The 57,671-nt window shown below is 47.8% G+C and carries 45 protein-coding genes, 14 tRNA genes, 4 rRNA genes and 1 riboswitch (2 of these 64 cut by a window edge); of the genes, 59 read left to right on the plus strand and 4 right to left on the minus strand.

What is annotated here, in order from left to right:
* Positions 1-728, minus strand: partial view of a spore germination lipoprotein GerD gene (gene gerD / locus ACUN27_RS02445; protein WP_445558325.1) — the 5' portion only. Its footprint begins 22 nt before the window's first position; 728 of the gene's 750 nt are visible here — the first part of the coding sequence; it begins with the start codon at positions 726-728; the stop codon falls past the left edge of the window.
* 159 nt (positions 729-887) lie between these two features.
* Here gerD and ACUN27_RS02450 point away from each other — a divergent pair, with 159 nt between their 5' ends.
* Positions 888-1,484, plus strand: coding sequence for a KinB-signaling pathway activation protein (locus tag ACUN27_RS02450; protein ID WP_445558326.1), 597 nt, complete (start codon positions 888-890; stop codon positions 1,482-1,484).
* Positions 1,485-1,511: 27 nt separating this feature from the next.
* Here the strand turns inward: ACUN27_RS02450 and pdaB are convergent, their stop codons facing one another.
* Positions 1,512-2,294, minus strand: coding sequence for a polysaccharide deacetylase family sporulation protein PdaB (gene pdaB / locus ACUN27_RS02455; protein ID WP_315955978.1), 783 nt, complete (start codon positions 2,292-2,294; stop codon positions 1,512-1,514).
* 111 nt (positions 2,295-2,405) lie between these two features.
* Between pdaB and ACUN27_RS02460 the strand changes: the two genes are divergently transcribed.
* From ACUN27_RS02460 to ACUN27_RS02700, 49 genes are all read left to right on the plus strand, one after another.
* Positions 2,406-3,017 carry a stage II sporulation protein M gene (locus ACUN27_RS02460; protein WP_326060839.1) on the plus strand — a complete coding sequence of 204 codons (612 nt, stop codon included), beginning with the start codon at positions 2,406-2,408 and terminating at the stop codon, positions 3,015-3,017.
* Between the two features lie 156 nt (positions 3,018-3,173).
* Positions 3,174-3,404 carry a hypothetical protein gene (locus tag ACUN27_RS02465; RefSeq protein ID WP_090826664.1) on the plus strand — a complete coding sequence of 77 codons (231 nt, stop codon included), beginning with the start codon at positions 3,174-3,176 and terminating at the stop codon, positions 3,402-3,404.
* 296 nt (positions 3,405-3,700) lie between these two features.
* A 16S ribosomal RNA gene (locus ACUN27_RS02470) occupies positions 3,701-5,238 on the plus strand.
* Positions 5,239-5,365: 127 nt separating this feature from the next.
* Positions 5,366-5,482, plus strand: a 5S ribosomal RNA gene (gene rrf / locus ACUN27_RS02475).
* Positions 5,483-5,564: 82 nt separating this feature from the next.
* Positions 5,565-5,641 (plus strand) — tRNA-Ile (locus tag ACUN27_RS02480).
* A 15-nt stretch (positions 5,642-5,656) separates the two neighbouring features.
* Positions 5,657-5,732, plus strand: a tRNA-Ala gene (locus ACUN27_RS02485).
* A 216-nt stretch (positions 5,733-5,948) separates the two neighbouring features.
* Positions 5,949-8,867: ribosomal RNA gene (locus ACUN27_RS02490) — 23S ribosomal RNA — on the plus strand.
* A 102-nt stretch (positions 8,868-8,969) separates the two neighbouring features.
* Positions 8,970-9,086 (plus strand): 5S ribosomal RNA (rrf, locus tag ACUN27_RS02495).
* Together the 16S, 23S and 5S rRNA genes with 14 tRNA genes alongside form the textbook arrangement of a ribosomal RNA operon.
* A 5-nt stretch (positions 9,087-9,091) precedes the next feature.
* Positions 9,092-9,167 (plus strand) — tRNA-Asn (locus ACUN27_RS02500).
* Positions 9,168-9,169: 2 nt separating this feature from the next.
* A tRNA-Thr gene (locus tag ACUN27_RS02505) sits at positions 9,170-9,245 on the plus strand.
* 14 nt (positions 9,246-9,259) lie between these two features.
* Positions 9,260-9,334: transfer RNA gene (locus ACUN27_RS02510), tRNA-Glu, on the plus strand.
* Between the two features lie 15 nt (positions 9,335-9,349).
* Positions 9,350-9,425, plus strand: a tRNA-Val gene (locus ACUN27_RS02515).
* A gap of 12 nt (positions 9,426-9,437) precedes the next feature.
* Positions 9,438-9,510: transfer RNA gene (locus tag ACUN27_RS02520), tRNA-Thr, on the plus strand.
* 9 nt (positions 9,511-9,519) lie between these two features.
* A tRNA-Gln gene (locus ACUN27_RS02525) sits at positions 9,520-9,591 on the plus strand.
* A 10-nt stretch (positions 9,592-9,601) separates the two neighbouring features.
* Positions 9,602-9,677, plus strand: a tRNA-Lys gene (locus ACUN27_RS02530).
* A 19-nt stretch (positions 9,678-9,696) separates the two neighbouring features.
* Positions 9,697-9,776, plus strand: a tRNA-Leu gene (locus tag ACUN27_RS02535).
* A 38-nt stretch (positions 9,777-9,814) separates the two neighbouring features.
* Positions 9,815-9,889: transfer RNA gene (locus ACUN27_RS02540), tRNA-Gly, on the plus strand.
* Positions 9,890-9,897: 8 nt separating this feature from the next.
* Positions 9,898-9,974, plus strand: a tRNA-Arg gene (locus tag ACUN27_RS02545).
* A 22-nt stretch (positions 9,975-9,996) separates the two neighbouring features.
* Positions 9,997-10,070: transfer RNA gene (locus tag ACUN27_RS02550), tRNA-Pro, on the plus strand.
* A gap of 7 nt (positions 10,071-10,077) precedes the next feature.
* Positions 10,078-10,148: transfer RNA gene (locus ACUN27_RS02555), tRNA-Gly, on the plus strand.
* A 743-nt stretch (positions 10,149-10,891) separates the two neighbouring features.
* Positions 10,892-13,678 carry a phosphoenolpyruvate carboxylase gene (ppc, locus tag ACUN27_RS02560; RefSeq protein ID WP_315952787.1) on the plus strand — a complete coding sequence of 929 codons (2,787 nt, stop codon included), beginning with the start codon at positions 10,892-10,894 and terminating at the stop codon, positions 13,676-13,678.
* A gap of 30 nt (positions 13,679-13,708) precedes the next feature.
* Positions 13,709-13,882, plus strand: a complete 174-nt coding sequence (locus ACUN27_RS02565) for a hypothetical protein (protein WP_315952788.1) — start codon at positions 13,709-13,711, stop codon at positions 13,880-13,882.
* Between the two features lie 114 nt (positions 13,883-13,996).
* Complete coding sequence (sigW, locus tag ACUN27_RS02570) at positions 13,997-14,593, plus strand: RNA polymerase sigma factor SigW (protein WP_315952789.1); 597 nt, start codon at positions 13,997-13,999, stop codon at positions 14,591-14,593.
* Between the two features lie 69 nt (positions 14,594-14,662).
* Positions 14,663-15,268, plus strand: a complete 606-nt coding sequence (locus ACUN27_RS02575; RefSeq protein ID WP_445558327.1) for a zf-HC2 domain-containing protein — start codon at positions 14,663-14,665, stop codon at positions 15,266-15,268.
* A 178-nt stretch (positions 15,269-15,446) separates the two neighbouring features.
* Positions 15,447-16,262, plus strand: coding sequence for a diadenylate cyclase CdaA (cdaA, locus tag ACUN27_RS02580; protein ID WP_127456697.1), 816 nt, complete (start codon positions 15,447-15,449; stop codon positions 16,260-16,262).
* Positions 16,255-17,550, plus strand: a complete 1,296-nt coding sequence (locus ACUN27_RS02585; protein WP_445558328.1) for a CdaR family protein — start codon at positions 16,255-16,257, stop codon at positions 17,548-17,550. Before cdaA ends, ACUN27_RS02585 begins: the two co-directional genes overlap by 8 nt.
* Before the next feature lie 28 nt (positions 17,551-17,578).
* Positions 17,579-18,919: a phosphoglucosamine mutase gene (glmM, locus tag ACUN27_RS02590; RefSeq protein WP_315953112.1), complete on the plus strand. Its 1,341-nt coding sequence runs from the start codon at positions 17,579-17,581 to the stop codon at positions 18,917-18,919.
* 459 nt (positions 18,920-19,378) lie between these two features.
* A complete protein-coding gene (gene glmS / locus ACUN27_RS02595) occupies positions 19,379-21,208 on the plus strand; it encodes a glutamine--fructose-6-phosphate transaminase (isomerizing) (protein ID WP_315952795.1) in 1,830 nt (609 codons plus the stop codon).
* A gap of 212 nt (positions 21,209-21,420) precedes the next feature.
* Positions 21,421-22,917: an MDR family MFS transporter gene (locus ACUN27_RS02600; RefSeq protein WP_445560589.1), complete on the plus strand. Its 1,497-nt coding sequence runs from the start codon at positions 21,421-21,423 to the stop codon at positions 22,915-22,917.
* Positions 22,918-23,209: 292 nt separating this feature from the next.
* Entirely contained in the window at positions 23,210-24,382 is a 1,173-nt protein-coding gene (locus tag ACUN27_RS02605; protein ID WP_315952797.1) for an MFS transporter, read from the plus strand.
* A 98-nt stretch (positions 24,383-24,480) separates the two neighbouring features.
* Positions 24,481-25,008: a CBO0543 family protein gene (locus tag ACUN27_RS02610; RefSeq protein WP_315952798.1), complete on the plus strand. Its 528-nt coding sequence runs from the start codon at positions 24,481-24,483 to the stop codon at positions 25,006-25,008.
* A gap of 132 nt (positions 25,009-25,140) precedes the next feature.
* Positions 25,141-26,409: an MFS transporter gene (locus ACUN27_RS02615; protein WP_315952801.1), complete on the plus strand. Its 1,269-nt coding sequence runs from the start codon at positions 25,141-25,143 to the stop codon at positions 26,407-26,409.
* Positions 26,410-26,482: 73 nt separating this feature from the next.
* Complete coding sequence (locus ACUN27_RS02620; RefSeq protein ID WP_445558329.1) at positions 26,483-27,586, plus strand: NADH:flavin oxidoreductase; 1,104 nt, start codon at positions 26,483-26,485, stop codon at positions 27,584-27,586.
* A gap of 52 nt (positions 27,587-27,638) precedes the next feature.
* Positions 27,639-28,211, plus strand: coding sequence for a TetR/AcrR family transcriptional regulator (locus ACUN27_RS02625; RefSeq protein WP_315952803.1), 573 nt, complete (start codon positions 27,639-27,641; stop codon positions 28,209-28,211).
* Positions 28,212-28,310: 99 nt separating this feature from the next.
* Positions 28,311-28,898, plus strand: a complete 588-nt coding sequence (locus ACUN27_RS02630; RefSeq protein WP_315952805.1) for a TetR family transcriptional regulator — start codon at positions 28,311-28,313, stop codon at positions 28,896-28,898.
* Between the two features lie 172 nt (positions 28,899-29,070).
* A complete protein-coding gene (locus tag ACUN27_RS02635) occupies positions 29,071-29,811 on the plus strand; it encodes an SDR family oxidoreductase (RefSeq protein ID WP_326063861.1) in 741 nt (246 codons plus the stop codon).
* A gap of 109 nt (positions 29,812-29,920) precedes the next feature.
* Entirely contained in the window at positions 29,921-30,439 is a 519-nt protein-coding gene (locus ACUN27_RS02640; protein ID WP_315952807.1) for a TetR/AcrR family transcriptional regulator, read from the plus strand.
* A gap of 155 nt (positions 30,440-30,594) precedes the next feature.
* Entirely contained in the window at positions 30,595-31,809 is a 1,215-nt protein-coding gene (locus tag ACUN27_RS02645; RefSeq protein WP_445558330.1) for a mandelate racemase/muconate lactonizing enzyme family protein, read from the plus strand.
* Positions 31,810-31,850: 41 nt separating this feature from the next.
* The gene (locus ACUN27_RS02650) at positions 31,851-32,870 is read left to right on the plus strand and encodes a zinc-dependent alcohol dehydrogenase (protein WP_445558331.1); all 1,020 of its coding nucleotides are present in this window, start codon (positions 31,851-31,853) and stop codon (positions 32,868-32,870) included.
* Complete coding sequence (locus ACUN27_RS02655; protein WP_326063864.1) at positions 32,867-33,634, plus strand: SDR family NAD(P)-dependent oxidoreductase; 768 nt, start codon at positions 32,867-32,869, stop codon at positions 33,632-33,634. The genes ACUN27_RS02650 and ACUN27_RS02655 overlap by 4 nt, the downstream gene beginning before the upstream one ends.
* 19 nt (positions 33,635-33,653) lie before the next feature.
* A complete protein-coding gene (locus ACUN27_RS02660; RefSeq protein ID WP_326063865.1) occupies positions 33,654-34,643 on the plus strand; it encodes a sugar phosphate isomerase/epimerase family protein in 990 nt (329 codons plus the stop codon).
* Positions 34,644-34,663: 20 nt separating this feature from the next.
* Positions 34,664-35,473: an SDR family NAD(P)-dependent oxidoreductase gene (locus ACUN27_RS02665; RefSeq protein WP_315952814.1), complete on the plus strand. Its 810-nt coding sequence runs from the start codon at positions 34,664-34,666 to the stop codon at positions 35,471-35,473.
* A 36-nt stretch (positions 35,474-35,509) separates the two neighbouring features.
* On the plus strand, positions 35,510-36,283 hold the full coding sequence (locus ACUN27_RS02670) for an SDR family NAD(P)-dependent oxidoreductase (protein ID WP_445558332.1): 774 nt from the start codon (positions 35,510-35,512) through the stop codon (positions 36,281-36,283).
* A gap of 32 nt (positions 36,284-36,315) precedes the next feature.
* Positions 36,316-37,638, plus strand: a complete 1,323-nt coding sequence (melA, locus tag ACUN27_RS02675) for an alpha-galactosidase (RefSeq protein WP_326063867.1) — start codon at positions 36,316-36,318, stop codon at positions 37,636-37,638.
* A 167-nt stretch (positions 37,639-37,805) separates the two neighbouring features.
* The gene (locus tag ACUN27_RS02680; RefSeq protein WP_315952817.1) at positions 37,806-39,146 is read left to right on the plus strand and encodes an extracellular solute-binding protein; all 1,341 of its coding nucleotides are present in this window, start codon (positions 37,806-37,808) and stop codon (positions 39,144-39,146) included.
* Between the two features lie 69 nt (positions 39,147-39,215).
* Positions 39,216-40,154: a carbohydrate ABC transporter permease gene (locus ACUN27_RS02685; RefSeq protein ID WP_315952818.1), complete on the plus strand. Its 939-nt coding sequence runs from the start codon at positions 39,216-39,218 to the stop codon at positions 40,152-40,154.
* Entirely contained in the window at positions 40,151-40,969 is an 819-nt protein-coding gene (locus tag ACUN27_RS02690; protein ID WP_315952819.1) for a carbohydrate ABC transporter permease, read from the plus strand. The genes ACUN27_RS02685 and ACUN27_RS02690 overlap by 4 nt, the downstream gene beginning before the upstream one ends.
* Complete coding sequence (locus ACUN27_RS02695; protein ID WP_445558333.1) at positions 40,905-42,725, plus strand: cache domain-containing sensor histidine kinase; 1,821 nt, start codon at positions 40,905-40,907, stop codon at positions 42,723-42,725. The genes ACUN27_RS02690 and ACUN27_RS02695 overlap by 65 nt, the downstream gene beginning before the upstream one ends.
* The gene (locus ACUN27_RS02700) at positions 42,722-44,224 is read left to right on the plus strand and encodes a response regulator transcription factor (protein WP_445558334.1); all 1,503 of its coding nucleotides are present in this window, start codon (positions 42,722-42,724) and stop codon (positions 44,222-44,224) included. The genes ACUN27_RS02695 and ACUN27_RS02700 overlap by 4 nt, the downstream gene beginning before the upstream one ends.
* Here the strand turns inward: ACUN27_RS02700 and ACUN27_RS02705 are convergent, their stop codons facing one another.
* On the minus strand, positions 44,225-45,127 hold the full coding sequence (locus ACUN27_RS02705; protein WP_445558335.1) for an AraC family transcriptional regulator: 903 nt from the start codon (positions 45,125-45,127) through the stop codon (positions 44,225-44,227).
* A 151-nt stretch (positions 45,128-45,278) separates the two neighbouring features.
* Here ACUN27_RS02705 and ACUN27_RS02710 point away from each other — a divergent pair, with 151 nt between their 5' ends.
* Complete coding sequence (locus ACUN27_RS02710) at positions 45,279-47,105, plus strand: APC family permease (protein ID WP_315953114.1); 1,827 nt, start codon at positions 45,279-45,281, stop codon at positions 47,103-47,105.
* Positions 47,106-47,174: 69 nt separating this feature from the next.
* Here the strand turns inward: ACUN27_RS02710 and ACUN27_RS02715 are convergent, their stop codons facing one another.
* Positions 47,175-47,696, minus strand: coding sequence for a hypothetical protein (locus tag ACUN27_RS02715; RefSeq protein WP_445558336.1), 522 nt, complete (start codon positions 47,694-47,696; stop codon positions 47,175-47,177).
* A 285-nt stretch (positions 47,697-47,981) separates the two neighbouring features.
* Positions 47,982-48,150, plus strand: a riboswitch (cyclic di-AMP (ydaO/yuaA leader).
* Between the two features lie 123 nt (positions 48,151-48,273).
* On the opposite strand from ACUN27_RS02715, the gene ACUN27_RS02720 reads away from it, so the two are divergent.
* The 8 genes from ACUN27_RS02720 to ACUN27_RS02755 all read left to right on the plus strand — a co-directional run.
* Positions 48,274-48,690 (plus strand): hypothetical protein, encoded by a 417-nt coding sequence (locus tag ACUN27_RS02720; RefSeq protein WP_315952824.1) that lies wholly within the window; start codon positions 48,274-48,276, stop codon positions 48,688-48,690.
* A 27-nt stretch (positions 48,691-48,717) separates the two neighbouring features.
* Positions 48,718-49,221 (plus strand): hypothetical protein, encoded by a 504-nt coding sequence (locus tag ACUN27_RS02725; RefSeq protein WP_445558337.1) that lies wholly within the window; start codon positions 48,718-48,720, stop codon positions 49,219-49,221.
* Between the two features lie 156 nt (positions 49,222-49,377).
* The gene (locus ACUN27_RS02730) at positions 49,378-49,455 is read left to right on the plus strand and encodes a potassium-transporting ATPase subunit F (protein WP_379171775.1); all 78 of its coding nucleotides are present in this window, start codon (positions 49,378-49,380) and stop codon (positions 49,453-49,455) included.
* 48 nt (positions 49,456-49,503) lie between these two features.
* Positions 49,504-51,174 (plus strand): potassium-transporting ATPase subunit KdpA, encoded by a 1,671-nt coding sequence (gene kdpA / locus ACUN27_RS02735; protein WP_326063540.1) that lies wholly within the window; start codon positions 49,504-49,506, stop codon positions 51,172-51,174.
* Positions 51,175-51,204: 30 nt separating this feature from the next.
* On the plus strand, positions 51,205-53,247 hold the full coding sequence (gene kdpB, locus ACUN27_RS02740; RefSeq protein WP_315952826.1) for a potassium-transporting ATPase subunit KdpB: 2,043 nt from the start codon (positions 51,205-51,207) through the stop codon (positions 53,245-53,247).
* A 28-nt stretch (positions 53,248-53,275) separates the two neighbouring features.
* Positions 53,276-53,839 carry a potassium-transporting ATPase subunit KdpC gene (kdpC, locus tag ACUN27_RS02745; RefSeq protein ID WP_326063533.1) on the plus strand — a complete coding sequence of 188 codons (564 nt, stop codon included), beginning with the start codon at positions 53,276-53,278 and terminating at the stop codon, positions 53,837-53,839.
* Between the two features lie 74 nt (positions 53,840-53,913).
* A complete protein-coding gene (locus tag ACUN27_RS02750; RefSeq protein ID WP_445558338.1) occupies positions 53,914-56,214 on the plus strand; it encodes a histidine kinase in 2,301 nt (766 codons plus the stop codon).
* 4 nt (positions 56,215-56,218) lie between these two features.
* Positions 56,219-57,671: the 5' portion of an ATP-binding protein gene (locus tag ACUN27_RS02755; RefSeq protein WP_326063529.1), read on the plus strand. It continues 80 nt past the right edge of the window; only the first 1,453 of its 1,533 coding nucleotides appear in the window; it begins with the start codon at positions 56,219-56,221; its stop codon lies off the right edge, out of view.

A 57,671-nucleotide genomic window follows, 5' to 3' on the forward strand; every position in this document is an offset into this window, starting at 1 on the left:
GATTCCTTTTTCTTCTTTTCTGTATCTTGAGAGTCGCTTTTCTCATCTTTTTGCTGCTGGTCTCCACTACCTTTATCTTTACTATCCCCGCCACTTTCGTCTTTTTTCTGAGCGGCTTTTGCCGTAGGCATTTGATCTGGCTTGCTCTGCTGAGCAATAGCGGATTTAAGCAAATCCACCATATGTGCGCGGAAAAGAGGGCTTTGAATCGATTCTTCCATCACAGTCATCATTTGCTGGCGATAAGCCGCAGTTTTCATGACATCGAGCATCATTTTCTCGTAGTCAGGATTTTTCATCACATCAACAAGTGATTTCTGATATTCAGGATCTTTTAACAGTTCTTTAAACATTTGCTTCGTCTCTTTTTGAATGGCTTTTGCGAAATCTCCTGCAAATTTTGGATCCTTCATCATATCTGTGAGAAACATATTATTCTCTTTTGCCGTTAAAACATCTTTGACAGCCATTTGTAGCTGCAAGGATTCGTTGGCTGAGAGTAATTTGATCTGAGACTGACCAGCTACGCCTGTCGCACCAACATCACCATTCATGATGCTGCGATTGGCTGCGCTAATTGCTTTTTTACCGTCTTCTGACTTCAGAATATCAAGAATCATAGTCTTTTGTTCTTTATACGTACCCGCTTGTGATTGACCCTGAGATGATTTATCAGAACCGCACGAAGAAAGAAGTAAAGCAATAGTAATGAGCGGCAGGACCATCATTGGGCTTAACCTTCTTATTCTCATGAGAAAAAGCTCCCTTCCCTAGCTTAGTAATGTTAGTATGCGTGGTTAGGGATAGATTATAAGGGCAAATCATTGGCTTTTTATCTCAATCGTTGGTACAATTAACAATTAGAGTCTATGATGGAGGGAATGCACGTGACGCTTCGCAAATGGTTTCATTTATTTTGGACAACACTATTACTAGGAATGATTGTCTCTATAGGAGTCGGGTTAATTCTACAATTTTCCGATAAAGAATTTTCTGTGATGGGTTTGTCGGCTGTAGGCTTCAATGTAGTTAATATGCTGCTTGGGGGAGCGACGATTAGCGTCCTAAGTCAAATGGGTTTTTTCGCTTATCTGATCGTCAGATTTATTGCCGCGGGGATTATTAAGTCCAAGACGGTGTGGGATCTGTTACAACTAACGATTGTCATCGTCGTACTGATTGATCTTGTGTATCTCAGAATGACCAATTTTGAAGGAAATGACTCCGTATTAAGTTACTCCATATTGCCCTTGATCATACTGATTATTTCATTGGGAGTTGCTTACTGGAAAGTCAAAATGACGAATAAAAACGCTTTTATCCCGACTTTATTCTTTATGTGCGCCGTATCCGTGCTTGAAGCTGTTCCCGCACTTAAATTAGACAATGCTGCCTCAAGTTTGTTTATGTTAGCTCCACTATTGGTTTGTAATGCATGGCAAATTCTGATTTTACATAAAATATTAGATAAAAAAAAGAGCTAATTCAATTAGCTCTTTTTTTTGTGGAAATCAATTAAGTTGTTTCATCGTTCTGTCTTCGACAGGTGTTGTTTGTACTTCAGTTTGCTTGATGAGTTCACTGACAGTGACGAATTCATATCCTTTGGATCTCAATTGATCAATAATAACGGGTAAGGCCTCATGAGTTTGTTGGGAAGAATCACTGGCATGCAGTAAAACAATGTCTCCTGGATGAGCCTTCGTGATAACACGGTTTATAATCGTATCTACGCCTTTGTTGAGCCAGTCTTGCGAATCTGTATCCCATTGAATAACGGAATAACCAAGATCGTTAGCGATTCGGAGCACACGTTTGTCGAAATCCCCATTGGGTAATCGGATGAGATTGGGCTCTTTTCCGATTAATTCCGTCAATATACCATGTGCTGTCGTTATTTGTTTGCGTATTTCTTCATCGCTAAGTGTACTGTAATTATCGTGCTTATTGCCATGACTACCGATTTCAAAGCCGTCTTTCTTAATTTGTTCGACAATTTCGGGGTGCGTTTTACTCCAAGGCGAGGAGAGGAAAAAAGTTGCGTCCTTTACCCCTTTATCCTTAAGAATATTCAGAATTGGCTCAGCTCGTTTCTCCCCCCAGGAAATATCGAAGGTTAATGCAATAACCTTTTTCTCTGTCTGGACACTATAAATCGCCGAAGGCTCAGCATTAGAAAAGACAGACACATTGCTTTGCTCCGAATAGACAATAGCTGCTGCAAATACGATGGCAAGAGCAATAAATACATATTGTTTGAATTTCTTGGCATTTAGTACAAAAAAATAGTTCATTTACAGCCTGTACCTCCTTATGCCTTACAAACGGTAAGGCTTGTATACTCTTTGATAAATAATGTATGCTCGTACACAGTACTTATGCTTCCGAAATTGGAGGAAAGAGAAATGACATTTAAACCCTTATTGCAGCATTTTAAAGAAATGAAGCACTATTTCATCGTCGTTGTTTTAGTGTTTGCCGTCAGTTTTTACTTAGGCTGGGCAAACTCGGATCAATTTTCACACTTTTTAAAAGATCAGCTAGAAGGAATTAAGGCGATAAGTCAATCGCTCAGTAATAAAGACAACCCGCAAATGTGGTTTTTCTTTATTATCTTCTTGAATAATGCCATCAAATCTGTAGCCATTATTTTTCTTGGGCTTCCTTTGGGTGTGCTGCCGCTCTTCATGTTGGTGGCAAACGGCATGATATTAGGGTATGTACTTTCGCTACAAACGCATGAGAGTACCTTAGCTATTGTGCTCAAAGGGATTCTTCCGCATGGTATCATCGAAATACCAGTTATACTACTTGCTTGTGCTTATGGACTTAAAATAGGCATGTTGGTCTGGAAAAGCGCAGCGCAAATATTTATTCCTGCTGCCAATAGAACGGCAGTTCCAGAACTTAAGAAAGTACTAACCTTAACCAAACCTCTTAGCGTTGCAATTGTCGTTCTTTTGTTGCTCGCGGCAATCATTGAAAGTACACTCACCTACTGGTTGGTTCATCTGTAAAATATTTTCAGGAAGCTTGTCATAAAAATGGCAAAATCTGAGCATAACAGTAAAGCAGTAGGGTGGCGGGCAAATGAGGGTTTCAGTTGGCCGCTTATTTCGACTCTATTGTTAGTGCCATTAATCTCTACAGTCGAGAGGGGTTTGGATGGATGTATGCTCGGATTTTTGTTCAATGATCGGGAATGCAGAGAGTTAGATTACGTATTACGTAAAGAATTAGATGAAATGTTATTTGATTTGAACGACAAACGAATCGATCAAGAAATTAAAGGGGCCATAGAATCCAGATATAAAGTTATCTTCAGGATGTATGCTCGTTTAGCGACTCCCAAAGAAATTTCGAAATATGCAAGAAACCGCAACTATCAGGCTCAAAAAAAATAGGGGGTATGTTCTTGACTTACCCTCTCCTTATGTGTTACTTTATATCTCGCCCCTTGAAAAATAAGGACAAGCAAGCTGGCTTTAAATGACTCGAAAAGTTATTTCAAAAAAAGACTTGCAATGTTCTAGGCGAATGTGGTATATTTAAAAAGTCGCCGCTAAACAGTGGTGGTGATAAACGAAAGAAATTGATCTTTGAAAACTGAACAACGAGTGAGTAAGCACAGTCGAGCAATCGACTATAAATGAGATGAATAATCTCGCTAGCAAGTCAATGAGTACAATTAAGCTTTTCTATTATGGAGAGTTTGATCCTGGCTCAGGACGAACGCTGGCGGCGTGCCTAATACATGCAAGTCGAGCGGAGCACTTCGGTGCTTAGCGGCGGACGGGTGAGTAACACGTAGGCAACCTGCCTATAAGACTGGGATAACTATCGGAAACGATAGCTAAGACCGGATAACTGGTTCTCTCGCATGAGAGAATCATGAAACACGGAGCAATCTGTGGCTTATAGATGGGCCTGCGGCGCATTAGCTAGTTGGTGAGGTAACGGCTCACCAAGGCGACGATGCGTAGCCGACCTGAGAGGGTGAACGGCCACACTGGGACTGAGACACGGCCCAGACTCCTACGGGAGGCAGCAGTAGGGAATCTTCCGCAATGGACGCAAGTCTGACGGAGCAACGCCGCGTGAGTGATGAAGGTTTTCGGATCGTAAAGCTCTGTTGCCCTAGACGAACAGCAAGGTGAGTAACTGCACTTTGTGTGACGGTATAGGAGAAGAAAGCCCCGGCTAACTACGTGCCAGCAGCCGCGGTAATACGTAGGGGGCAAGCGTTGTCCGGAATTATTGGGCGTAAAGCGCGCGCAGGCGGTCAATTAAGTTGGGTGTTTAAGCCCGGGGCTCAACCCCGGTTCGCATCCAAAACTGGTTGACTTGAGTGTAGGAGAGGAAAGTGGAATTCCACGTGTAGCGGTGAAATGCGTAGAGATGTGGAGGAACACCAGTGGCGAAGGCGACTTTCTGGCCTATAACTGACGCTGAGGCGCGAAAGCGTGGGGAGCAAACAGGATTAGATACCCTGGTAGTCCACGCCGTAAACGATGTATGCTAGGTGTTAGGGGTTTCGATGCCCTTGGTGCCGAAGTTAACACAGTAAGCATACCGCCTGGGGAGTACGCTCGCAAGAGTGAAACTCAAAGGAATTGACGGGGACCCGCACAAGCAGTGGAGTATGTGGTTTAATTCGAAGCAACGCGAAGAACCTTACCAGGTCTTGACATCTGGGTGTAAGCACTAGAGATAGTGCCCCTCTTCGGAGCACCCAAGACAGGTGGTGCATGGTTGTCGTCAGCTCGTGTCGTGAGATGTTGGGTTAAGTCCCGCAACGAGCGCAACCCTTGATCTTAGTTGCCAGCACTTCGGGTGGGCACTCTAAGATGACTGCCGGTGACAAACCGGAGGAAGGTGGGGATGACGTCAAATCATCATGCCCCTTATGACCTGGGCTACACACGTACTACAATGGTCGGTACAACGGGAAGCGAAGCCGCGAGGTGGAGCCAATCCTTATAAGCCGATCTCAGTTCGGATTGCAGGCTGCAACTCGCCTGCATGAAGTCGGAATTGCTAGTAATCGCGGATCAGCATGCCGCGGTGAATACGTTCCCGGGTCTTGTACACACCGCCCGTCACACCACGAGAGTTTACAACACCCGAAGTCGGTGGGGTAACCCGTAAGGGAGCCAGCCGCCGAAGGTGGGGTAGATGATTGGGGTGAAGTCGTAACAAGGTAGCCGTATCGGAAGGTGCGGCTGGATCACCTCCTTTCTATGGAGACTCGGGTCTGAAACGACCCAGTCAAGTATCTTCGGATACACAAATTGCTTACTCACTCGTGTTCAGTTTTGAAAGAGCAAGCTCTTTCAGCAAGATGGTTACGACCATGTTGCACTCGTTTGGTGATGATGGCGGAGGGGACCCACGCGTTCCCATCTCGAACACGACCGTTAAGCCCTCCAGCGTCGATGGTACTTGAACCGCAGGGTTCTGGGAGAGTAGAACGTTGCCAAGCGGACCCATAGCAAGCTTTCGAAGAAAGCTTCGAAAGCTTGTAGGTGGGTTTTTATTTTGGGGAGTTTCCCCGAAACATATATTGGCCCTTAGCTCAGCTGGTTAGAGCGCACCCCTGATAAGGGTGAGGTCGGTGGTTCGAGTCCACTAGGGCCAACCAATTTTATAATCATATGGGGCCATAGCTCAGCTGGGAGAGCGCCTGCCTTGCAAGCAGGAGGTCAGCGGTTCGATCCCGCTTGGCTCCACCAACTATCATTTTCAGACAGAGATTTCCAAGAAATTTCGACTTGAAATGAGAATGTGAGTTGTGATAAGATAACTTTCGCCGCTGAGATAGGGCAAGGAAATTTGAATCGCAATGAACACTTTGTTCCTTGAAAACTAGATAACGAAATGAAACGTAAAGTAAGAACTTAGGTAGTGTAACCTTCGGGTTGCACGAAAATCTTTAAATGTAATTTCTAGGTTAAGCTAGAAAGAGCACACGGAGGATGCCTAGGCACTAGGAGCCGAAGAAGGACGTGGCGAACGACGAAATGCCTCGGGGAGCCGTAAGCAGGCTTTGATCCGGGGATGTCCGAATGGGGGAACCCAGCTGTGGTAATGCGCAGTTACCATGTAGTGAATACATAGCTACATTGGAGGCAGACCCAGGGAACTGAAACATCTAAGTACCTGGAGGAAAAGAAAACAAAAGTGATTCCGTCAGTAGCGGCGAGCGAAAGCGGAATAGCCCAAACCAAGGAGCTTGCTCCTTGGGGTTGTAGGACCTCATCATGGGGTTAGTTTGGTAGGCGAAGTGATCTGGAAAGGTCCGGCATAGAAGGTAAAAGCCCTGTAGCCAAAATCAAACGAATCTCCTAGAGGTATCCTGAGTACGGCGGGTCACGTGAAACCCCGTCGGAATCCGGCAGGACCATCTGCCAAGGCTAAATACTCCCTAGTGACCGATAGTGAAGCAGTACCGTGAGGGAAAGGTGAAAAGCACCGCGGAAGCGGAGTGAAAAAGAACCTGAAACCGTGTGCTTACAAAAAGTCAGAGCCCTCTATATGGGTGATGGCGTGCCTTTTGTAGAATGAACCGGCGAGTTACGTTCCCGTGCGAGGTTAAGTCGAAAAGACGGAGCCGCAGCGAAAGCGAGTCTGAATAGGGCGCTTTAGTACGTGGACGTAGACCCGAAACCGTGTGATCTACCCCTGTCCAGGGTGAAGGTGAGGTAACACTCACTGGAGGCCCGAACCCACGAATGTTGAAAAATTCGGGGATGAGGTGGGGGTAGCGGAGAAATTCCAATCGAACTCGGAGATAGCTGGTTCTCCCCGAAATAGCTTTAGGGCTAGCCTCGGATGTTGTGAGTTGTGGAGGTAAAGCACTGATTGGGTGCGGGGCCCGCCAAGGGTTACCAAGTCCAGTCAAACTCTGAATGCCACAAACTTAAATCCGGGAGTCAGACAGTGAGTGCTAAGATCCATTGTCAAAAGGGAAACAGCCCAGACCATCAGCTAAGGTCCCCAAGTGTGTGTTAAGTGGGAAAGGATGTGGAGTTGCACAGACAACCAGGATGTTGGCTTAGAAGCAGCCACCATTGAAAGAGTGCGTAATAGCTCACTGGTCGAGTGACTCTGCGCCGAAAATGTAACGGGGCTAAACACGCCACCGAAGCTATGGCTTGCACGTATGTGCATGGGTAGGGGAGCGTTGTATGTACGTTGAATTCTGACCGTAAGGACAGGTGGAGCGCATACAAGTGAGAATGCCGGTATAAGTAACGAAAAGATCAGTGAGAATCTGATCCGCCGAAAACCTAAGGGTTCCTGAGGAAGGCTCGTCCGCTCAGGGTAAGTCGGGACCTAAGGCGAGGCCGAAAGGCGTAGTCGATGGACAACAGGTGGAAATTCCTGTACCACCGTAGCCGTTATGAGCGATGGAGTGACGCAGAAGGATAGTGACGCGAGCTGATGGATGCTCGTCCAAGCAGTGAGGCTGGTTAGTAGGCAAATCCGCTAACCGTAAGGCTGGGCTGTGATGGGGAGGGAAATTTTAAGTACCGAAGGTCATGATTTCACACTGCCAAGAAAAGCTTCTAGCCAGGCGAAGGTGCCCGTACCGCAAACCGACACAGGTGGGTGAGAAGAGAATTCTAAGGCGCGCGGAAGAACTCTCGTTAAGGAACTCGGCAAAATGACCCCGTAACTTCGGGAGAAGGGGTGCCTCGGTAGGGTGAATAGCCCGAGGGGGCCGCAGTGAAAAGGCCCAAGCGACTGTTTAGCAAAAACACAGGTCTGTGCGAAGCCGCAAGGCGAAGTATACGGGCTGACGCCTGCCCGGTGCTGGAAGGTTAAGAGGAGTGGTTAGGGGGTAACCCGAAGCTATGAATTGAAGCCCCAGTAAACGGCGGCCGTAACTATAACGGTCCTAAGGTAGCGAAATTCCTTGTCAGGTAAATTCTGACCCGCACGAATGGCGTAACGACTTGGGCGCTGTCTCAACGAGAGATCCGGTGAAATTTTAATACCTGTGAAGATGCAGGTTACCCGCGACAAGACGGAAAGACCCCATGGAGCTTTACTGCAGCTTGATATTGGACTTTGGTACGATCTGTACAGGATAGGTGGGAGCCTTTGAAGCCTGAGCGCCAGCTTGGGTGGAGGCGCCGTTGGGATACCACCCTGATCGTATCGGAGTTCTAACCTGGTACCGTGATCCGGTATGGGGACAGTGTCAGGTGGGCAGTTTGACTGGGGCGGTCGCCTCCTAAAATGTAACGGAGGCGTTTAAAGGTTCCCTCAGAATGGTTGGAAATCATTCGCAGAGTGCAAAGGCATAAGGGAGCTTGACTGCGAGACCTACAAGTCGAGCAGGGACGAAAGTCGGACTTAGTGATCCGGTGGTACCGAATGGAAGGGCCATCGCTCAACGGATAAAAGCTACCCTGGGGATAACAGGCTTATCTCCCCCAAGAGTCCACATCGACGGGGAGGTTTGGCACCTCGATGTCGGCTCATCGCATCCTGGGGCTGAAGTAGGTCCCAAGGGTTGGGCTGTTCGCCCATTAAAGCGGTACGCGAGCTGGGTTCAGAACGTCGTGAGACAGTTCGGTCCCTATCTGTCGCGGGCGTAGGAAATTTGAGAGGAGCTGTCCTTAGTACGAGAGGACCGGGATGGACGTACCGCTGGTGTACCAGTTGTCTCGCCAGAGGCACCGCTGGGTAGCTATGTACGGAGGGGATAAGCGCTGAAAGCATCTAAGCGCGAAGCCCCCCTCAAGATGAGATTTCCCAGTATGTAAGACCCCTTGTAGACGACGAGGTTGATAGGTTCGAGGTGGAAGTGCAGCAATGCATGCAGCTGACGAATACTAATCGGTCGAGGGCTTAACCAAACCAGCTGACTAAGCAGCTAGTCGCTACGTCTAACGTAGATGACAAATATTCTTTACGCAAGTTTCGTATCTAGTTTTCAAGGCGCAAACACGCTTTGACTGTTTGGTGATGATGGCGGAGGGGACCCACGCGTTCCCATCTCGAACACGACCGTTAAGCCCTCCAGCGTCGATGGTACTTGAACCGCAGGGTTCTGGGAGAGTAGAACGTTGCCAAGCAGTATTCCCTGATAGCTCAGTTGGTAGAGCACTCGACTGTTAATCGAGTTGTCACAGGTTCGAGTCCTGTTCGGGGAGCCATTGCTTCCATAGCTCAGTCGGTAGAGTGCATCCATGGTAAGGATGAGGTCACCGGTTCGATTCCGGTTGGAAGCTCCAGTATTTTTTTGTAAGGCCCGTTGGTCAAGTGGTTAAGACACCTCCCTTTCACGGAGGTAACAGGGGTTCGAGTCCCCTACGGGTCACCATTACGTATTTCCCATGGAGGCTTAGCTCAGCTGGGAGAGCATCTGCCTTACAAGCAGAGGGTCGGCGGTTCGATCCCGTCAGCCTCCACCATTAACTGTATATGCCGTTGTAGCTCAACTGGTAGAGCAACTGACTTGTAATCAGTAGGTTGGGGGTTCAAGTCCTCTCGACGGCATGTTATTATTGGGGATTAGCCAAGCGGTAAGGCAACGGACTTTGACTCCGTCATGCCAAGGTTCAAATCCTTGATCCCCAGTTTCTTTTATGAGTCATTAGCTCAGTTGGTAGAGCACCTGACTTTTAATCAGGGTGTCGTAGGTTCGAATCCTACATGACTCACCATTTGCCTTATTTAGAACATGCGCGTATGGCGGAATTGGCAGACGCACTAGACTTAGGATCTAGCGGGCGACCGTGGGGGTTCAAGTCCCTCTACGCGCATTAAATCCTCAGCAGTATTTATACTCCTGAGGTACCCTGCGGAAGTGGCTCAGCGGTAGAGCATCGCCTTGCCAAGGCGAGGGTCGCGGGTTCGATCCCCGTCTTCCGCTCCATATTTTAAGCGCCCTTAGCTCAGCTGGATAGAGTATTTGACTACGAATCAAAAGGTCGGGAGTTCGAATCTCTCAGGGCGCGCCATTTTTTATTAGTTATACCGTATCGGGATGTAGCTCAGCTTGGTAGAGCACCTGCTTTGGGAGCAGGGGGTCGCATGTTCAAATCGTGTCATCCCGATATACGCGCGGGTGTAGTTCAATGGTAGAACTTCAGCCTTCCAAGCTGGTAGCGTGGGTTCGATTCCCATCACCCGCTTCACAAAAAGAGAGAGCCACCTTCGGGTGGTTTTTTCTTTTTGTGCAGGTAAGGGAAGAAAACCCACAACAGTTCGACCGTCCGTGAAGACTTCTTGAGTAATCCCGAGTAGGACGAGCGTCCAAATCTACCGCTGATTGCTTCCGTAGGAAGCATGTTCAATGAAGACTTGGAGTATTCCCATCACCCGCTTTACAAAAAGAGAGAGCCACCTTCGGGTGGCTTTTCCTTTTGCGCCTGGTAAGGAGAAGTATGATTGATGAGGATTTAATGCAGTTAGGAGAGGAGAAAGGGAACTGGAGTCCGCTATTTCAAGCAAATCAGCGTAATTCCCAATTAGGGGGAACTATAGGGCTTCAAGTATATTAACTGAAATTGACGAAATAGCGTTCCATAGTTCCCTACGAGGGACGGATGTAAGGTTCTCTAGCTAAATAGAGGCCTGTAGTTCCGTTAACAAATGCATAGCTTAGGTTCTTCTGAGAAAGCATGTTTATAGAGAGCGAGAGATATAAGAAAGGGTCGCCTAGGGCGGCTCCTTTTTATTTCTAAGAAGGGAAAAGACATGTAAAGTACTTCGCAACATACATTAATTACCACAGCCTAATTAGGTCTTTTTTTATTTTACTACTATGTGCAAAGAGCGGATTGTGGTAAAATATTCTGAAATGAGTTTTTATAACGTTTAGCTTTTATAGAGAGAAGCATTAATGCAACATAGTGAATAGATGAGGTGGAGAGTTATGTTAGAGAATGTAATCGGCCTACAAAAGCAAGGAACGAATAATCTGCTTCGCAGGGACGTACGCTTCTTGGGGCACATACTAGGTGAAGTTCTGGTACATCAGGGCGGCAATGATCTCCTCGATGTTGTCGAGAAAATTCGTGAGATGAGTAAGTCTTTAAGAGCACACTATGTCATTGAAATCTATGATGAGTTCAAAGAAACGATTTCTTCGCTTGATCCGGAAATTCGCCATCAAGTGATCCGAGCATTTGCTATTTACTTCCAACTAGTTAACATTGCTGAGCAGAATCATCGGATTCGCCGTAAAAGAGACTACGAGCGTTCCTCGGGTGAGTCCGTGCAGCCTGGTTCCATAGAGAGCATTGTTCAGGAACTAAGAAACAATCATATCCCTTTTGAAGAAGTACAAGAAATTCTTAAATCTATCTCTTTAGAACTTGTCATGACTGCTCATCCTACGGAAGCAATGCGTAGAGCCGTACTTGATATTAATCTGCGTATTTCGGAAGATATGATGAAGCTGGATAATCCGATGCTAACTTCCCGTGAGCGTGAACAACTGCGTGAGAAGCTGCTTGGAGAAGTTCTGAATCTATGGCAAACGGACGAGCTGCGTGATCGTAAACCGACGGTCATCGATGAGGTTCGCAATGGGTTGTACTATTTTGACGAAACTTTGTTCGATGTGCTGCCGGAGGTTTATCATGAGCTTGAACGCTGCTTAAATAAATATTACCCGCAGGATACATGGCACGTGCCATCTTTCTTGAAATTCGGTTCATGGATTGGTGGCGACCGTGATGGTAATCCATCTGTGAGAGCGAATGTAACATGGGAAACGCTAGGATTGCACCGTCAACTGGCTTTGCAAAAGTATGAAGAGGTTCTTAAGGAAACTCTAGAGCACATGAGCTTCAGCAAAAATATTGTGACGGTTAGCGATGCCTTATTGGAGTCCATTCAATGCGACCGCGTAGCACTTGGTAATGTGCAGGATGTATGGCGCAATGAGAAAGAGCCTTACCGTATCAAAACAACATATATGATCGAAAAGGTGCATAACACGGGCAACTCTAATGTGCCGACAAGCCAGAAATATAACAGCCCTGACGAATTTATTAGTGATCTGCAAATTATTGATGCTAGCTTGAGATCGCATTTTGCGGATTACGTAGCTGACAAATATATTAAAAAGCTGATCCGCCAAGTTGAACTGTTCGGCTTCCACTTAGCTGCTCTAGATATCAGACAGCACAGTAAAGAGCATGAATCGGCGATGACAGAGATTTTAGCGAAAATGGGCATTACGAGTGACTACAGTAAGCTCTCTGAAGAAGAGAAAATCTCGCTTCTGACAGATGTATTGAATGATCCAAGACCAATCACTTCAACTTACCTGGATTACTCCGAAGGTACGAAGGAGTGTTTAGATGTTTACCGTACGGTAGGCGAAGCGCAGAAGGAGTTTGGACGCAATTGTATCAATAGCTACCTAATTAGTATGACACAGGGTGCTAGTGATCTTTTGGAAGTTGTAGTGTTTGCGAAAGAAGCAGGCCTATATCGCAAAGAGAACGATGGCAGAGTAACAAGTACGCTTCAATCGGTACCTTTATTTGAGACGATTGACGACTTGCATGCGGCACCAGGCATTATGAGCACACTGTTAGCAATTCCTGCTTACCGAGACAGCCTTGATCCGGATACTCAGCTTCACGAAATCATGCTTGGGTACTCCGACAGCAATAAAGACGGCGGAGTAATTACAGCAAACTGGGAGCTTCGTATGGCGCTTCAGGATATCACTGAAGCAGCGAAAAAATTTGGCGTGAAGCTGAAGTTCTTCCATGGCCGTGGGGGCGCACTGGGGCGCGGCGGAATGCCGCTTAACCGCAGTATTCTTGCACAGCCGGTAGAAACGCTTGGCGGCGGTATCAAGATCACAGAGCAAGGGGAAGTATTATCTTCTCGCTATTCCTTGCAAGGGATTGCTTATCGCAGCTTAGAGCAGGCGACTTTTGCTTTAATTACAGCGTCCAAACTATCGCTTTCCCCACAAAGACTTCCACAAGAAGACAAGTGGGAGACGATTATGCGAGGTATTTCGGAGCAAGCACAGACGAAATATCAGGATCTCATTTTCCGAGACGAAGACTTCTTAACGTTCTTCAAAGAATCCACACCGCTGCCTGAGATTGGCGAGCTGAATATCGGTTCACGTCCATCCAAGCGTAAAAATAGCGACAGATTCGAAGATTTGCGTGCGATTCCGTGGGTATTCTCATGGACGCAAACTCGTTATTTGCTTCCTGCATGGTATGCGGCAGGCACAGGTCTGCAAAGCTTTTATCAAGGAAATGCAGCGAATCTAGAGACTTTAAAAGAAATGTATGAAGATTGGTCTTTCTTCCGTACAATGATTGATAATCTGCAAATGGCGCTTGCCAAAGCGGATCTGCAAATTGCGAAAGAATACGGGAATTTAGTGAAGGAATCGGCGATTGCAGAGCGTATTTTCAACCTCATTAGGGAAGAATATGAATTAACTTCTTCGATCATTTTGCAGATTACAGGGCAGCAAGAAATTTTGGATAATGTACCTGTTATTCAAGAGTCAATTCGCCTTCGTAACCCTTACGTTGATCCACTGAGCTATATGCAGGTTGAACTGCTTACAGAGCTTCGTGCCCTGCGTGAAAATAATGAAGACGATGCAATTCTGCTGCGTGAAGTGCTGCTTACAATTAACGGCATTGCAGCTGGGCTGAGAAACACTGGCTGATACTATAGAGTGCATAAGTGTATAAACAGGATGATAAAGTCGGGGGCCTCGTATATCGAGCGCAGCTCGACTTTTCTTGTTCTATACAAGATCTGTTTTCCGCGAATCGGCAGCACACATGTGGGGATGTTAGGTTCGGTTGAGCTTCCTGTGGCGATTATCGCTGCGTTTTTCATTATTGTGGAGCCGGCAAATGGGTTATAATGGATAGGGATGGGTTTAATTTTGGTTGGAATCTTAATTTCTGAAAACAAGACGTAATTTTTGCGTATGTATTAGAAAAGAGTCGAATTGCCTAAGAAGCCGGAGGAAAACGAATTGAATTTTGTTGAAGCACGTCTGGCTAAACTGGCCAGAAATGGGGATCGAAATGCTTTTGCGGAGCTTGTAGAGCTCTATAAGGATAAGATCTTTCACTTGGCTTACCGTATGCTGAATAACAAACAAGAGGCCGAGGATGCGGTGCAGGAAACGTTCTTGCGCGTATATACGAATTTGCACCGATATGATGAGAATCAGAAGTTTTCAACTTGGATTTTTCGAATTGGGACGAATCTGTGTATCGATAAACTGCGTAGAAGAAAGAATACGTATTCCTTAGACGCGGAAATGCCGGACGGAGAAGGCAATGATTATTATACGATGCTGCCAAGTCTTGAAGACACGCCTGAGAAACAAATAATCGTGTCCGAGACGCAGGAGCAGATTCGTAGAGCGATTGATACCTTACCGGAAAAATATAAATCAATCGTCATTTTGCGCTATTTGCAGGATATGTCTCTTCAGGAGATCTCTGAGGTACTTGATATGCCCGTAACAACGATCAAAACACGAGTACACCGTGGCCGAGAGTATTTACGCAAACGGTTAGAACAGGAGGAACAAGATGCCAATACAAATCCTGTTCCAAGGTGAAACATATTTAAATTCGAAACGTATGGTATATCACAACATGCAAAAGTCTAAGAAAGGGGTGGCTGCCCGGTGAACTGCAAAGAAGCCCTCCCGCTCATACATGAATATCTAGACGGTGATTTGCAAGGATCGGATTCTCGGCTATTAAAAGAACATCTGATTGCTTGTCAGGCCTGTCATGCGTTATTCAAACAATTAGAGAAAACAGATGCGCTAGTTAGAATGCTGCCACCACTAAGAGCTTCTGATACGCTGACAGATCAGATTATGAGCGGACTGCCTCCAATGAAGCAAAGAAACGGCTGGATGGACTTCATTCGCAGGCATCCTGCTGGATCTGTGGCTGTCGTTTTCGGCGCCGTCATGTTCGGTAGCTTCATGTCCATGTGGAATGATGATACGAATTTGATGGTCAAAGGAAGCAACCTGCAGGATGTAGTTATCCAAGGGGATACGGTCATTGTACCGCAGGGTCATACTGTGCAAGGAGATCTCGTTGTGCAGCGGGGAACCTTGAAGGTGGAAGGCGATGTAACAGGTAATTTAACTGTTATCGATGGCACACTGAATTTGGCGTCAACCGCGCATATATCGGGTCAGGTTACACAGGTGAATGAAGCAATTGGTTGGGTATGGTATAAATTAGGCGAGTTCATAGGGATGCTCTCGAATTAGCTTGAAACGTCTGCCGTTGGCTTTGAGCCGAAGGGGGCGTTTTTTTTTAGGTACATTGAACCAAATCAACTGGGAAACACTCAGATAAAGAGAGAAAAATAGAAGTATACTTAGGATTATGTTATGATTCTAGGTATAGAGAGATCACTGTGTTCAGTCGCCTGGGGGAGAATAATAAATGGACTTACTCACGAGCATCTCGGCTAAGGATATCGTTGATATTCTGATCGTTAGCTATGTGATTTATAAATTAATCCTGTTAGTTCGTGGGACAAGGGCCATTCAGCTCATGAAGGGTATTCTTGTTGTCGTCATTACATGGGTATTTAGTATTTGGTTTAAACTCAGTACGCTGCAGTGGATGATGAATCAAACCTTTACGTTTGGGGTATTGGGCGTTATTATTATTTTTCAACCCGAGCTTAGACGAGCCTTGGAACAATTAGGCCGCGGGAAGCTGTTTAGTCGCTCCTCAAGCGAAGAGGATCAGGACGTAAACAAACGGATTAGTGAAGTCATACGGGCTGCGAATTATTTGGCCAAAAGAAAGATAGGGGCCTTGATTGTGTTCGAGAAAGAAACCGGTTTGACGGATTACGTGGAGTCCGGTATTGCCATAGAGAGTAAAATCAGCGCAGAGCTGTTGATCAATATTTTTATTCCGAATACGCCGTTACATGACGGAGCGGTTATTATACGTCAAGGGCAATTAATGGCCGCGGGCTGCTACTTGCCGTTGTCTGAAAATCCATTCATCTCCAAGGAGCTTGGCACGCGTCATCGGGCCGCTATTGGGATGAGTGAGGTCTCAGATGCGATGTGTATCATTGTATCGGAGGAGACCGGCCAGATCTCTTTGACGATGAACGGTCACATTGTACGGGATATTAAAGAGGAATCCCTGATCGCGAAACTGTTCGAAGAGCTTAAGCCGAAGGCAAAAACAAATGAGAAGAACCCTTTCTTGAAATGGAGGGGGCGTTCGAATGGATAAATGGTTGCGTAATACGAATGTGGTGCGCATTGTTGCGCTTGTAATTAGTATTTTGCTATGGGTTGTCGTGCATATGGAGGAGACGAATATATCGGGAAGTTCACCTCTCCGGCAACGGGAAGAAACGATTAATAATGTGGCCATCACAACGAAATATGATGAAACTCATTATCATATCTCGTCGATGTCTCCAGCGAATGTGCAGATCATCCTTAGCGGGAAAGAGTCTGCCGTGAAGAAAGTAACAGCTAGCAATACGTATCAAATTGAGCTTGATCTAACCCAAGTAGGCAAAGGGGATCATCAGCTTGCGCTGAAGCCAGTAGGGTTTCCAACGGATGTCGAAGTGCAAATCATTCCTAGAACGGTCCACGTGATCATTGAAGAGCTGCAAATGAAAGAAGTGCCTGTTGTGATTAACGTCAAGGGCACACCATCTGCAGGGCTGAAAGCCGGCCAACCGATTGTGAAGCCTAACAAAGTGTACATTACTGCGCAAACAAGCAAGCTTGAGCAGATCGAGAATGTGCGCGGCGAGGTTTCCGTGGATAAGGCGCAGTCTGCCGTAACAAAGCAAGTGAAGCTGCAAGCTTTTGATAAGGAAGGCAAAGAAGTCACTGTGAATATGAATCCGCCTGTCGTCGATGTTGAGGTGCCGATAACAAGTCCGTTCCAGACGATACCTCTGCAATTGAAGATAAGCGGAGAGCCGCCGAAAGGATTTGCTATTTCGATGGTGACGCAAAGTCCAGACAAAGTTACGGTATATGGCACTCAAGATGTTGTGGATCGGATGGAATTTTATCAGGGTCCGCAGCTGAATATTCAAGATCAGAAGGAAACAAAAGAATATTCACTGGACATTCCTTTGAGGAATAAAGTAACACAACTGGATCCCGCCAAAGTTACTGTGAAAGTAGAGATTGTTCCGTCTATTACCAGAGCTTTGGAGAATGTCCCGATTACTATCATCGGTGCTAATGAAAACTATGTAACGAAGGTGACGACGCCGGAATCGGCGCAGCTGAACATAACGGTTGAAGGAGCTCCTACCATCATTGATCAATTAAAGGTGCAGGACGTTCAAGCTATTCTGGATGTAAGTAATTTGCCGCCAGGGAAGCACGAACTGAAGGTTACTCTGAACCTTCCAACGTATGTCAAGCTTGGATTACCGCAAGATGTGAAAGCAACTGTAGAAATCAGCGAGAAAGCAGCAGCAAATACAACAGCAAATGGAGCACCTAGTGCATCACCAAGTGCTTCACCAAAAGCAGCAAATCCATAATGGGATGAGACAAGAGGAGAAAAGAGACATGGGGAAATATTTTGGTACAGATGGTGTGCGTGGCGTCGCCAATGGCGAGTTGACACCAGAATTAGCTTATAAGGTAGGCCGCTGCGGCGGGTATGTATTAACAAGACAGGCCAAGCATCCGAAAGTCGTGATCGGGAGAGATACACGCATTTCGGGTCCGATGTTGGAAGCATCCCTCGTAGCAGGGTTGCTATCTATTGGTGTTGAGGTTATTCGCATTGGTGTTGTAAGTACACCAGCGGTGGCTTATTTAACGAAAAAGCTCGGAGCGGATGCAGGCGTTATGATCTCCGCTTCCCATAATCCGGTTGAGGATAATGGGATCAAGTTTTTTGGGGGCGACGGCTTCAAACTTCTGGACGAGACGGAGCTTGAGATTGAACAGCTGCTTGACGCAGCTGTAGACGAGTTACCTCGCCCGGTTGGCGGCGAGATCGGGACGGTTTCAGACGACCCGGATGCGAAGCTAGCCTATCTGGCGTTCTTGAAAGAGACGGTATCCGAGTCTTTCACCGGATACAAGGTTGTTCTTGACTGCGCGAACGGCTCAGCCTTCGAGCTGGCTCCTGCGATCTTCCGCGAGCTCGGAGCGGAAGTCATCACCATCGGCGCTGAGCCGAACGGCCGCAATATCAACGATCATTGCGGCTCCACGCATCCTGAGAAGCTTCGCGAAGAAGTGGTGAAACATGGCGCAGCCATTGGTCTTGCTTTTGACGGGGACGCGGATCGCTTGATCGCGATTGATGAGAAAGGCGAGGAAGTCGACGGAGACTTCATCTTAAGCATTCTAGGAGATGCGCTGAACCGCGCAGGCAAGCTCAACCACGGCACAATTGTGACGACGGTGATGGCGAATATCGGCTTTTTCAAAGGGATTGAAAAAGCGGGTCTTAAAGCACTGCAAACGGCGGTAGGCGACCGCTACGTGATGGAAGAGATGCGTAAAGGCGGCTATAACTTAGGCGGAGAGCAGTCCGGACATGTTATTTTCCTTGATTACATCTCGACGGGAGATGGCATTTTAACAGCCTTACAGTTGGTGAACACGATCGTTGCTTCAGGGCACAAACTGAGTGAGCTAAAAGGAATTATGCGTAAATTCCCGCAGCTGCTCGTTAATGTTCGTGTAGCGGATAAGAGCAAGCTCAAGAATAATACGGTCGTCGAAGAAGCTATTCGCAAGGTGGAGGCAGAGCTTGGGGATAACGGACGGGTTCTTGTACGCCCTTCGGGAACAGAGTCTTTAATCCGTGTTATGGCGGAAGGACCGGATAAAGAGCAAGTTGAGGCTTATGTACATGATATTGCGAAGGTTATCCAAGAGCAATTGGTATAACGATTCGGTAAGATGAAGTTTATTGAGGTTCCCCTTTCGCGCTTTTTAGCATTTATGTGTGCTTTTCTGGGCGAATAGGGGGATTTTGATAGAAAAAATAAGTTGCACGATGACTGAAAAATGAATATGATGTATTTACTCAAGAAGGAAAGGCAGGGTAGAGGTTAATCATTTACAAATAGCGCCAGAACTCGCAGGCGGAACGGGAATGTAGTCTAAACTACTACTACGCAGGTGAGTTGACGAGGTGAAGGTGTTCGAAACATTCGGCGGGGACCTTCCGGCATTAGGAATGCCGTTAAGTTGGAGAGCAAAAACGCTTGGGCGACCGGGCTGACAAGTATCCAACGTCCGTTTCTTTTTCATGCGAACTTATAGGTAATCGTTAAATATATGGATTTGGATCTTTGAAAAATAGCCTTGTTGAATAGGCTCATAAAACTATGGAGGTACTATACTATGTGCGGAATCGTTGGTTATATTGGAAAGCGTAATTCTCAGGAAATTTTGCTGGAAGGGCTGAAAAAGCTTGAATATCGGGGCTATGACTCTGCAGGTGTAGCCGTGTATACAGCAAATGGTCTGGAAATTAAGAAGGCAAAAGGCCGCATCGCGAATCTTGAATCCAAGCTTGAGGAAACCCCTCTGAACGGAAGCGTTGGGATCGGACATACGCGTTGGGCGACGCACGGTAAGCCGTCAGATGTGAATTCACATCCTCATACGGATAATTCGATGAAGTTCTCCGTCGTGCATAACGGGATCATCGAAAATTACATTGCTCTGAAAGAGGAGCTAACCGCGAAAGGCCACCAGTTCGTCTCCGAAACAGACACAGAAGTGATCTCACACCTCATTGCTGATCTATACGAAGGAGATATCCTTAAAGCTGTTCAAAAAGCCGTAAAACAAATGACAGGCGCATTTGCATTGGGCGTCTTAACAGAGTATGAACCGGATCGTCTAGTTGCCGTACGTCAAGCAAGTCCTTTGATTATCGGTATCGGTGAAGGAGAGAACTTCATTGGCTCCGATATCCCGGCTATCCTCGAATATACGCGTAATGTGTTTATTCTAAATGATGGCGAAATGGCGCTGTTGACGCGAGATGGTGTCGAATTAATGACTTTGGAAGGGAATTTTATTTCCAGGGAAATGTTTCATGTCGATTGGGATATTGTTACGGCGGAAAAAGCCGGATTCGATCACTTTATGTTGAAAGAAATCTACGATCAGCCTAAAGCTTATCGCGACACAATGGGAAGCCGTATTGCAACGGATGGGCGTACAGTAACGTTAAATGAGCTGTCGATCACAGCGGAAGCAATACGCAACATCAGTAGAGTGCATATTGTGGCCTGTGGAACGGCGTATCATGCAGGGATGGTTGGGAAATATGTAATTGAGAAAATGGCACGAATTCCGGTTGAAACGGATGTTGCGTCCGAATACCGTTATCGTTCCCCAATTATCACGAAGGATACGCTTGTGATTGTTGTTAGCCAATCCGGTGAAACAGCGGATACGCTCGCAGCACTTCGTGAAGCAAAGCGTTGTGGTGCGCACGTAATGGCGATTACCAACGTAGTCGGCAGTTCGGTTGCTCGTGAAGCGGATGATATTATCACAACTTGGGCGGGACCAGAGATTGCCGTAGCATCGACAAAAGCTTACACATCCCAGTTGATTGCTTTCTATCTGCTTGGTATTCATTTGGCACAAACAATTGGTACACAAACGGAGTCGGAAATTGCTGAGATGATATCAGCTTTGAAACAGTTGCCGGAACAAGTTGAAGAAATTCTTGCACAAGCGGAAGATCTGAAAGCTGTAGCAGAAGAGATGGCGAAACATGATAACCTCTTCTTCATTGGTAGAGGTTTGGATTATGCAGTAGCGTTAGAAGGTTCTCTGAAGCTGAAAGAGATCTCTTATATTCACTCTGAAGCTTATGCGGCAGGTGAATTGAAACACGGTACGCTAGCGCTGATTGAGGATGGCGTTCCTGTCATCGCGCTAGGTACTCAGCTTGAACTGCTGGAGAAAACGGTTAGCAATATTAAAGAAGTAAAAGCGCGCGGTGCGAATGTGCTTGGGATCGCTGTTGAAGGCGAGCATGAGCTGCTGAAGTCAGTAGACAGCACGTTTGTGATTCCGAAAACGCTGGATGTTCTTTCTCCGGCATTGTCGGTTATTCCGCTGCAATTACTTTCGTACTATGCGTCCTTGGCGCGTGGGAATGATGTTGATAAGCCGCGGAATTTGGCGAAGAGTGTGACAGTGGAGTAAATCTTCTATGTTTATATCAAAAAAGAAACCATTACCTATGAAAAGGTGATGGTTTCTTTTTGTTTTCAGGTATAATCGATAGCTTAATTGACAAATTAAAATAGAGTCCAACAACGCCCCTTTCTCAGAGTCTATCGAACAACACAGAATGAATAGTTCCTCAGTCATGATTATCAATCATCTAGAGCTCGATGAGCAGAAAGCAGGGATCCATGTCAGCTCCTACGCAAGAAAAACCAACGACGGCCGGAGGGAACGACTTCTCGCTAAAAGCCATTCTGCCGCCGCTCATGGCGATTATTGTCGGTATGATCATGGTTATTCTAGACAGTACAGTGGTCAATAATGCAATTCCAAAACTTGTTGAATACTTTAACACCGATCTGAAGACGATTCAGTGGACCGTCACCGGCTATACGCTGGCCTTATCTGCTGTTATCCCTCTTGCAGGCTGGATGACCGATAAATTCGGCTCCAAGCAAATTTTTATGGTTACTATTGCCTTGTTCACGATCGGATCTGTGCTGTGCGGCATCGCGCAAACGCCGGAACAACTAATCATATACCGTGTCATTCAAGGCTTAGGAGGCGGCATGGTATCCCCAATCGGGATGGCGATGGTGTTCAAGCTGGCGCCTCCAGAGCGCCGCGGATCCATCATGGGTGTGCTCGGTATTCCCATGCTGATGGCTCCGGCTTTTGGCCCGGTGTTATCCGGTTGGTTGGTCGATTCCGTCAGTTGGCATTGGATATTTATCATCAATCTGCCGATCGGTATTATCGCCTTCATTCTCGGATATAAATATTTGCCGAAGTCCGTCCGTCATAAGGCGCCACATCTCGACGTTCTTGGTATGTGCCTCGCTCCGATTGCCTTCTCCATGTTGGCATACGGCGTAAGCGAAGGAGGCACTAGCTGGACCTCAGCTTCAACGATTACGGGCTTGGCGGTCGGAGGTATAGCGCTGATTATCTTTATCTTCGTAGAACTGTCACAGAAGGAGCCGCTGCTAGAGTTGAAAGTATTCAGGTCGTCCGACTTTACACGGAGTATTATCTTGACATGGATCGTACAGCTCGCGTTGTTTGGCGTAATGTTGATTGTGCCTCTTTATTTGCAAGGCGTCATGCACTACACGGCTCTTGAGACGGGTTGGATTCTGATGCCTCAGGCGATATTCGCAGGAATCGGAATGCCAATCAGCGGCCGGCTGTTCGATAAAATCGGTGCGCGTCCCCTGGCCTTCGGCGGTCTTGCTGCCGTATCTGTTGCTCTATTCATATTGTCGGGCATCTCAGTGAATACCTCACTGTGGGTTATCATCCTCTGCATCTGCATCATGGGTCTGGGCATGGGTTTCTCCATGATGCCGTTAAATACTCATGTCCTGAACTCTGCGCCTCGAAACCTAGTGAGCCGTGTCACACCGCTGACAACCGCCGCTCAGCAGGTTGTGGTCTCGTTCGCGGTTGCAGGTTTGACGGGTTATCTGACATCGCAGATCACATCGTACGCGGCAAGTGCTGGAGCGGGAGCGAACCCGCTGAACGCGGTGGTGCAGGGTTACGGCGACACGTTCTTCTTGTCAGCGTGCATTGCGACCGCGGGTGTGGTACTGACGCTCATTTTACGAAAACCGAAAAAACTCAAAGAAGAAGGAACTGCAGGTGGAGAAAATCCAGACCCCGCGATGATGATGGGGCACTAACCGTGAGTCAACTTTTTCGATTCACTTCTATGGAAATAGCCTTGGCCGGTAGTTGGCTAAGGCTTTTTTAAAGATCGGAAGAGGATTAAACTGCGGAGAGATTTGAGTAGGTAAACATGATCATTCAGACGACTGTACATAATACCCATTGACATGGTACAGATCTGTCTGTATTATTTGTAATTGAATATGATACAGACCTGTCTCTATCATATATGAGATTTTGGAGATGTGGGTGGATAATAATACGATATTCAACTATTACTAGTCATGGAGAGGAGAAAGACGAAATATGAAAAAAATGCTCTGGATCATTCTTATGATGTCATGCGGAGCTACCTTTATATCATCCTTGTTCCCTGTATATGGGAAGTATTATCACTTGAGCAGTCTGGAAATCACCATTTTGTTCGCGGTATATGCCGTTATTTTGCTGCCTACCTTGCTTATTGTGGGAGCCAAAGCGAACTCATGGGGATTGAAAAGGGTACTTCGCATAAGTATATGGATATCTATTATATCGACGCTGCTCTTTATAGTAAGCCAGAACGTCTGGATGCTCTATACGGCAAGGATTCTCGAAGGGATCGCGTATGGGGCTTTTACAGGTACCGCCACTGCTTTTCTATTAAAACAGACCTCTTCCAAGAAAATAAGTACAGCAATCAAGTTCTCGGGCGTAATTGTTAATCTGGGCTTTGGTATGGGGCCGGCTATTTCAGGTTTAGTTGTGCAATATATACACATTCAGCCGCTGCGTATGCCATTTTGGTTTTTACTTGTCATGTTAGTAATTTCTTTAGTACTCCTAGAACTGTTACCGAAAGCTGAAGATTCCGAGAAGCCGGCAAAAACGAAGATTTCACTTGGTATTCCCAACAATATTCGTTCGCACTTCTATTCAATAATCGGACTTCCTGCCTTTATTTTTTTCATGTTAGGTGGAATTGTACTATCTCTCATTCCTTCTTTCGTCAAAAGCGTAATCCATACTTCTAACCTTTCTATAGCGGGATTGTTAATGCTCATGCTTCTTGGTGTGGGCGGCTTGATGCAATTCTTCCCATGGTTGCAAAATCCGGTTACACGGATGCGTATTGGTATCGTCTTCCTAGCCGTCGGACCTTGGATAACTGTTTTTTCCGGGCAGAAAGAAAATTTATTTTTACTAGGGACTGGCATGCTCATTCAAGGGATTGGCGCTGGATGGTCGTTTCAAGCCGCTTTAAGGTTTGCCGGCCAACTGCCTAAGCCAGAAGAACGGCCACGAGTCATTTCAGCCTTTTATTTGTGCGCCTATGCGGGGTTCATCATTCCTCCTATAGGAGTTGGTGTGCTGACTCAATTTTTTAGTTTGAACTTCTCATTGGTTGTTCTAAATTCGGTCGCCGCTCTACTCGTTGTGTATGTATTGATTTACTCCGTCAAATTTAAACGGTATTATTCAACAATTACATCCCATTAAACATTAATGGTGAAAACTATTTCTGTCTCAACTCATATTTATACGCATTTGATAGCACACTACGGTTAAGAGATTTATTCTATGAGGAGGTAATCACGTTGGAAAAATTATTATTAAGGATGCTGTTTCTGTCTTGTGTGGCAGCTGTACCCTTTGTTTTGAAGCGTAAAAACTTGCTTATGCTCTTAATCGTGTTCTTTGCCAAAGGTGTGCTCGCGGTTACATTAGATTCCTACTTTATTAAAAAGAAGAGCATTGCTTATCCAGCACGTCCGTTCCCCAAAATTTTTGATACAAATATTCTTTACGACTTTTTATTCTACCCGCTATTAAGCGTAATTTGGGTAAGAGTGACTTATAACAGCAAACCGGCGGAGCTAATGCTCAGAAGCCTGTTCTTTAGTGTCCCTATGTCTCTGTTGCAGTGGGCTTTAGAAAAGAAAACGAAATTATTCAAATGGAATTCATGGACAGTCTTGCATACTTTTGCATCGCTCAATTTCACTTTATTTACGATACGAGGATTTGTAGGGTTAGTTAGAAGATTACTGCCGAGGGATGGATTATTACAAGTAGAAGAAAGCAAATATGACAGTGCGGAACTAACCGCTAAGGCAGCAGGTTGACCCATAAAACATCCTGATGAAGAAGCCATTCGTCGGGATGTTTTTTTCATTGACAATATTGAAACCTGTAGTGTAAGATACAGATTATATTTTGAGAATGGACATTCTCAATAATCAGAAGGGGTGAAAGAGATGTTGAAGGAAAATAAACTCTCCAAGTTTTATTATGGCTGGGTTGTTATAGGTATTGTGTTTCTATCATTGCTCGTCTCGGCAGGCATAAGTTCCTTTCCGAGTGTATTAATTCAGTCGCTTGAAACAGAATTTGGCTGGACGCGAGCATCTATATCAGGCGTTATCTCCATTCGTATTTTATTATATGGGTTAATTGGTCCGTTCTCGGCCGCTATGCTGGCTAAATTCGGAGTTCGTCGAACCATGGTTTTCGCCATTATATTGATGCTGATTTCATTAGGGCTTACACCATTCATCACGGCAGTTTGGCAGCTTATCCTGTTGTGGGGGGTACTCGGCGGTATTAGTACGGGAGCTTTGGCTAATGTCTTGGGAATAACAGTTGCAAATCGTTGGTTTGTGAAGCACAAAGGGTTGGTAATCGGCATGCTTACAGCGAGTGCCGCAACCGGTCAATTGCTTTTCCTTCCTTTGTTAGCCAAGATTACGAGTGACAGTGGTTGGCGTAATGCTGTTTATGTCATAATGGCGGCTCTTCTTATCCTGCTGCCAGTCGTTGCGATCTGGATGAGAAACCATCCTTATGATAAAGGCTTAGCTCCATTTGGTACTACGGAAATAGTGAAGCCAGCGCCTTTCCAAGGGAACTTGCTGCTTACCCCGATCCGCACACTATTCTCCGTGATGAAGAATCTGACATTCTGGATGCTGGCGGGGACCTTCTTCTTTTGCGGATTCTCAACAAATGGACTGATTGGTACACACCTAATCGCAGCCTGCGGAGACAGTAATATTCCCATTGTCACAGCTGCAAGCTTACTCGCGTTGATGGGAATATTTGATCTTGTAGGTACTACGTTTTCCGGTTGGTTATCTGACCGTTTCGATAGCAGATGGCTGCTATTCTGGTATTATGGACTGCGCGGCTTATCACTAATCTTCCTGCCTTATGCACTTGGTACAGGTTATACGCAGCTTACGGTATTCGCAGTGTTCTACGGACTGGACTGGATCGCAACGGTTCCACCGACAGTGAAATTGACCTCTGATGCATTTGGTAAAGAGAAGGCAGGCATGGTTTTTGGCTGGATTCTGGTTGCTCACCAAGCGGGCGCTTCTACGGCAGCTTATGGCGCAGGTTTCCTGCGTGAACTTCTCGGCAGCTACACGGTGCCGTTTGTTGCCGCTGGTTTCGTCTGTCTGCTTGCAGCGATTGTAGCGCTGAGAATTCGCAGCAGAAAAGCGGCGGCTGTAGCAGCAGCTTAACAAATAATTAAGCTAAACGAAGGAAAAGGTAACAGTGACGATCGTGATGAAACACGACAGATGGAGGGATCCCATGAGTATTGGCCAAAAGCAATCCATTCAACCGTTATTTCAACCTTTCACACTTAACCAACTTACCTTAACTAATCGTATTGTTATGGCTCCTATGACAAGAAGCTTTTCTCCGAATGGCGTACCGGGGGCCGATGTGGCTGCTTATTACCGTAGACGCGCAGAGAACGGAGTCGGTCTAATAGTGACAGAGGGAGCTGTCATCGACCATCCTGCTGCGACAGGCGACCCGAACATCCCGCACATGCATGGGGAAGATGCGCTAAACGGCTGGACTCATGTTGTGAAAGAAGTGCATGCAGCAGGCGGGAAAATTATTTCCCAACTTTGGCATGTGGGGATTACCAGGAGGACTCGCTCAGAGCCGAATCTGGAGGCTGCTTCCATCTCCCCCTCAGGCATTGACTTAATGGGGGAAAAAGCAGGCGAGCCCATGACGGAATCAGAGATTGCCGACGTCATTAAGGCTTATGCGAATGGCGCTGCCAATGCCAAGCGGATTGGTTTTGATGGTATTGAGCTGCACGGGGGCCACGGCTATTTGATTGATCAGTTTTTCTGGGAAAAAACGAATCAAAGAACGGATCGCTATGGCGGCAGTCTCGTGGCACGGACGCGTTTTGCAGTTGAGATTATCGAAGCATGCCGACAGGCGGTCGGACCTGACTTTCTCATCATTCTGCGGATCTCGCAGTGGAAAATAGGTTCATATGGCGCCAAACTGGCAAAATCACCGGAGGAGTTGGCTCAGTTTCTGGCACCGCTCGTGGAAGCGGGTGTGGACGTATTCGACTGCTCGAGCCGGCATTTCTGGGAGCCGGAGTTCCCTGGCTCAGATCTGAATTTTGCAGGCTGGATCAAGAAATTGACCGGCAAGCCGACCATCACCGTCGGTTCGGTGGGGCTTGAATCCGAGCCGTTTGACCACAAAGATGAGCACGAAATGATCGACGAGTTGGTGGAGCGGCTTGACCGTAAGGAATTTGATCTGGCTGCAATCGGCCGCGCCATGTTGGCAGACCCGGCCTGGGCGGCAAAGATTCGCGAAGGTCGCGACAATGAGCTGATTCCGTACACAGCGGATCGTCTGAAAGACCTGATGTAGGTGTCAGCCGGATCAAAATGCTATACTAATCTCTGTATGAAGGAGGTAGCGTATGGCTAGGAGCAGAGAGTTTGAAGTGAATACCGTACTGGGCAAAGCGATGGGCGTTTTCTGGGAAAAAGGATATGAAAAAACATCCATGCAGGACCTGGTTACGGAAATGGGCGTCCATCGTAGAAGCATCTATGATACCTTTGGAGACAAGCATGATCTCTTTATGAAAGTGATTGACCGTTACGAAGAAGTGGTCGGTACTCGTATCTACCATGCTGATGGGCATACATCACCGAAAAAGGCGATCAGAGAAATTTTTGAACGAGTGATTGGTAAAAAAGAAGATAACCCCCGCGGATGTTTAATGGTCAACACCGCTGTGGAGCTCGCTATACATGATGAGGAAGCTGCGGCTAAGGTCAATGAGAGCTTTTCCAAGACGGAGGCACGCTTGCAAGAACTTGTTGAACTCGGTATACAATCGGGAGAAATAGCCGCGGGGCAGGATGCTCGAAAGCTTGCGCAGTTTTTAAATAATACGTTGCTTGGGCTGCGGGTTCTGGTCAAAACGACGGAAGATGCAGAGAAACTGCAAGGCATTGTAGATACAACGTTATCTATGCTTGATTGACGGATTCATTGAGACAAATGACAGAAAACCATAGTTGATACTTTAAGTTTGTTTATTCCTTGTGCTATGATGAGAATCATACTTAGGGAGAAGACCGATATGGCGAATGATCAACCCTTAACAAAGGAAGCAATTCTAGAAGCCGCGGAACAGGTTCTGCGACGCTATGGCCCAGAGAAAACATCTGTCGTAGATGTTGCCAAAGCACTGCAAGTCAGTCACGGGACCTTGTATCGACATTTCCCGAGCAAAGCTGCTTTGCGCGAAGCCGTGACTGAGCGTTGGCTGCACAGGATTGCGGAACCTCTGCAGGAGATTGCGGATCGATTGGATGGCAGTGCTGCAGAGCGGCTGCGGACATGGCTTCAGGCGCTGATCCAAAGTAAACGGAAGCATGTTGTCGAGGATCCGGAGATGTTCGGCATGTACTCGGCGGTGACTTTGGATGCCGTTGAAATGATTGCGGAGCATGTCCAACATCTAATCGGTCAGATGACGGCTATTATCGCAGATGGAGTGAATGCGAAGGAGTTTCGTTCTGGCGAACCTGAGGCTATGGCAAGAGCTATTTTTTTCGCAACAACGAGATTTCATCATCCCGCTCATGCCTATGAGTGGTCCACTTCAACGATTGAGCAAGAGTTTGATCTAGTGTGGGAATTAATCCTTTCGGGGATTCGCAAGTGATAGAAAGACCTGGCGGAGTGATTATCCGCTGGGTCTTTTTTTCATACAGCGGCGGATAAGCCGTCGAAAGTATAATGACAGATATATAATTTTGTCAGTTGTAATTTGTTATCGTTATACATATAATAGACTCATAAGCCAAACAATGAAGGTAACGAGGAGGAATCATCGCATGTCTAACTTATCCGGGAAAGTAGCCATCATAACAGGAGCATCCAGAGGGATCGGAAGAGAGATAGCCGAGCTTCTCGCCAAGCATGGCGCGAAGGTCGTCATTAATTTCGCCAGCAATCCTACTAAAGCCGAAGAAGTGGTGGCGAGCATTAAGCAAAACGGCGGAGAAGCTTTGCCTGTCCAGGCGGATATTAGCCGAGTATCCGATATCGAGCAGCTTTTTCAGACAACATTAGCCGCGTACGGTCAAATCGATATTCTTGTCAATAACGCAGGCATTATGATCACAAAGCCGCTGGCTGTCATGACGGAAGAAGACTTCGACAAGCAGTATGCCATCAATGTAAAAGGCACTTATTTTGCAATCCAGCAGGCGCTTAAGTATATGAATAAAGGCGGCCGCATTATTAACTTCTCAACATCCGTTGCCGGGATGATGTTTCCTACCTATAGCGCTTATGCAGGCACGAAGGGAGCCGTTGAGCAGATTACGCGCCAGCTCACCAAAGAGTTAGGACCGGCGGGGATCACGATTAACGCGGTAGCACCAGGCCCTGTAAATACCGAACTATTCACCGTCGGTAAGTCAGAGCAGCAGATTCAAGGGATCGCGAATTTGAACGCCTTTGGACGCTTGGGAGAACCGGAAGATATCGCAGGCGCCGTGCTTTTCTTGGCCAGCGAAGAATCGCGTTGGATCACGGGCCAAACGATCCGGATTAATGGCGGCATGGTGTAAAAGCGGCAAGTTAGAGTTGCAATCTACAACTTTGTGGTATATACTAGGTCCGATTAGTGATTGACCAATCACTAATCGGACTTTTTAATAGATGAGGAGGTCGCGGCCAATGGTGAAAGGTGTAACGTCTACCGATCGACGCAATGATATTATTCATTCCGCTGTCGAAGTATTTGCCGAATTCGGTTATTATCGTGCGACTACTGCGCAAGTTGCAGAACGCGCTGCTATTTCGCAGCCTTATGTGTATCGATTCTTTACCAAGGAGTCGCTCCTGGAAGCTGCACTGGAACTCTCATGGCAACGCATCCTTCAAGCTTTCCAGCGCGTGAAGGAAACTACATCGCCAGAGCAGCTGGAACTTGGCTTCATCCGCGCTTACGAAGAGATTACGGAATCGCACAGAAATGAGATTTTGCTGCAGATGCAGGCACAGACGATCCAGGAAGCACCCATCCGTGCTGTCATGAAGCGGGGGATGAATGAGGTGAAGCAGTTCGTGATGCAGGCTTTTGAGGAGGCAGGACTCCAAGAAGCTGAAGAGCGGACGACGATGTTTTTGGCGCGGGGGATGCTTTGCAACGTTTCCCTGGCACTGGATATGCCCGATTTGATGATAAAGAGATAAAATAAATTTTTTTCACTATTAGTAATTGATTGAACAATCACAACGTAGGAGGGCCAGCGCATTCAGCGGCCTTCTTCTTTGTCGTTTATCGGAAAAGTCCAACATGTTTTCTCCTTTAGGCAAATATCAGGGCAAATGGATTTGTTACAATGCATATGAAAGCTTGTAAAGCTTGTAATGGCGCTTACTTCTCTATTATGGAAAGTGAAAGGACAGGTTGCGGAATGATCATTACCAATGTGGAGACATTCATCGTCGGGAACTCATGGAAAAATTGGCTTTTCGTCAAACTGCATACGAAGGAAGGCATCTATGGCATCGGTGAGGGAACCCTCAATGGGTTCGCCAAAACGGTGGAAGCGGCTATTCATGAGCTGAAGCATCTGTATATCGGGATGGACGTTCATGATGTAGAAACCATCGCACTCAAAATGACACGCGACGTTTATTCGGATGGCGGTCAAATCCAGGGCTCGGCCTTGGCTGCAATTGAAACCGCTTGCTGGGATATTATCGGCAAAGAGGCTGGACTCCCGCTGTATAAGCTATTGGGCGGCAAATGCCACGAAAAGCTGCGCTGCTACGCGAACGGGTGGTACCGGGGATCGCGTGATCCGCAAAGCTTTCATGAGAAGGCAAAGGACGTTGTCGCAAGAGGCTATACGGCGCTAAAATTTGATCCTTTTGGTAACGCTTGGCGTACCGTGGATAGGAAGGATTTTCGCATTGGACTAGACATTATCGCGGCGGTTCGTGAGGCGGTAGGTCCAGATGTTGACCTTCTCATTGAAGGCCATAACCGCTTCAGTGTACATACAGCGCTTCAATTTGCAGAAGCAATGCTGCCGTATGAGCCTACCTGGTTCGAAGCGCCGGTGCCTCCGCAGCGGATCTCCTCCATGGTCGAGGTAGCGAAGCGCAGTCCCGTGCCGATTGCCTGCGGCGAGGACTATTACAATCGCGAACAGTTCGCCGAGCTGCTGCAGCATGATGCGGTCCATATCGTGCAACTGGAGCCGCAATATCTCGGCATCTCCGCTTCCAAGCAAATATGCGGCATGGTTCATGCGCATGGCGGTGTTACAGCTCCGCATAGCGCTCAGGGGCCGATCTGCTCGGTAGTTTGCGCGCATTTGAATATGGCGACGCCGAATTTCTTCATCCATGAAATTTTTGACGAATTTAATGAGCCGTGGGAAGAACACCTGCTTACACCTCCGCTGAAGGTTGACCGCGGCTATCTGCTGCCACCTGAGGGTCCTGGTCTAGGCATTGACCTTAACCTGGAAGAGATTGCGAAACATCCGTATGATCCCGGTCACTGGCTCCCCCTGTTCAAGCAAGGGTGGGAAAAACGCGAGAAGCATTGACTAAGCGAGGCGAAGCATGTTGCCAAAAAGGAGGATAGCGCATGAAAGCTTTGGTGTATGAAGGGCCTAGTACCATGAACATAAGGGAAGTGGCAAAGCCGGTCCCTGGGCCGAATGAGGTGCTGATTCGCGTGGAGCGGGTGGGCATTTGCGGCTCGGAATTGAGCGGCTTCTTGGGTCATAATTCGCTGCGCAAGCCGCCGCTCGTTATGGGTCACGAGTTCTCCGGTATCGTGGAACAGGTTGGAAGTGGTGAAGGGGAGGCTAGATTCCGCCAAGGGGATCGCGTGACGGCCAACCCGCTCGTATCCTGCGGTCGCTGCCGCGCCTGCACGACAGGGGCAGCCCAGCTGTGCCCGGAGCGCCAATTAATTGGCGCGCACCGCCCTGGAGCATTCGCTGAATATGTCGCGATTGCGGAGAAGAACGTGTATCGGCTGGACGACCACGTTTCTTTTGATGAAGGCGCTTTCGCGGAGCCGTTTGCCTGTGCCGTTCATATTTGCAAGCTGCTCAGACCGCTGCCAACCGACCGCCTCTTGATTATGGGAGCGGGGCCAATCGGTCTTCTGGCGCTACAGGCAGCCAAGGTGTATGGCTTGCAGCAGGTCGTAGTCGTTGATATCAATGAACAGCGACTCGAAATTGCCAAGGAACTTGGAGCCGTAACCGTAACTCGCGTAAGCAGCCTTGTGGAGGGGCATACCTTCGATGCGGCCATTGATGCCGTCGGTATGGAGCTGACCCGCCAAACTTGCGTGGAGTCGGTGCGCCCGGGGGGCCGGGTCATTTTCACCGGTCTGCACGAGGACACAAGCCGCCTGCCGATTAATCAAATAATCCGCAGCGAGATTCAGATGACGGGGGCTTTCGCGTACCATTCGGACGATTTCGAGACAGCGCTTCAGTGGATTAGCGAGGGGCGTGTCAGCTTGTCGCCGTGGACAAAACTGGCTCCGCTTGAAAGTGGAAGTGCTTGTTTTGACATGCTCATCAAGAATCCGGGGAAGATCGCGAAGATACTTTTGACACTGGATGAGAAAGGGGAATCTGTCCAATGAGTTTGGAACTCTTCAAATTAGATGGCCGTGTTGCTTTAATTACAGGCGGGACGCGGGGGCTTGGCTATGTCATGGCTCAGGCTTTGGCAGAAGCTGGGGCTGATGTGATCGTGACAAGCCGCGAGAAGGAGAAGGCGGAAGCGGCTGCACGCGAGATTGCCGAGTCAACCGGCAGACGGGCGCTTGGGTTAGCGGTGGATGTTACGATAGCCGAGCAGGTTGAGGCGATGGTTGCGGATTCCGTCCAGGCGTTCGGACGGATTGATATTTTGATCAACAATGCAGGGATTAATGTGCGGAAGCCGATCGAAGATTTTGATGAAGCGAGCTGGGATCTCGTTCAGAATACGAACTTAAAAGCGCCGTATCTATGTGCCCGCGCAGTCGCCAAAACGATGAAAAGCCAGCGTTACGGCAGAGTTATCAACCTGTCCTCTATGCTGGGGAGCATCGCACTGCCGGAAAGAGGAGCCTATTGTTCCAGTAAAGGCGGCCTTATTCAGCTAACGAAGGTGCTGGCCTTGGAATGGGCGCCTTATAACATTACGGTGAATGCGCTTTGCCCGGGGCCGATTGCGACGGAGCTGAACACGGTTGTGATGAATAATCCGGAAGCCAATCGCTTTTTTATCGAAAATATTGCTTTGGGACGTTGGGGCAGGCCTGAGGAGATCATAGGGGCTATTATTTATATGGCATCGGAAGCGTCCAGCTTTATGACAGGGGCTTCCATGGTTGTTGATGGCGGTTGGACGGCGAGATAGAAGGGAAAGGTGAATTCGGATGAAACTCGGACTTGCTGTATATGGCACTACCTTTATGATGGGCATCCATCCTCGCTCGACGCGTCCGCGTATCACGGCGTCTCAATTGCTTGAGCAGGCGACTGGGTATGGGCTCCAAGGCATTGAGCTTCCGTTGTCGCTGCTTGAGGGCGAAGACGCAGCCGCGTTAACTCGTCAAGCTAAAGCTAGAGGGCAGTATCTCGTAGTAGCCTCAGGTGGCTACGATCCGAAACCGCTTAAGGAAGCTATAGAAGCGGCTGCGAGACTAGGCGCGCCAACCGTCCGCACGGTCGTGGGTGGTGCGGATTTTGGCGGTGACCGGCGCAGAATGGCCGGGCGGTGGACGTCATTTTTACAGGAAGTGTTATCCGGGTTGGGAGAGGCGGCAAGAGCGGCGGAGCAGGCAGGCGTCGTACTGGCGGTGGAGAATCATCAAGATCTGGCTTCCGAGGAACTGTTATGGCTCTGTCAGGAGATCGGTTCACCCTACTTCGGTATTACGCTGGATACCGGCAATCCGCTGGCGACGGCAGAGGAGCCGGTCGATTTTGCAAGGAGGCTCGGGCCGCACCTTAAGCATGTGCACATGAAGGATTATTGGATCTACATGAGCGATGACGGCTATCGCCTCGTACGTTCTCCGTTAGGCCAAGGCGTCGTGGATTTCGCTGCGCTGCTTCAGGTGTTTGATGAATATTGTCCGAAGGTCAATATGTCAATGGAGCTGGGAGCGCTTGAAGCGCGTCATACAAGAGTGCTTTGTGAGGATTACTGGCAGGACTACCCGCAGCGGTCAGCAGCGCAGCTTGCCAACCTGTTGCGTTTCGCACAGGCCAATGCCAGACCGACTGGAGATTGGCGAACCCCTTTTGAGAAGAGTGCACCGGAAGAAGACATTATCGCCTATGAACAAAGGCAGTTCCTAACGAGCTTATCTTATTTGCAAAATTTGATGCAAACGCATAACACCGCTTCGCAGACGATGTAAAGGGAAGGGGAGGACGCAGGATGCATATTGACCTATCTGGAAAAGTGGCAATCGTTACCGGCGCCGGCCGGGGGATCGGGAAAGTGATTGCTCTAGCGCTTGCCAAGGAAGGCGTGACGACCGTTGTCACCGATATTAATGAGTCGAATTTGGGGGACATTCAGAAAGAATTAGACCAAAGTGGTTGCAAAGGCAGTACGTTCTTGTGTGATGTGCGCAACTATACGCAGATTCAAGAAGTCGTTCAACATGTCGTGGATCAGTATGGTGGTATTGATATTTTAGTGAATAATGCCGGGGTCGCCGGAGGAGCACCTGTGGATATCCTTTCCGAAAAGGTTTGGGACTTGAACCTTGATATTAATTTGAAAGGGACTTTTCTCATGTGTAAGGCTGTTGCGCCGGTAATGAAAAAGCAAAGATCGGGCCGGATCATGAACGCCGCCTCGTTCGCCGCCATCGTGCCGAGCTATGGCAGTGCAGCCTATGCGTCCTCCAAAGCCGGTGTGGAGCAATTCACCCGTGTGCTGGCCGGGGAGCTGGGTCCGTGGAACATTACGGTGAACTGTTACGCCCCCGGGATGATTCCGACGGACATGAACCATTTCGCGGAGCTTCAGGAGCCTCAGCAGCAGCGCTTGCTTGACACCTTGACGCTGCGCCGCTGGGGAGAGAAGACAGATGTTGCTAACCTGATTTGCTTCCTCGCTTCTGACTATGCCGGCTATATCACCGGCACGATGATTGATATCAGCGGCGGGAAGCTGGCCACACAAATCCCGCGGATGGCTTATGAGAAAGCGGCAGCCGAGGGTACTTACGAATTTTAGAGCGTGTTCAGGTTCTAGCGACGAAGGAGGAGTACGATGAAAGATACAGCTGGCTTTCAATATGATGGCAAAACCGTGCTCGTCACCGGAGCAGCCAAAGGGATCGGCGCTGCCATTGCCGAGCAGTTCCTGCTGTCCGGAGCGAACGTTGTGATCGCTGACGTAGATGAGCATGGGGAAGACGTTGCTGCTGCATGGCGGAAGGAAGGCCGCTCAGCGCAATTTTTCCGGTGCGATGTATCCAAGGGCGGAGAGGTGGAGCGGATGGTGTCCTTCGCAGAGACATCGTTCGGGGGCTTGGACATCGTGGTGAACAATGCCGGCATCTTCCCCAGAGCTGACTTATTTCAGACGGATGAAGCGTTCTGGGATCTTGTCATGGGGGTTAACCTCAAGGGAGCCTATTTGACCTGCCAAGCGGCTGTGCCTGGCATGATCCGCAGAGGGGGAGGCAATATCGTCAATATTGGATCCCTTCACGCAAGGAAGGGATCGCCGGATACATTGGCCTATTCGGTTTCAAAAGGCGGTATCGTCACGCTGACGCTGAATTTGGCAGGCTCTTTAGCCAAACATCGTATTCGTGTGAACTGCATACATCCTGGCTGGGTCGCTTCCGAAGGGGAGATGGCTCGGCTTGCTTCGACGGGGGAAGACGAGAAGTCTTTGGAGAAAGCAACCCAACGCATGCCTATGGGCCGGATGCAAAATGGCCAAGATATTGCATCCGCTGTTCTTTTTATCACATCTGATCAGGCAGGACAAATTACGGGCCAGCAGCTTACGGTTGATGGTGGACTTGGTTTGTAAGTCAGATAAATGAGCGAGGAGTGATCGTGAGGATGACGAAGATTGCTTTTATCGGCGCAGGCAGTTTGGTGTTTACGAAAAATTTGGTTCGAGATTTACTAACGTTTCCCGCCTTTGAGGCTTGCACCATCGCTTTGATGGATATTTCGGAGGAGCGGCTGGCTTACGCCAAGACAGCGGTTGATAACATCATCGCCGCAGGAGGATACAGGGCGAAGGTAGAGGCAACGACGGACCGGGCGCAGGCGCTAACCGGGGCGGATGGCGTGGTCTGTACCATTCTGGTCGGCGATTTGGAGATCTGGCGTACAGATATCGAGATTCCCAAAGCTTACGGCGTCGATATCAATATAGGCGATACCCGAGGTCCATCCGGTATTTTCCGTTTTTTGCGCACGATTCCCGTGATGCTGGAGATATGCAGGGATATTGAGCGTTACTGTCCCGAAGCGATCTTCCTGAACTATTCGAATCCGATGGCGATGCTGATCAGAGCGATGCAAGGCCAAAGCAACGTGCAAGTCACAGGTTTGTGCCATAGCGTGCAAGGGACGGCAGCGATGCTGGCCGGTTGGATTGGGGCGCCGATGGAGGAGATTACTTACCGGTGTGCGGGGATCAATCATCAAGCCTTCTATTTGGATTACAAATGGAAAGGCAAGGACGCTTACCCGCTCATTCGCGAAGCTGTGATGAAGCGGCCTGAAATCTACAATGAGGAACAGGTCCGCAACGAAATGTTTCTCCATCTGGATTACTATGTGACGGAATCGAGTGGTCATAATTCGGAGTATAATGCTTGGTTCCGCAAACGTCCGGATTTGATCGAGAAATACTGCACCCATGGTACAGGCTGGAATCCCGGGCATTATGCAGAGATCATCAACTATGCGGAGAAGCTGCGCGGAGGTTGGCATAAGCAGATGGAAGAGTGGCGGGACAGTCCTATCGATTTGAAGCGCGGCGAGGAATATGCGTCCTATATCTTCAACGCGACAATCGGTGACGGCACTCTCTTTGAATTTAACGGCAATGTACGGAACCTGGGATACATCGATAATTTGCCGCAAGGCTGCTGCGTGGAGGTCCCTGTTCTGGCGTCCAAAGGACGGCTAAGCCCGATTCACGTCGGGGCACTGCCGGATCATTTGGCTATCCTGGTCAATACAAGCGCTCGCTGCGAGGAATTGGCGGTGCAAGGGGCGCTCACGGGGGACCCGCGAATGATTTATCACGCCATTTGCTTCGATCCCTTAACGTCCGCCGTTCTCAGCCTGGCCGAGATTCAGGAAATGGTTGATCGCATGTTCGCAGCGAATAAAGAGTGGCTGCCTCAATTTAAACATCTCTCTTAAAGCAAGCTAATCCAATCCGAATTCCTCCCATGGAAAATAGCGCTTCCACTGTAGATTTAGCACACTTGTAAGCGCAACCAAAATTGGTATGATTAAGGTGTGAAACATTTCCGTATTCACAGAGGGCAAGTCATCACTTCAATCATGCAAAGGGAGGATTCGTAAAAATGAAAAAAACATTTTTAAGCGTTGCTGCCATGATGCTAACGATTTCCGTAGTTTTCATGGGCTGTTCCAGCCGACCAAGCTCGGGAACATCTACGACGGAAAGTCCGGCGGCGGCGGCGACTACGAAACCGACAACGACGACGGCGGCAAGTACCCCGGATGCCAAACCGAGTGGGGATAAGATCAAGCTTACGGTGTACAGTACGATCTCCGAACTGCCGAATCAAGAAATGATGAAGGGCATTGCGGCTGATTTTACCAAGGAAAATCCGAACGTGGCCGTTGAATTCCAATTCCCCGGCGCAGAATACGAGAACATTCTGAAGGTTAAAATGGCGGCAAACGATTTGCCGGACGTCTTCGATACGCATGGTTGGGCGATTATCCGTTATGGCAAGTATCTAGCGGATCTACGCAATGAGCCATGGGCAAAAGATATGACGGACACAATCAAACCTGTCGTCACGGATAAAGACGGCAAAGTAGAAGCGCTTGTCATGAGCGAAGCCAAAGACGGGATTTCCTATAACGCTGAAATTCTTGAAAAATACAGCATCACCCCGCCAAAAACGTTTGATGAGCTGATGGCGGCAGCTGAGAAAATCAAATCATCCAGCAACGGAGCGGTGACACCGTTCTTCATGTCCGGTGTGGATAACGGGATGATCGGCGGTTTCTCCGATCTGTACGCCACATCGATGTTTATCTCTCCGGCGACGAACGATGCCAAGACGCTGCTCGATGGGACATTTGACTGGAACAAATGGACACCGCTTGCGCAAAAGCTGCAGGACATGAGCAAGAAGGGGTACATCAACAAAGATGTGCTGACGGCCAAATACAGTGACATGCCGCAACTGTTTGCACAGGGCAAAGTAGCTTTCGTATTCGGTGCACCTTCTTTCGCGGACGAAGTGTACAAATACAATAAAGCTGCCAAAATCGGTATTGCCCCGCTGACCTCGATGGTCGAGGGAGACAGCCAATCCTTCTCGGGCGGTGAGCGGTATACGATGGGTGCCTGGAAAGATGGTAAGCACTTGGCAGAGTCCAAGAAGCTGATCGCCTTCTTTGCCAAACCAGAGAATATGTCCAAAATCGCCAATGCGACCAAGCTACCTGCAGGTCTGAAAAACATTGCGTCCAAGCATGAATTCTCCGAATACTACAAGCAATTTGAAAACATTCGTGTTTTCCCTTACTTCGACCGTGTGTATCTGCCAAACGGCATGTGGGACGTGATGTGTAAAACAGGCGTTGCCTTGCTTGCGGGAACGGTATCTCCTCAACAATTCTCTGACAAAATGAAATCCGAATATTTACGTCTGCGCAATCAGTAGTCGTGGAATGGGGAGGGTGACAGCCACCCTCCTTTTTTCTATATGATCATGAAGGAGGAAGGTGAATTTATGGCTGAATCAAGGACAGTGCTTGCGCAGACCCGTTCCGGTAAAAAAACGGAAACAACCTTTGGCCGCCTCGTGCGCAGCGGGGCTTTGCTAAATTTGCTCTATATTCCGGCGCTTCTTTTATTTTTCATTTTTATTTTTTATCCGTTTTTTAAAGGGATCAAAATTTCATTTACGAATTGGGACGGCTACAATCAAGACTACAAATGGATCGGTTTCAGCAATTATAGCCGGATGTTCACGGATCCTGAGATCCTTAAGGTTATCCGCAATACGGCCATTTATGGTATCGGCAGCGCTGTTTTTCAAAATGTGATCGGCTTGTTATACGCTTTATTCTTAAATCTGAATATCCGAACCCGAGGACTTGTCCGTACGGTCATTTATTTGCCGGTCATTATCTCCTCCTTGATTATGGGGTACATCTGGTATTTCTTCTTCCAGTATCAAGGCGGTGCCATCAATGACATTATTTTATTGTTCCATGATCAGCCTTCGAATTTGCTGGGAGATCCGAATCTGAACGTGTGGATTATTACCTTCGTCAACACGTATCAGTACTTGGGGATCGCGATGGTGCTCTATTTGGCCGGATTGCAATCCATTCCAAGGGATTACTACGAGGCGGCGACAATTGATGGAGCGGGTCCCATGCAGCGTTTCGCTCATGTGACATGGCCGCTTATTGCACCGGCCTTTACGGTCAGCATGGTGCTCAATCTGATTGGCGGTCTGAAATTGTTCGACGTCATCGTCGCATTGACCAACAGCGGTCCAGGTTATGCCTCCGCGTCGTTGTCTTCGATTATGTACTTGCTCTATTTTGGACGGGAAGATGCCGGATATGCCGCTACGATCGGTATTCTGATGTTCATCATGATCTCCATCGTGAGTATTACAGCCTTGCTGTTTCTTAGAAAGAGGGAGGTTAACGCATGAAGAACAAACGAAAAAGTCTGTTAACGCTGCTCTCTCTTGTCATTTGCCTGGCTCATATTTTGCCCTTCTATATTTTGATTACGACTTCACTCAAAGCCTTCGACGATCTAAGCTCCAAATGGATGTTTCCAGGGTATCTGTTCTTCGATAACTTCCGTGATGCTTGGAAGGAAGCGCATCTGGCGGATGCATTTCGGAGCAACTTCATCGTGACGGTCATTTCGGTCGTCCTGATTGTCGTGATCGGCTCCCTTGCCGCTTATCCGCTTGCCCGGCGCCAAACGAGCTGGAATAAGTTCATTTATGCGCTTTTCGTATCCGCTTTGATCGTTCCCCCATTGACTATTCTGGTTCCTTTGTATAAATTTATGGTAGATATTGGTGGGATGAATCAGTATTGGGGTATCATTTTATTGTTCATTACCTTCAATCTGCCAATGACGATTTTCTTGTACACCGGCTTTATCTCCACGATTCCCAAGGATTTGGATGAAGCGGCGATGATTGATGGCGCGGGGCGGTTCCAGCTGTTTTTCACGGTGATCTTGCCGCTGCTGAAGCCTGTGACGGCGACTGTCATTATTTTGTCTGGTGTTGCTGTATGGAACGACTATCAATTCTCGATCTTTTTCTTGCAAAAACCAGAGATGCGGACCATCACGGTAGCGCTTTCATCATTCTTTGGCCAGTACACGAGCAATGTAGGTTGGGTGGCTGCCGGGTCCTTCATGGGCGCGATTCCGATGACGATTGTATACTTATTTTTGCAGCGCTACTTTGTCTCGGGACTTGCTTCCGGCGCGATCAAAGGTTAATCGCCAGGAGGTTGATACAATCAGACAATCGATTCGATTCCGGTTATCTCTGCTATTTTTCATTACCATTGTCATCCCGATTGTCGGTATTGTTGTGAAGTTACCTTCCTATTATCTCGATTTAATAAAAGAACAGGAGTCCTCTCTGCTAGAGGGGACTTTAACTGCGCTCACGTTCGATATTCAAACGTATTTGGACGATTTGGAACGAATGACGGTCACCCCTTATTTGAATAATGAAGTGATGCTTGCTTTGAAATTGAAATCGACTTCGCAGTGGAAGCTCCTTACTCCGTATGAGCAATACGAGGCTGAAGAAGTCCTGAATAAGACCCTCCCCAGCTATTTGAAAAATATGCGAAAGGACATACTCGGAACCATTCTTCTGCCGATGGATGGTTCTGTTTACATTACACCGCCTCTCAGTTTCTCGGATCAAGCGGTGAAAGGTTTCCCTTTCAAAGAGCAGGATTGGTATATCAAGGCGGTGAAGGCGGACGGGAACGTAGCGTTCACCGGTGTGCATAAGCAGGATTATCTGAATAACGCCGATAGTGAGGTTTTCTCCGTTACTCGTCTGATCAAGGACCCGGACTCCAGCAGGCCGCTGGGCATTATAATGGCGGATGCCGACACGGTGCTTTTGGATCAAATGATGAAAGGCATTCGGCTGAGCAAGGGGGCTAAGGTGGTCATCCTTGACGATAATCAGCAATTGATCTATGCGAATCAGCCCATTTCAGGCGACATGCAGCGCCAAATTGCCTCAGGAAGCCGAACGGTCATGGACGTGAAGGATTCCTATACGGTCGTTCGTGAAACGATCTCCCGCTCGAATTGGGTGATTGCGATCCTGTCGCCGGAGGCTTTTATTCAAGCCCATTTGAAGCGGGTATATTGGATTGGCACAGCTTTTGCGGCTAGCGGCTTGCTGATCGCGTTGATTTTGTATTTCACAGTATCCCACTGGATTGTCACGCCTTTCAAACAGATGATTCAAGTGATGAAGCGCGTCCAGCGCGGGGATATGAATACGTTGTATCGTGTGAAGGGCAACGATGAAATTTCCCAGTTAGGCAGCAATTTGAATACGATGATCTACAAGCTTGATGAGTTGATCGACCGGGAATACAAGGCTGTGCTCGGGAAGCGGAACGCGGAGTACCGGGCTTTGCAATCGCAAATCCAGCCGCATTTTCTGTACAACACGTTAAATGGCTTCATTGGCCTTAATCGAACGGGCCAGAGCATGCAGCTGGAGCGGGCTATTTTATCGTTAAGCGGGATGCTGCGCTACACCCTGGAACATAACGATTGGGCGCAGCTGCAGGAGGAAATCGATTTTATCAACAAGTATTGCGGACTCCAACTGGTTCGTTTCGCCGAGAAAATACAGGTGCACATTAGCTGCGATCCGGATGCTCTGTCGCTTTTAATTCCGAAGCTGCTGCTGCAGCCGATCATTGAGAATGCCATCATTCATGGCATTGAGCCCTGCGATCATAGCTGCGAGCTAAGGATGGATATCCACATGCAGTCGGTCCCTGGCGAGAAGGAAGAAGTATTAGCGATACATATTAGCGATAACGGGGTGGGATTTGAGTCCAGCAAGGTGCAGGAGGGCTTAGGCATTCGGAATGTTAGGGAACGGTTGCAGCTGTCTTTCGAAGGAGCATCGATGAGTATTCATAGTGCTAAGGATCAAGGAACTAGTGTTCAAATCCTAATACCTTTAAAGGATGTGAGGCGAGGATGAAGTTGATCATTGCTGATGACGAGAATCTGATTCGGGCGAGCATTCGCAGTATGGTTCAGGATGTAGAATCCTCCTGGCACATTGTTGGCGAGGGAGCCAATGGCGAGGAACTCCTTGAGCTGGTCAGCGAGCATAAGCCGAATGTTGCAATTATTGATATCCGGATGCCCCGCATGAATGGGCTGGAGGCGATGCGTCTGGGCAAAGCGATCTCGCCTCGCACCAAGTGGATCATTTTGAGCGGATTTTCAGATTTTGCTTATGTGCAGGAGGCACTACAGCTCGGGGCGTCTGATTATTTGCTGAAGCCGGTGAATCCGCTGGATTTGGAGAGGGCGCTGACGAATACTGCCAAGCACAACAAAGAATTCATCCAAATGCTTAACCAGCAGTTCGAAAATAGTTTATTTGCCCTTTGCAATGGGCTCACGACGTTGAAGTTTGAGGAGTTGGACAGTGTCTATGTGCAAGGCTGGTTCATCGGAGCCGTTTGTATCTTTGACACGACCAAAACCGGGAAAGACTTATCAGACATGACCTGCGCTTTCTATGATGACTTGCGTGAGCGTATGACAAGTTTGCTCGTATATGGCATGAATTTCGCCATGGTGTCGCTGCCTGATGGGGAGTGTGCAGTGATCGGTTCCTGGGATCCGGCGAAAGGGTTCGACTGCAGGGAGCAGGTGCAGCAATTTTTTGACGAACTGGCAGGTGTTGCTGAACCATATCGCCAAGATGGCTTGGCTATAACGATTCTGCAGACCGGAGAATGCCGCGGCTTCGATCAATTGAATGCCCAACTCGCTCAGCTTGGGGAATGGAGCCATATGCGTGTGGTTCGCGGCATCGGCCAGCGCATCAGGTACATGGAGCTGGAGGCGGAAGCTCGGGTGCCTGAAAGCTCTAAAATCAGTCAACTCTTTTGCGCTATTAAGCAGCATATGTATTTCAGGGCGTATTTGAATTACCAAACGGCGGTGGGTGAGCTGGAGGGATTGCTTTTAGCAGGCAAACGAAGTTCGAACGAGCAAACACGGCGGGCTATTCAGCTGTACATGGAGCAGGCATTGGGTGTTGGAGAGACAGATGATGCCGTGCGCTCAGAGGCTGAAGTGATCAGGGAGCTTAGGAAGATCGGGGAAAGCAAACTGCGGGAGATCAAACCCCGGGAGCCGGTCACGGCGGATCTGGTCGAACAGGTCGTTCAATATCTCGAGCAGCATTACATGGACGATATCGGCATAGGTTCAATTGCCCAGCAGCTCAATGTGTCTGCCAATTATTTAAGCATGCTGTTTAATAAAAAAACCGGAACACCGTTCGTTAAATACTTAACGAATATTCGCATGCTGAAGGCCAAAGAGCTGCTGCTGAATACCAATTTGCAAGTGAAGCAAATCGCGGAGAAGGTCGGCTACTACAGCACGCGGCACTTTACCAAACTGTTCGTCGAGAACTGTTCCAGCTATCCGTCGGATTACCGCAAGAGTCACGCGTAGTCAAATGAACTGAGAGAACTTGCGGTACTGCTGTGCCGACATGCCTTCCCACTTTTTAAATATACGGCTGAAATAATGAAAGTCATCATAGCCGACTTCGAGCGAGATTCGCTCGATTTTATCATCTGTTTCGCGCAATAGCCGCTTAGCCTGCTGATGCCGCACGGATTGCAGGTATTTATTAGGGCTCATGCCTAACATATCTTTAAAAAGCTTACTCATATAGTCTTCATGAACGTTGATGAAAGCGGCCATTTCGACATTGGTCCACTTTTTTCGGTAACTCGTTTTGAGTTCATGAGCTAAATGCAGTAAGCTTTCTTGATATTTCGGGTGAAGGGTGCGGTCAGTCTCCGCTTGATGACGGATCAGCAGCGTGAGCATTTGGAGCATCAGCCCCTTGGAGACCATTTCGAAGCCTTGTTTCTGCTCGGTCATTTCATGAATGGTCGCTTCCATCAGCGAAACGACAGCTGGCGGTAGCGAGATGGAGTAACCGTACGGAAACAGAGGTGCCCCGTCGATATAAGGCATCGCGCAAAAACAATCCATGAGAGGATGGCTTTCATCCACGACAATATCCCCTTGCTTCACGCGCAGGTCGCTAAAGAAATCAAAGTGAATCCCCAATAGATGAACATGCGGCGCTGTTAATACTTCAATGGTGTGATACACATTGGCAGGTATAAGCAGCAGCCTCCCCGCAGGAATCAACATCGACTTTCCTGATAAAGTGGCCTGCAGCTCGCCTTGTATGACATAGAGAAACTGAAAGTCGTAAATGCGCCGCGCCCATTTGAATTGAGGCGTTCTTTGGTGCAATTGAGCCCAATGGACGCTGGGCGCCAAATCACGATAGGTGGTATGCCGAATCGGGGAGATGCCTGTCAATGTCATCACCATCCAATGGATAGACTGGGTAGTCACTCGGTACCATTTTATCACATCGCTTGTTCGACTTTTGTAGAAACTTGGCAGTATGATTTGTGGTTCTTATTCTAACTTAGGGGGTAATTTAAGGGAGGATGAACTCAAAACATTTGGCGGTGGTATGATGTTTTCTGCATTGAAAAGGTTACTCATTGGTCAGCCTTTGAAATCAGCCGAGTTAGGGGAGCAAAAGCTGAACAAAACAAAGGCGTTAGCGATCCTGTCGTCTGACGCGCTATCATCAGTCGCATACGGACCTGAACAGATACTGATTGTGCTTATCACCATAAGCACCGCGGCTCTTTGGTACTCGATACCGATCGGCGTGGGTGTGCTCATTCTATTATTGGCTCTCATTTTGTCTTATCGGCAAATTATTTTCGCCTATCCCCATGGGGGCGGGGCCTATGTCGTTTCGAAGGAAAATTTGGGTGTAAACGCCGGCCTTCTCGCAGGAGGCTCCTTGCTGGTGGATTACATCCTAACCGTAGCGGTCAGCATCTCAGCGGGGACAGACGCAATTACTTCTGCCTTCCCGTCGCTCCACCCCTACAATGTGAATATTGCTATTCTGCTCGTTGTCGCCATCACGATTCTGAATCTCAGAGGGATCACTGAATCTGCCTCCATCTTGGCCTATCCCGTCTACTTATTTATTTTGGCGCTGATTATATTAATCTGTGTAGGCTTGTATAAAGGGGTGACTGGCACAGTTACACCTGAGATGCATGCTCCTATAGGAACGCCGGTTGCCGGGATTACTTTGTTCTTGTTATTGAAAGCTTTCGCATCGGGCAGCTCGGCCTTAACAGGTGTGGAAGCAATCTCCAATGCCATTCCGAACTTCAAAGACCCGGGACCGAAGAATGCCTCCAAAACCTTAGCGGCCATGGGATTGCTGCTTGCCATTCTGTTCTCCGGCATCGTGTATTTGGCTTATGCCTATGGCATTGCGCCTAAAGCGGAGGAAACCGTCGTCTCGCAGATCGCCTCTCAAACCTTTGGGAGAAATTACATGTACTACTTCATTCAAGGCACGACAGCGCTGATCCTTGTGCTTGCCGCGAATACCGGGTATTCGGCCTTTCCTTTGCTCGCCGTTAATTTGGCCAGGGACAAATATATCGCTAGAATGTTCACGATCCGAGGGGATCGATTAGGGTATTCGAACGGGATTATATTTCTGGCGATTATGTCGATCATTCTGATTATTGCGTTTAAAGGCAGAACGGAGCATCTTATTCCGCTGTATGCTGTGGGTGTGTTTATTCCCTTTACACTTGCGCAAACAGGGATGCTCGTCAAATGGGTGCGCGAAAAGCCCAAAGGCTGGATCGTTAAACTAACGATCAATTTGATTGGCGCTTTGATTAGCTTTACCGTCATGCTGATCTTTTTTATCACGAAGCTGGGGCAGGTATGGCCGGTGTTTATCTTCCTCCCCTTGATTGTTTATACGTTCCATAAAATCAAAAAGCACTACGAGGCCGTGAGTGAGCAGCTGCGGATCACGACGTGTGAGCCTTCTATCCCGATCAAGGGGAATGTGATGATCGTGCCTGTCGCAGGAATTACCCATGTCGTGGAAAATTCCATGAATTACGCGAAATCGTTAGCGCCAGATCAGATTATTGCGGTGTATGTGGCCTTTGATCGGGAGGCAGAGAAGCAGTTCCAAGAAAAATGGGAGTGTTGGCAGCCGGATGTGCGGTTAGTCACCCTGCACTCCCACTATCGGAGCATTATTCAACCGTTGACGAAGTTCATCGATACTGTGGAGCATAAGGCGAACGAGTCGAATTTCCGGGTAACCGTCTTAATTCCGCAGTTTATTCCCAAACGAAACTGGCAGCACATTCTCCATAATCAGTCCAGCTTACTGATCCGCGCGTTTCTGCTGTACAGGCGGGATCTCATCGTGACGACGGTGCCGTATCATTTGAAAAAGTAGCTGACCATAAACGTACAGAAATCGGCAGTAAAACGCCATTTCTGTACGTTTTTTGTATGTCAGGCTTTCCTACATCGTAGGACTCTCCGTTTTGATTCTTTTCCCAAGGTGGTGCTCTCTTTGCACCCTTCGAATGAACGCTTGAAGTTCCTGCTCGGTTTCACACACGGCCGCGTGCTCTAACCAAAGGAAAAACCTTTTTTTCGATATGGCTGAAGCATGCAGAGGAAAGGTATTTCTTGATTTGACAACATACAAGCCAGAGGGAACATTCTTCCAAGGTGCTGTGAAATTCATGCGAATTGACAGCCTTGATCGCTTCTCCCAGTCTTGCTCCTTTTGTTTATTTCGTATGGATCTGTACATGTTCATGATCACGTAATGCTCCGAGATTTCGGTCAAATTGGCATATCCGGCTCGTTGCGCTTTTTGAATAATGTCTGATTTCTCCTTAGAGAACCAGTACCCGACAATAACAGGGAAACGGTTAGCCTCTTCTAACCATAAGACGCCGAACCACTCGTAAGTTAAGGGGATCGGATTTAACATTTCGGGGATTAACCCTAAATAATAACGGGGAGCGGAAGCCATCGTTATTTCTCCTTTGCACGTAAGACCTGACAGCAATAATGTGTGTGTTCTGCTCCTCAATTGTAAGGCTGAGAGGAATAAAAATGGGGTAAAGAAAAGCGGGGTAACCCATAAAAAAACGATAAAAATGGCGTAAATGGAAGAAAAACGAAGCTTGAATAACGAGAATTCATGCTTTAATTGTTTGAAAGCGCATCCACTCGTCTATATGGCAAAAAGAAGGTCGCGGTACGTTTTACAAGGCGGATCTCCGAGGCGTAAGATTCAGAGCATCAACTTCACAACAAGTTGATAACGCTGAGTCCCCACAAGGGGAACGGGGGAACCAATAGAGGACGGATGCAGATCAACGTCTTCGCGGGGTGAATCCAAGGCAAGCTCCGGCTTGCCAAGGTAGGGCGCTTCCAAGCCCGAATCCGACAGCTAACCTCGTAAGCGAATTGGGAGAGAGCCAACGTTCTATGTGCTAATTACAGCTTGCTTGTTATACCAAGCTGCCAAGAAGCCCGAGAGCAGGGAGTCTCTGCTCGCAGGCTTCTTTTTGTTGTCCAAAAAAATGAGGAGAGTGAATCTACACATGGTTCCCGAATGCAAGATTACCCGAATTGAATGCTATCGCTTTGATGATGAATTATCCGATAAACTGCTGCCCGGACATGGCCGCGACTGCCATTGCGGCATCCTTTCCATCTCAACAAGCTTGGGAACAAGCGGTTTAGGAGATTATGAAATTCCTTGCGGCAATCTAAAGGGAGATTTCGTTCAATGGGCTGTTGTCTTTCAGAAACTCAAAGGGCTTTCCCTTGAGGACGGTTTGCAGTATGTCCGTCAGAAGAAAGAGGCATGGGGAGAAGTAAGGACTCATGTGATCGAGTCGGCATTAACTGACTTGTCAGATAAGCTTCAACATAAATCTATAGGCAACAAAGAGTTGGATGTTCTATCGAATCGTTCATATATCTTTGACCATTCAGAGGCCTATGTCTCTTTCTAAGCATGCGCATTTTTATGTTTTTTTTATATGCACGCTAAGGATTCTTTACCTCATTTTTATACAGTTCGGCGTTACAATGAGTCAGAAAAGGAAGCGATGAAAGTCATGCAAAGCGATTTGCTGCTAATAGCTGCGCCAACCAAGGCAGGCGAGGACTTTATGAAACAAATCAGGTTGGCTGGGTTTCCTTATGTTGCATTAACGAACAACAAGATGGAAAAACTCAAGCTAGAAGGGCAGGGAGTAAAAAAGATCATCCAGGTGGATACATCATTACCGGGTTCACCCCATATCCCCGATTATCCGATCGGGAGCATTATTCTGTTCGAAGAAAGCTTGACGTTATGCTGCCGCTATATTCAGATATGCCGCAGTTGGACTTCAGGGCCGATGTATGTGATTACCCAAAGTGTAAATCCCCGATTGATTTATAAAGGGTTAGGCGCTGACTACGTTATTTATTCTAAAAATGGTGATGTGAAGTTTCTTCTATCATCTCTATTACAAACAAATAAATTAGGTTCTGTCTGATCTGGAGGAGGTGCGCGATGTACAACGATGTAACAATGGTCTTATTAATGGCATTAACCTTTCTGGGATTTTGGGGATTTATGAAATTTTGCGAAAAAGCGTAAGCTGATGCTTTCGATGCGAGTTTTTGAATGAAAACTTATAGGAGGCAACCAAATGATTGTGATTGGACTAATTGCGCTAGCGATCATGGTTTATCTCGGTTTTGTTTTAGTGAAGCCGGAGAAATTTTAATGGATAAATTAGAACTTATGTAAAGCAGGGGGAGAACCTACTATGGGTATGGGATTGTTGCAAGTAGTCATCACACTGGTGATTATCATGCTTTTGGTGAAGCCGGTGGGCAGCTACTTGGTGAAAGTGTTCGGTTATGAAAAGAGTGGTCTGGATCGTGTGTTCGGCCCCTTCGAGCGTATGTCCTATCGCCTAATGGGTGTTAAAGAAGACGAAGCGATGGGATGGAAGAAGTACTTAGGAGCTGTATTAATCGTCAACTTTGTCATGATGATCCTCATGTACGCCGTATTTCGGCTTCAAAGTTTTCTGCCGTTTAATCCCGATGGGATTGGCAACGTATCTCCAACAATCGCTTTTAATACTACGATTTCCTTTATTACAAATACGAACTGGCAAGCTTACAGTGGTGAAAACACGCTTTCCTATTTCTCTCAGATGGTAGCCATTACGTTCCCGATGTTTACATCGGCGGCAACCGGATTCGCCGTAGCGGTAGCTTTTATCCGCGGATTAGTGGGTCGTCAAGATAACCTCGGAAACTTCTACGTGGATATGACTAGAGCGATTACTCGCGTCTTTCTGCCGCTTAGCTTCATTGTCGCTTTAATTTTAGTTTTTCAAGGCGTCCCGCAAACCTTGCTGGGAGCTGTTCAAGCGACAACGATTGAAGGGGCTGAACAAACGATTACTCGCGGTTTAGTGGCTTCCTTGGAATCGATTAAGCATATCGGTACCAACGGTGGCGGATGGTTCGGAACGAATGCTGCGCATCCTTTTGAAAATCCAACGCCGTTTACCAACATGATCCATATTATTTGTATGATGCTTCTGCCGACTTCGCTCGTATACGCATTCGGATTAATGATTAAGAACAAGAAACAAGGTTGGACCGTCTTCGCGGCCATGGGAATCATCTTCTTGGTCATGCTGGCGACGGTGTTCTACGCAGAGTATAAAGGCATATCTACTGTGGATGCGATGGGCGTTCATGGGAATATGGAAGGCAAGGAAGTTCGATTCGGATTATCTGAAACAGCGCTTTTCACAACTGTTACGACAGCAGCTACAACAGGCTCTGTTAATGCGATGCATGAATCGCTTACACCGCTAGGAAGCATTGTTCCTTTTGCGGAGATGATGTTAAATAACGTATTTGGAGGCAAAGGGGTCGGCTTATTAAACGGACTGCTTTATCTCATCTTGTCTGTATTCATTTGTGGACTGATGGTTGGACGTACGCCAGAATTTATGGGCAAAAAGATTGAAGGCAAAGAAGTGAAACTGGCTGCGATCGCGATTCTGACGCATCCGCTCATCATTTTAGCACCGACGGCTTGGGCGTTGATTCGTCCTGAATCGGTCACGTCCATAGCGAATCAAGGGATGCATGGCCTTTCTGAAGTTCTGTATGCTTTCACCTCCGGTGCAGCCAATAACGGATCTGCCTTTGGCGGTTTGAGCGCTGGAACGAACTTTTATGCGATGAGCATTGGTCTTGTCATGCTGGTTGGACGATATATTTCCATTATCGCCATGTTAGCAATAGCAGGCTCACTTGCTACTAAGCGTGTTGTGCCCGTTACAACAGGTACACTTCGGACGAATACGCCTTTATTTATGGGGATTTTGATCATGATTATTTTAGTTATCGGTGCTCTAACGTTTTTCCCGGCGCTTGCATTGGGACCGATTGCTGAACATTTGGCAGCGCGTTAAGGATAGACGTAATAGAGAGGGAGGATTTACATGGCAGTGGAACGTAAAAAAACATTAACAAAAGAAATTGTCAATCAAGCTATTGTGGATTCATTTAAGAAATTAAATCCATGGGTAATGATTAAAAATCCGGTCATGTTCGTCGTAGAAGTAGGTACCGTCATTACCTTTCTATTATCACTTGCACCTGACCTATTTGGCTCGACGGAAGTAGGCAGGGCTTATAATATCGCGGTCTTTCTGATTCTGCTCTTTACTCTGCTTTTCGCGAACTTTGCGGAAGCACTGGCAGAAGGGCGCGGCAAGGCGCAGGCTGACTCTCTACGGAAAACGAAGTCCGATACGAAAGCTCGTCTGGTTCAAAAGGATGGCTCCTACAAGGAAGTGTCTTCTACTACACTCCGTAAAGGCGATATCGTTCGTATTGAAATCGGTGAGATCATCCCATCCGATGGCGAAATCATTGAGGGCTTGGCTTCCATTGATGAATCCGCCATTACAGGTGAATCTGCTCCTGTTATTAAAGAAGCGGGAGGCGACTTCTCTTCCGTAACCGGCGGTACACGGGTAGCGTCCGACTATATCGTTGTCAAAGTGACGACCGATCCGGGTGAATCTTTCTTAGACCGTATGATTGCACTTGTGGAAGGCGCGAAACGGCAAAAAACGCCGAATGAAATTGCTTTAACAACACTGCTTGCCGTATTGACGCTGATCTTCTTGATCGTCATTATGACCATGGTGCCAATGGCCCAGTATTTGAATGTGAAACTGGAGATTTCCACGCTGATCGCGCTGCTGGTCTGTCTGATTCCGACAACCATCGGCGGTCTCTTATCTGCGATCGGTATCGCCGGTATGGACCGTGTAACGCAGTTTAATGTGCTTGCGATGTCCGGTAAAGCGGTTGAAGCCGCAGGCGACATCGATACGATGATTTTAGATAAAACGGGAACCATCACCTTCGGGAATCGCATGGCGTCCGAATTCGTTCCTGTAAGTGGCGTGACAGCCAAAGACATTACGTTTGCTTCTCTTCAAGCTTCTGTTAAAGATGAAACACCGGAAGGGCGCTCCATTGTTGAGCTTGCCAATAAACTTGGCGAATCCTGGCAAACAAATGCTTACGAAGGTGCGGAAGTTGTCGAGTTCACGGCTGAGACGCGTATGTCGGGGCTTAATCTCGCAGGAGGCTCCAAAGTACGTAAGGGCGCTGTTGACGCGATCAAAAAATATGTAACAGCTTTAGGCGGCAAAATTCCTAATGATCTGGAGACGATTACGAACCGGATCGCTAAGGCCGGGGGCACTCCGCTTGCTGTAGCAATAAATGATCGAATCTACGGTGTTATTTACCTCAAAGATACTGTAAAACCGGGCTTGAAGGAGCGTTTTGCCGAGCTGCGCTCGATGGGGATCAAAACTGTCATGTGTACAGGGGATAACCCGCTGACAGCTGCAACAATTGCTCTTGAAGCAGGCGTAGATGAGTTTATTGCAGAGGCGAAACCGGAAGATAAAATCGCTGCGATTAAAAAGGAACAGCAAGAAGGCAAGCTTGTAGCGATGACAGGCGACGGAACGAATGATGCTCCTGCTCTGGCGCAAGCGGACGTAGGTTTGGCGATGAATTCAGGCACCATGGCGGCGAAGGAAGCCGCTAACATGATCGATCTGGACTCCGATCCAACCAAACTGCTTTCCGTTATTTCCATTGGGAAGCAGCTGCTGATCACGCGCGGAGCTTTAACAACCTTCTCCATCGCCAATGATATCGCCAAGTATTTCGCGATCATTCCTGCGATGTTTATCCTGGCGATGCCGCAGCTGCAGGCCTTGAATATTATGAATCTGGCATCGCCGGAATCGGCTATTCTATCCGCTTTAATTTTCAATGCCATCATCATTCCGCTGCTGATTCCAATTGCGATGAAGGGCGTTAAGTATCGCGCAATGTCAGCGGATCGATTGTTGTCCCGTAATGTTCTGCTATATGGGATTGGCGGGGTCATCGTACCGTTCATCGGGATTAAAATTATCGATATGATACTTCACGGATTAAATATCGTTTAAAGAGAAAGAGAAACGAGGAGATAGCGTCATGAAATCGGTTTTTATAGCAGTTCGTGTATCTATATTGTTCATGATCGTTTGCGGGCTTATTTATCCGCTGGTTACGACGGGCGTGGCTCAAGTCTTATTTCCGAAGCAAGCGGATGGAAGTCTGATTGAATCTGGCGGAACGGTCATCGGCTCGGAATTGCTGGCTCAGAGCTTCGAGTCCCCTAAGTTGTTTCACCCAAGGGAATCTACGGCGAAGTATGATCCCAAAGCTTCTTCCGGCTCCAATATGGCGGTAGCTTCAAGCGATTATGCAGCGTCTTTGGCAGAAAAGATTGAGGCCTTGAAGAAGGAAAATCCTAGCCTAACCGATATTCCAGCTGATTTAGTCACGTTGTCTGGCTCCGGCTTCGATCCGGATTTGTCACCGGAAGGGGCCAAAGCCCAGGTGCCTAGGATCAGTAAAGAAACAGGAATCGCAGAGAACGTGCTTAACGGTCTCGTTGATCAGTTTACAAAAACCAGACAGCTCGGTTTTCTCGGTGAGCCAAGGGTGAATGTAACAGAACTGAATATAGAGCTGCTGAAACAAGTGAAGTTGTAAGCAGCTGACAACCACTCTCGATAGGTCGAGAGTGGTTTCTGCGTCATTATGAGGAGAAAGGAGAGGACGCTGGATTGGATGGTTTCAAAAGGAAAACGCCGGAAGAAATTCTATTATCCATCTCCAAATTGCATCGAGGGAGTCTGAAAATCTATATAGGTGCGGTCAGCGGCTCAGGAAAGACGTACCATATGCTGCGGGAAGGGCATAATCTCAGGCAGCAGGGGATTGATGTGGTCATCTGCGCTGTATCTACGCTGCAAAGGCCGGAGACCGTGGAACAATTAGGAGATTTGGAAAGAGTACCGAGCATTCATTGGATGAAAGACGGCACGGAGCAAAAGGATTTAAATCTGGATGCATTAATGCAGAGAAATCCGGAAGTTGTCCTGGTTGACGGGCTGGCCCATCTTAATCGACCAGATGCCCGTTTTCCCACGCGCTTAGATGATATCAAGTTTCTACTGGCTAACAATATTAGTGTGATTACGACTGTTAACGTGTATGAGCTGGCAGAGGCGATGGAAGTTGCACATAAGTTGACGGGGATTGAAGTGGGGCATTGTGTGCCTTCAGATACGCTGGAGTTGGCCGATGAGGTTCGCTTAATTGATGCAACGCCGGAAATGATTCTGAATCGACTGGAAGAGGGGCATCTCAAGGGCAATAAAGACTCCGCTCTATTCAAGCGCGGCAACTTAGGCGTACTAAGAGAATTGGCGTTGCGTCTTGTTGCAGAGGACGTTAACGATTCGCTGGAAGCGCATCGTGAGCAGATGGGGATTCTGGGGCCTTCAGGCGCCACAGAACGCATACTGGTAACCGCCCAATATCATTGGAACGGTTCAATTTATGTGCGGAGAGGCCAACAGATCGCGAAGCGGTTGAACGGTGATCTTCATGTGGTGACGCTGCGTAAATTCAATAAACCGCTTTCGAAGGAAGCCTCTGCTTTTCGCAGATCGATTATGAAGCTTGTCGAAAAAGTGGGCGGCAAGTTCGATGAGCTTCCGCTACGATTCCGCCGTTGTATTCCCAAAGCCTTAGTTAATTATGCGATCCATCATAAAGTAACCCGTATTGTCTTGGGGCATTCCAAACAAACCAAGTGGCAAACCTTATGGCAAGGATCTGTGATCAATGGCATTTTAAAAAGAGTCAAAAATATCGATGTGTTCCTGGTCGCTGATCGTGCCTCTCGGGATGGGGAACGCATACTTCCTGCTCACATGCAGGTGTCGAAGGAGCCGTATAAATATAAGCGTCTGAGCAAGCAAGAGGTTCAAGCGAAAATTGAGAAAATCAAACGAGGCAGGTTCAAAGTCTATATTGGAGCCGCACCGGGCGTAGGGAAAACATACACCATGCTGCGGGAAGGCAATGATTTGCTTAAGAAAGGCATCGATGTGAAGATCGGGCTGCTCGAAACGCATGGAAGAAAGGGAACCATCGAACAGATTGGCGAGCTGGCCGTTATACCGCGGGCAGAAATAACCTATCAAGGCGTCAGGCTTGAGGAGATGGATACGGAAGCCATTATTAAGGCGCGGCCTGAAGTTATTTTAGTGGATGAACTAGCCCATTCGAACGTACCCGGCAGCAAATACAAAAAAAGATACGAAGATGTGCTGGAAATCCTGGAAGCAGGCATATCCGTCATTGCAACCGTCAACGTTCAGCACTTGGAAAGCTTAAACGATGCCGTCGAGCAAATTACCGGAATCCGGGTTCGCGAAACGGTTCCTGACAGCATTCTTCGGGCGGCGGATGAAGTGCAATTAATTGACGTGGCTCCTGAAGCTTTACAGCTTCGCATGAGGGAAGGCAAGATTTATGCGATGATCAAAGTGGATCAAGCGTTGAACAACTTTTTTAAAACCGGTAATCTGATTGCTCTACGGGAACTAGCTTTACGTGAAATTGCTGATGATGTAGATGAACGTCTGGAATCTATGGAGCGCAAGAACTCCCTGCGAGGCCCCTGGCGGAGAAAAGAGGTTATTTACGTCTGCATCACGGAGATATCACAAGCGGACCGCCTCATTCGCCGGGGATTTCGAATCGCACACCGGCTGAAAGCGGCTTGGTACGTAAGCTTTATCGCAGTGGGGAGTGGCGAGCAATGGAAGCCTAAGCTGGAAACGCTGGAGAAGCTGACGGTTAGGCTCGGTGGCGAGTTTGTGTATCAAGAAGTGATGAGCCGTAAAGCTGTCCCAGCTGTGTTTGCCTCTCAAGCAAGTATGGCAGGGGCCACGCAAATGATCGTATGGAAAGACGCTACAGTTAAAAAACTGCTGCCGCTTGCTTCCCAAATGGATGTGCTCATTGTCGCCGATTACGATCTATGGCAATCCGCAGGAAATAAGGTAAAATGAGAGCATGATGAATAAAACAAATGGTTGGAACCGATGGAAGTCTTATGTGATTACAGCTCTTTTTATTGCTGTGGTGACCTTATTTTTAAAAGCTTTTGGCGATTTTTTAGGCCTGGTGAATGTCTCTCTTTTCTATCTGCTTCCTGTTCTTTTTAGTGCGGTGCGCTGGGGGAGGGGGCCTTCCTTTTTTGCAGCGGCAATGGGCGTATTATCCCTAGATTTCTTATTTGTCCCTCCTGTATTTAGTCTCACAGTTGCGGATTTGCGTTATTTGATCTCATTTTTTGTCTTTTTATCCGTTGCCGCTCTCACGGCAAGCTTGGCTTCGAAGCTTCGCAATCAGATCCATCAAGCACAGCAGAGTGAAGCCAGTACGGCTGCCCTGTATGCGTTAAGCCGTAAAATTACGGCTATTTCCGATTTAGAAGGACTTCTTAATCAGATTGTACAGCATGTTTCTGAAGCATTAAGCGCAAAAGCTGCAATTCTATTACCAAACCCATTGGGTGAACAGCAAGTAGGAGCCTATTCCAAGGACGGGATCGAGTGGGCGGAAGATGAATCCCACTTGTCTATCGCGGCATGGGTTTACAATCATCATGCGAGCGCGGGGCGCGGCACACATTCGCTGAGAGAGTCCTCAACGCTTTACGTCCCGCTTGAGACAGATCGTCAAGTACACGGCGTATTAGCTGTGTATGTCGGTGAGCGGCCGTTAACGGAGATGCCGGAGCTGATTCGCTTCATCGAAGCACTCTCGGATCTGGTGGCTGTTGCGATTTCCCGCGTTAAGCTGGCTAATGAAGCCAAAGTGGCTCAATTGACCGCCGAGTCTGAGAAGCTGCGAACGGCGCTGCTGGACTCGCTCTCTCATGAGCTGCGAACACCGCTAGCTACCATCATAGGCTCTGTGACGGGGCTGTTAGAAAGTGAAGCTGTATTTAGTCCTGAAGACCGACGTGAGCTGCTGCTAACGATTCGTGAAGGGTCAACAAGGATGAATAGGCTAGTAGGGAATTTGCTCGGCATGGTTCGAATTGAAAGCGGCATGCTGCGGTTGAATAAACAGTGGTGCGGGATCGAGGACATTGTCGGAGTCGCGCTCGCCCAACTGAAGGATGCTTTGCAGCATAGGAAGGTGAGCATTCGGCTTGCTCCGGAGCTACCTTCCGTCCCGCTGGATGACGTGCTGATCGAACAGGTGCTGATTAATGTGATCAGCAATGCCATCAAGTATTCGCCGGAGGGCAGCGAAATTGTGATCGAAGCGGCGCAGCGCCGGGAAATGCTTGAACTGACCATCAGGGATGAGGGAGCGGGCATTGCGGCAGAGGACTTGGATCGGATTTTTGAAAAGTTTTATAGGGGACAATTAACCAAACATATCCCCGGTACCGGACTCGGGCTTGCGATCTGTAAAAGCATCGTGGAAGCCCATGGCGGGCAGATCGTTGCCC

It is taken from the genome of Paenibacillus sp. WC2504, from assembly GCF_052682475.1.

What these genes read in the sequence shown, in the direction of transcription:
- pdaB (WP_315955978.1), bottom strand. Translation starts at nt 2,294, where the DNA reads ATGAACTATTTTTTTGTACTAAATGCCAAGAAATTCAAACAATATGTA.
- ACUN27_RS02460 (WP_326060839.1), top strand. Translation starts at nt 2,406, where the DNA reads ATGACATTTAAACCCTTATTGCAGCATTTTAAAGAAATGAAGCACTAT.
- ACUN27_RS02465 (WP_090826664.1), top strand. Translation starts at nt 3,174, where the DNA reads ATGCTCGGATTTTTGTTCAATGATCGGGAATGCAGAGAGTTAGATTAC.
- ppc (WP_315952787.1), top strand. Translation starts at nt 10,892, where the DNA reads ATGTTAGAGAATGTAATCGGCCTACAAAAGCAAGGAACGAATAATCTG.
- ACUN27_RS02565 (WP_315952788.1), top strand. Translation starts at nt 13,709, where the DNA reads ATGATAAAGTCGGGGGCCTCGTATATCGAGCGCAGCTCGACTTTTCTT.
- cdaA (WP_127456697.1), top strand. Translation starts at nt 15,447, where the DNA reads ATGGACTTACTCACGAGCATCTCGGCTAAGGATATCGTTGATATTCTG.
- ACUN27_RS02585 (WP_445558328.1), top strand. Translation starts at nt 16,255, where the DNA reads ATGGATAAATGGTTGCGTAATACGAATGTGGTGCGCATTGTTGCGCTT.
- glmM (WP_315953112.1), top strand. Translation starts at nt 17,579, where the DNA reads ATGGGGAAATATTTTGGTACAGATGGTGTGCGTGGCGTCGCCAATGGC.
- glmS (WP_315952795.1), top strand. Translation starts at nt 19,379, where the DNA reads ATGTGCGGAATCGTTGGTTATATTGGAAAGCGTAATTCTCAGGAAATT.
- ACUN27_RS02600 (WP_445560589.1), top strand. Translation starts at nt 21,421, where the DNA reads ATGTCAGCTCCTACGCAAGAAAAACCAACGACGGCCGGAGGGAACGAC.
- ACUN27_RS02605 (WP_315952797.1), top strand. Translation starts at nt 23,210, where the DNA reads ATGAAAAAAATGCTCTGGATCATTCTTATGATGTCATGCGGAGCTACC.
- ACUN27_RS02615 (WP_315952801.1), top strand. Translation starts at nt 25,141, where the DNA reads ATGTTGAAGGAAAATAAACTCTCCAAGTTTTATTATGGCTGGGTTGTT.
- ACUN27_RS02620 (WP_445558329.1), top strand. Translation starts at nt 26,483, where the DNA reads ATGAGTATTGGCCAAAAGCAATCCATTCAACCGTTATTTCAACCTTTC.
- ACUN27_RS02625 (WP_315952803.1), top strand. Translation starts at nt 27,639, where the DNA reads ATGGCTAGGAGCAGAGAGTTTGAAGTGAATACCGTACTGGGCAAAGCG.
- ACUN27_RS02630 (WP_315952805.1), top strand. Translation starts at nt 28,311, where the DNA reads ATGGCGAATGATCAACCCTTAACAAAGGAAGCAATTCTAGAAGCCGCG.
- ACUN27_RS02635 (WP_326063861.1), top strand. Translation starts at nt 29,071, where the DNA reads ATGTCTAACTTATCCGGGAAAGTAGCCATCATAACAGGAGCATCCAGA.
- ACUN27_RS02640 (WP_315952807.1), top strand. Translation starts at nt 29,921, where the DNA reads ATGGTGAAAGGTGTAACGTCTACCGATCGACGCAATGATATTATTCAT.
- ACUN27_RS02645 (WP_445558330.1), top strand. Translation starts at nt 30,595, where the DNA reads ATGAAAGCTTGTAAAGCTTGTAATGGCGCTTACTTCTCTATTATGGAA.
- ACUN27_RS02650 (WP_445558331.1), top strand. Translation starts at nt 31,851, where the DNA reads ATGAAAGCTTTGGTGTATGAAGGGCCTAGTACCATGAACATAAGGGAA.
- ACUN27_RS02655 (WP_326063864.1), top strand. Translation starts at nt 32,867, where the DNA reads ATGAGTTTGGAACTCTTCAAATTAGATGGCCGTGTTGCTTTAATTACA.
- ACUN27_RS02660 (WP_326063865.1), top strand. Translation starts at nt 33,654, where the DNA reads ATGAAACTCGGACTTGCTGTATATGGCACTACCTTTATGATGGGCATC.
- ACUN27_RS02665 (WP_315952814.1), top strand. Translation starts at nt 34,664, where the DNA reads ATGCATATTGACCTATCTGGAAAAGTGGCAATCGTTACCGGCGCCGGC.
- ACUN27_RS02670 (WP_445558332.1), top strand. Translation starts at nt 35,510, where the DNA reads ATGAAAGATACAGCTGGCTTTCAATATGATGGCAAAACCGTGCTCGTC.
- melA (WP_326063867.1), top strand. Translation starts at nt 36,316, where the DNA reads ATGACGAAGATTGCTTTTATCGGCGCAGGCAGTTTGGTGTTTACGAAA.
- ACUN27_RS02680 (WP_315952817.1), top strand. Translation starts at nt 37,806, where the DNA reads ATGAAAAAAACATTTTTAAGCGTTGCTGCCATGATGCTAACGATTTCC.
- ACUN27_RS02685 (WP_315952818.1), top strand. Translation starts at nt 39,216, where the DNA reads ATGGCTGAATCAAGGACAGTGCTTGCGCAGACCCGTTCCGGTAAAAAA.
- ACUN27_RS02690 (WP_315952819.1), top strand. Translation starts at nt 40,151, where the DNA reads ATGAAGAACAAACGAAAAAGTCTGTTAACGCTGCTCTCTCTTGTCATT.
- ACUN27_RS02700 (WP_445558334.1), top strand. Translation starts at nt 42,722, where the DNA reads ATGAAGTTGATCATTGCTGATGACGAGAATCTGATTCGGGCGAGCATT.
- ACUN27_RS02705 (WP_445558335.1), bottom strand. Translation starts at nt 45,127, where the DNA reads ATGGTGATGACATTGACAGGCATCTCCCCGATTCGGCATACCACCTAT.
- ACUN27_RS02710 (WP_315953114.1), top strand. Translation starts at nt 45,279, where the DNA reads ATGTTTTCTGCATTGAAAAGGTTACTCATTGGTCAGCCTTTGAAATCA.
- ACUN27_RS02715 (WP_445558336.1), bottom strand. Translation starts at nt 47,696, where the DNA reads ATGGCTTCCGCTCCCCGTTATTATTTAGGGTTAATCCCCGAAATGTTA.
- ACUN27_RS02720 (WP_315952824.1), top strand. Translation starts at nt 48,274, where the DNA reads ATGGTTCCCGAATGCAAGATTACCCGAATTGAATGCTATCGCTTTGAT.
- ACUN27_RS02725 (WP_445558337.1), top strand. Translation starts at nt 48,718, where the DNA reads ATGCACGCTAAGGATTCTTTACCTCATTTTTATACAGTTCGGCGTTAC.
- ACUN27_RS02730 (WP_379171775.1), top strand. Translation starts at nt 49,378, where the DNA reads ATGATTGTGATTGGACTAATTGCGCTAGCGATCATGGTTTATCTCGGT.
- kdpA (WP_326063540.1), top strand. Translation starts at nt 49,504, where the DNA reads ATGGGATTGTTGCAAGTAGTCATCACACTGGTGATTATCATGCTTTTG.
- kdpB (WP_315952826.1), top strand. Translation starts at nt 51,205, where the DNA reads ATGGCAGTGGAACGTAAAAAAACATTAACAAAAGAAATTGTCAATCAA.
- kdpC (WP_326063533.1), top strand. Translation starts at nt 53,276, where the DNA reads ATGAAATCGGTTTTTATAGCAGTTCGTGTATCTATATTGTTCATGATC.